This window comes from Streptomyces sp. NPDC001796, assembly GCF_042892355.1.
GTDB lineage: Bacteria > Actinomycetota > Actinomycetes > Streptomycetales > Streptomycetaceae > Streptomyces.
Genome location: NZ_JBIAUC010000008.1, coordinates 281610 through 339280 on the forward strand (window position 1 = coordinate 281610; position 57671 = coordinate 339280).

Below are 57671 nucleotides of genomic sequence, written 5' to 3' on the forward strand. Positions count from 1 at the left end.
TCTGCCGCAGGCATGATCTGGACCTGGACCGTCCAGCTCGGGTACTCGCCGCGCTCGATCGCCTCGCGCAGGTCGCGCTGGTGACTGTCGGGGTCCTTCCCCGCGAGGATCTCGGCCTCGGCGGGGTCGAGGTTCCTGATGCCCTGGTCGGTCTTGAAGTGGTACTTGACCCAGAACGCCCGGCCGGCCCGGTTGTTCCACTGGTAGGTGTGCGAGCTGTAGCCGTTCATGTGGCGGTACGAGGCGGGGATGCCGCGATCACCGAAGAGCCAGGTGACCTGATGGGTCGACTCCGGGCTCAGGCCCCAGAAGTCCCATACGTTGTCCGGCTCTTGTGAGCCGGTGTGGGGGTCGCGCTTCTGGGTGTGGATGAAGTCCGGGAACTTGCTCGGATCCTTGATGAAGAAGATCGGGGTGTTGTTGCCGATGAGGTCGTAATTGCCCTCCTCGGTGTAGAACTTGATCGCGAAGCCGCGCGGGTCCCGGACCGCGTCCGCCGAGCCGAGGCTGCCCGCCACCGTCGAGAAGCGGACGAAAACCTCGGTCTGCTTGCCGATCTCCGAGAGGAACGCGGCCCTGGTGTACGTCGTCACGTCGGCTGTGACGCTGAATGTGCCGTACGCCCCGGCGCCGCGCGCGTGCACGATCCGCTCCGGGATGCGCTCCCGGTTGAAGCGGGCCAGCTTCTCGAACAGTTGCTGATCCTGGACGAGCAGCGGCCCGCCGCGGCCGGCCGCCTCGGAGTTCTGATTGTCCGCGACGGGCGCACCGGTCTCGGTGGTGAGAGGGGGACGCCCTCCGTCTTGTGTGGTCACCTTGTGCCTCCGCTGGCATGGATCGTTGAGGAAACCGGCATCGGACATGACTGCCCTCTACCTTCCGCTTCGTTTGCGTTGTCGGTGTGTCTGCCTGGTTTCGCGGCCACCGGGCCCGTGCCAACGTGTCAGACGTGGCGAAGATGTCGCCGTTCGCCCGGTGTGACGCGGTGAGCGACGAGCGCGGCGACGTCGTCGTCGCGGGTGCCGGGAACGTAGGCGTTGATGTCGTGGTGGAGGTGGTGGAGGAGTTGGCGGGGTGGGGCCGAGGCCCATCGGCGGATGCGTTGGGCGAGGGGGTAGAAGGTGCCCATCAGGTCGCGGCTTTCGCTGATGCCGTCGGTGTAGAGCAGCAGGCGGTCGCCCGGGCCGAAGGGGATGGTGTCGAGCTGGTAGTGGTCGCCCAGAAGGGCAGCCATGTTGATGGGCGGCGAGGGTGCGCTGGGCTCCACCTCGCGCGCCTCGCCGTTGTGGAGCAGCAGCGGCGGAGGATGTCCGCAGTTGACGAGGCGGGCGATGGGCTCGTCTGCGGGGATCTCGACGAGCACGATGGTGACGAAGCGCTCGAGCGCGTCCTCGGACAGGACTTCTTCGACGTGTTCGTGCATGCTTGTTTCCAACCTGTGTGCCAGAAAGGGCAGATCGGGCGCATCCCGCACGTGAGCCCGGAAGGAGTTGAGCATCGTTGACGCGGCTTCGACGGCGGGAAGTCCCTTGCCGCGTACATCGCCGATGATCAGCCGTACGCCGTGCGGGGTCCGGCGCGCCTCGTAGAAGTCGCCGCCGATGCGGGCATGCGCGGCAGCGGCCTGGTAGACCGTCTCGATGTCGACGTGCCCGAGGTGGCGTGGGATCGGGGGCCGCAGCGCGTGCTGTGCGGTTTCCGCCACGCTGCGGACCGCAGCGAGGGTGCGCTCCCGGTGCTGCCGTACCCGACTGGCGTATGCAGCGGCCAGCGTGATGGCCGTGATCGCCACGACAGTGAACACACTGGGTGTCTGACCGAGATCGTGGTGGCCGGCGGCGAGGGCGATGCCGGCTATCAGGGCCAGCAGTCCGATGACCAGCGTGCCGGCCACGGGCCACATGGCGGCGGCCAGCGCCGGCGCCACGCCGAGCAACCGGTTGAACTGCAGGCTGGGTGTGAGCAGATCCGCGGTCGTGTCCAGCGCGATCACCAGCAGAGGGGCGGCGAGCATGGACCAGGCGCCGCTCCTCTCCCGCATTCGCTCAGGAAGTCGTTTCGGGATGATCACCCGTGCGAGTGATGGGAGTTTGCTCCAGCGGGACGGGATGGGCCTTTCTGCCTGTACAGCCATGTCTTCAGCTCCTCACGTCGAGTGGGACTGTTGGGTCCACACGGTCTTGCCGCGAGCGGTGAGGCGCGTCCCTTGGTGCTGTGTGAGCTCGGAGACGATGGACAGCCCGCGGCCGCCCTCGTCGCTCGGGCGGGCCTTGTGCAGACGGGGAACGGCACCGTTGGTGTCGGAGACTTCGCAGATGAGTGTGTGACCGTCGTTGATCAGGCGCAGTTCTGTCGGCCCGGTCGCGTAGCGGAGGGCATTGGTCACGAGTTCACTGACGATCAAGGCGGTGGTGGAAGCGAGTTCGTCGAGCATCCATGTCGCCAACTGCCGGCGGGTCCAGGCACGGGCAGCGGCGACGGCCGCGGGGTCGGACGGTACGGCCAGACTTGCCACGTTCCTCGCGTCCATGGCCTGTGCACGGGCCACGAGCAGGGCCGGTTCATGGCCCGGGTCCACATCGCGACGGGCGCTCTCGATGATCTTCCGCACGTCGAGGCCGGACCGGTTCACCACCTCATGGAGGTGTTCCGTGGCCGCGTCGCCGTCGGGGTGGGCATCGTCGATGCCACCGCTCTTGAGGAGCAGGACGGTACCTGGGGGTACGTCGACCTCGGCACTCTCGTAAGGATGCCCATCGGTACCCAGAGCCGGGTGGGAGGGCAAGCCCGGCGCGCCGACAACACCGTCGGGGTGGATGATCACCAGCTGCGAACCGCCGGCCCGGGACGAGGTGCAGCGCCCGGTGACGGGGTCGTACACCACCAAGAGGCAACTGGCGCCCGCATATTTCACATCGGACGGGAGCCGGCCCGAGATCAGGTGTTCCCCCAGGCGGATCGCCATGTCGTCGAGGCGCGCGAGTATCTCGTCCGGCGCCAGGTCCTCCATGGCCAGCGTGATGATCATCGCTCTCAACTGGCTCATGCCGACCGCGGCATCGACGCCCCACCCTCGTGCGGCTCCCACCACCAGGGCCGCGCGTGCACCGGACAGTGGGATGATGTCGAACCACTCGCCGCCCGAGCCCTCCTCCGGAAGCTCCCCTTCGGCAGCCTCGATCGCTCCGAAGGACGGAAGCGTCTCAGGAAGCAGCTTTCGCTGCAGGAACCGGGCGTGGACACGTCCTTGGATCCGGTCACGGACCGCGTCCAGACACAGCGCGGCCCGGTCCGCGAACCTGACGGCCGCCTGGAGGTCGTCCACGTCGAAGGGAGCGGACTCCGCCCGCCGATACAGGCCCACCAGGCCGAGAACGGCGTCCCCGACGATCAGGGGGATCACCATGGCGGAGTGGGCCCGTGCCTCCCGGATGCGGTGTGCGCGTGCAGGATCATGCACCAGCCACCGCCCGTCGCGGACCAGGTGGGCGATGAGGCGAGGGCGCAGATCGACGAGGGCCTGCCGGTAGGGGGTCGCACGCGGGATCCGGGACACGTCACCCACGGCGTACGCGGGCCTGACGTCGGTTCCCGGCTTGGACTGGAAGGCGGCACGTCGAAACGGTGTGCCGCTGCGCAGAGGGCGGGGTATGGACACGTCGCCGTGCAGTATCGGCTCCGACACCTCGATGGCGACGAAGTCGGCCAGTTCGGCCACTGCGGCCCGAGCGAGCTTGTCTGCGGTCTGGAAGACGTCTGTGCTGGTGCCGAGGGCGGGACTCTTTGACCTTGGGCGGATGCAGGTAACCACGATGATCGTCCTGTGTTGACTGGACACCGGTTCGCGAGGCGCCGAGCGCGACCCACCTCATGGACGCCGTCGATGCGCCGCTGGTGACATGTGACCGCGCAGTGGTGCTGCTGGGGTCCGTTACTCCTCTACCGCTGAACTCTGCGGTGCTGGGATTCCGGATCTTCTTGAACTCCACTCTAGTTTATGGAATGACTCCAGACAATGGAGACAGTCAAAAATTTTGCCAAGGCGCTGTGATTACCCTCAGGGCGCCCCATGAAGACGACGTGCCGCCATGCAAGGCCGCGCACGAAACCAGCACTGACCGGTGCCGAGAGCGCGCAGTTCCAGACGTACGCCTGTGGCGGAGCGACGTTTGGACGTCGCTCCGCCACAGGGAGTCCGGCATGGGGCGTATGTGTCGCTGCGAGTCCGCGCCAGAAAGCGACGAGGTCCGGCAGTCGTGGGAGCCAGCGAGGGACAGCGGGAACCGCAGCCGGCGCGGCGGGATCCGGTCGACCGTCGACGTTCATGGATTTGCCGCCCGCAAGCGCGGCTTGCAGAGGAGGCCCAGGTGTCGCCGCATCTCGTGGCATGGGACGCCCGGGCCATGTGTCGGCGAGGCGATCAGCGCCGCTGGGCGGCGCAGCGCTCGCAGGTACCCCAGAAGGTGACTGCAGCTTCGTCGACCCGATAGGAAGCGGGCAGACTGACCTCAAGGCAGGGTGCCGCACCGACCACGCATTCCACATCGATGATGTCACCGCAGAGGCGGCACACGAAGTGGTGGTGATTGTCGTTGCGTTCGCGTTCGTACCGTGCCGGAAGGCCTGCGATCTGGGTGCAGCGGATCATGCCCGCTTCCGTCAGCACACGAAGGACGTTGTACGTGGCTTGCAGCGACAGTTGACCCGTCACCTGCTGCGCCCGCGCCCGAATGGCTTCGACCTCGGGATGCCCGGGCAACTCCTCGACAGCGGCGAGTACAGCCATGCGCTGCGCCGTCACCCGAAGCTGCGCGTCGCGCAGACGTGTGGCAGCTCGGGCCATCGGCTCCCGTTCTGCTCGATCCCCGTCCGCTGCCGGGGCATGACGGGCGTCCGGGTGCCCGGCGCCGGTCGGCATCGATCGATTCCTGGTCATCACTGCCTCCAGAGTGCGCAGGCTCGCCGTCGGAGTCGTTTGCACGCTTCATCGCAGAATCTTTTATTTATCCAATCTTAGTTCTGGAGCCACTCAAGTCAATAGAGTCATGCCCAATGCCTGGACGCGGCAGACGGCGGTTGCCGGCGACTGGCACCGGTGACCGGTCGTGCCGACAGGCCGACTGCATCCCCGCGGTGTGACAGCGGCGGGGTGACAGCGGCCGTTTCGGCTCGTTCGGGCCAGTCGCAGTTCTTGGCAACCGCGACGAAATCGGTGTGGCCGGAAGCCGTGAACGTCGTGAGCCAGAACGTCCGCCTTGATGTTCCCAAGGTGGCCTCCGGACGGTCCTCGATGCCCTCGGTGAACGCGGCAAGGATCCGAGCCCCCGGCGATCAGGGCCGGTGGGACCGTCGTCGAGCCTGTCGCGCCGGCGATGTGGACCGCCGCAGGGCTGGCCCAGAACAACATCCAGGGGTCGCCCCTGTTCCATCGCCTCGCTTCCGAAGGGGTGTCGTCGGACGTCGAACGCAGACACCCGCTGTCCGGGCTCACGGGGCTCACGGTTGGTGGCGCGTGGTGTCCGAACCACCCTGGGCGGCCCGGTGCTGAATGCAGCCTCAAGGCGTCACATGAATCTTGCAGGCAACGTTTTTGGTTCTACAAAGTTCTGTCTAGTTATTGCGCATGTATACCAAGGATATTACGGTTCCCCGTGCGTCGTTACCATCTCCCTGCCTCCCCCCGCCCCCTTTCGAGCCGCTTCGTCGACCACAGCCCATGAGGTCCTCGAGGTGTCTTGCTGTGCGCTGGACTGCGTCGATCGCTCGCGTTCTCGCTTGCTCCCCGTCCCTCCCTCTCTGGTGGCGGCAGCGGCAAGGTCCGGCATTTCGTGATGAAAGGAGTGATAAGTGTTCCATTCCATCCGAGATCTGAGGCGAGCCCTCGTCTTAGTGGTCAGCAGCGCGTTGCTGGCCGCCGGCAGCGTCTTCGCTGTGGCCGTCCCATCGGCGTGGGCCGCGACCGCCACTGGTGGCAGCGGCGCGAGCCTGCCGTACGTCGAGGTGCAAGCGGAGAACTCCCCCACCAACGGCACGGTGAACGGCCCGAGCTTCACCCGCGGCGAGTTGGCCTACGAGGCGTCGTACCGCAAGGCCACGACGCTGCAGGGCACCGGCAAGTACGTCACCTTCACCACGCCGGTGGCGACCAACTCGATCAACTTCCGGTACAGCATTCCCGACACCTCGAACGGCTCGGTCTACACCGCTCCGCTGTCGCTGTACATCGACGGCGTCAAGCAGCCCAACTTCACCCTGACCAACGCGTACAGCTGGTACTACGGCAGCTACCCGTTCACCAACACGCCGGGCAGCAACCCGCACCACTACTTCGACGAGGCCCACCGCCTGTTCTCCACCACCTATCCGGCCGGTACGACCTTCAAGCTGCAGGTGGACGCGGAGGACACCGCATCCTCGTACACCATCGACTTCGCCGACTTCGAGCAGGTGGGCGCGGCGCTGACCGCGCCCTCGGGGTCGGTGTCGGTGACATCCAAGGGCGCCGACGCGAGCGGCGTGAACGACTCCACCAGCGCGTTCAACGCTGCCATCAGTGCGGCAGGCGCCGGCGGCACGGTGTGGATACCGCCGGGCACGTACAACATCCCCGGCCACATCAGCGTCAACAACGTGACGATCGCAGGTGCCGGGATGTGGTATTCGACCGTCACCGGTACCGCGCCCGGCTTCTACGGCAACTCCGCGCCCTCGCCGAGCACCAACGTGCATCTGCAGAACTTCGCGATCTTCGGCAACGTCCAGGAACGCAATGACAGCGCCCAGGTCAACGGCATCGGCGGCGCGATGAGCAACTCGACCGTCTCCAGCCTGTGGATCGACCACATGAAGGTCGGTGCCTGGATGGACGGGCCGATGGACGGCCTGACCTTCAGCGGCATGCGCATCCGTGACACCACCGCGGACGGCATCAACTTCCACGGCGGCGTCACCAACTCCAAGGTGACGAACAGCGAGATCCGCAACACCGGTGACGACGGCATCGCCACATGGGCGGACTCCGGCATCGGAGCCGACGCCTTCGACACGATCTCCAACAACACCGTGTCGCTCCAGATCCTCGCCAACGGCATCGCGATCTACGGCGGCCACGACAACACCGTCAGCGGCAACCGTGTCGTGGACAGCGGTCTCACCCAGGGTGGCGGTATCCACGTGGGGCAGCGCTTCTCCTCGACGCCGGTCGGCACCACCACGATCTCCGGCAACACCCTGGTCCGGGACGGCAGCCTCGACCCGAACTGGCAGTTCGGGGTGGGCGCACTGTGGTTCGACGGCAGCCAGGGTGCGATCACCGGCCCGATCAACGTGACCGACGCGCTGATCCAGCAGAGTCCGTACGAGGCTGTGCAGTGGGTCGAGGGCACCATCAGCGGAGTCGACCTCAACAACGTGACCATCGCCGGCACCGGAACCTTCGCCCTGCAGGAGCAGACCGGCGGAGCGGCGAAGTTCACCAATGTCACGGCGACCGGCGTCGGCTTCTCGTCCCCGGTGTACAGCTGCTCGGTCGGCAGCTTCGCGGTGACCGACGGCGGCGGCAACTCAGGCATCAGCGGTACGCCGTACTGCGGCGCATGGCCGACTCCGGTCTTCCCGCCCTACCCGTCCGAAGGCGTGACGGCCACCCCGAGCGCGCTGAACTTCGGTTCGGTCCCCACCGGTTCGACGAGTGCGGCGCAGACCGTGACGATCTCCAACCCGACCGGCTCTGCCGCGTCCGTCTCGTCGATCTCCGTCAGCGGCGACTACACCCAGACCAACACATGCGGCTCGTCGATCGCGGCGAACGGCTCGTGCACCGTCAGTGTGAAGTTCGCCCCGACGGCGACCGGTAGCCGTAGCGGGGCCCTGACCGTCGACGCGGGCGGGATCACCAACACGGTCAGCCTCGCCGGTACGGGCACCGCGCCGGGCCCGGTGCTGAACACCGACCCGGCGAGCCTGTCCTTCGCCAGTACGGTGGTCGGCTCATCGGCCGCCGCGCAGACGGTGACGGTGACGAACTCGGGCACCTCATCGGCGACCGTCTCCGGCGTCGCGGTGACCGGTGACTTCAGCCAGACCAACAACTGCTCCACCCTCGCGGTAGGTGCGTCCTGCACGGTGAGCGTCGGGTTCAAGCCCACAGCGGGCGGAGCGCGCACCGGCAACCTGACCGTGACCAGCAACGCCAACAACAGCCCGACCACCGTCTCGCTGGCCGGCAGCGGCATCGACAGCACCACCAACGTCGCCGCCGGGCGACCCGCGTCGGCGAGTTCGAGCAACGCTCCGTACGTCGCCTCGAACCTCACCGACCCGGACGCCTCGACGTACTGGGAGAGCGCGAACGGTTCGTTCCCGCAATGGGCCCAGGTCGATCTCGGCCAGAACTACAGCGTCGGCAAGATCGTGCTCAAGCTCCCGCCGGCGACGGCGTGGGGGGCTCGCACGCAGACCCTGTCGGTGCAGGGGTCCACGGACGGCTCGAACTTCTCGACGCTCAAGGCCTCGGCCGGATACACCTTCGACCCGAACTCCAACAACAACACGGCGACCATCACGTTCAACGCCGCCACGGCGAGGTACGTGCGGGTGAACATCACCGCCAACACGGGGTGGAACGCCGGTCAGTTGTCGGACTTCGAGGTGTTCCCCAGCGGCGGCGGCTCCTCGTCGGCGACCCTGTCGGCCAACCCGACGTCGCTGACGTATCCCAGCCAGGCGCTCAACACCGCCAGCAGTGCGCAGACGGTCACGGTGACCAACACCGGCAACGCGGCCGCGACCGTCTCCGGCATCACCACCACGGGCGACTTCTCGCAGACCAACAACTGCGGGACGTCGATCGCGGTGAACGCGTCCTGCACTGTGAACGTCACGTTCATGCCCACCGCGTCCGGCACTCGCACCGGCGACCTCAGCATCGCCAGCAACGCGTCGAACGGTACGACCACGGTCGCGCTGACCGGCACCGGTGCCGGCACGGTGAGTAAGAACCTGGCAGCCGGCAAGGCCACCACCGAGTCCAGCCACACCGACGTGTACGCGTCGTCGAACGTTACGGACGGCAACCAGGGCACCTACTGGGAGAGTGCCAACAACGCCTTTCCCCAGTGGGTACAGGTGGACCTCGGTTCCGCGCAAAGTGCCAGCCGTGTCGTCCTCCAACTCCCCGCAGCCTGGGGTGCCCGTAACCAGACGCTGTCCCTGTCGGGCAGCACCGACGGCTCCGCCTTCACCACCATAAAGTCGTCGGCCACGTACACCTTCGACCCCACCACCAACAACACGGTCACCATCACGTTCGCCGCGACCACCCAGCGATACGTCCGGGTGAACATCACGGGGAACACCGGCTGGCCGGCCGGTCAGATCTCGGAGTTCCAGGTCTGGAACACCTGAGCCGACCCGATGGTGCCGCCGGGCGCGAGCGCGCCCGGCGGCACCGACCACCGAAGAGGAGTCCAGATGGGTGTCACACGCAGAGTCTTCTTAAGGGCCGCGATCGCGGCCACCGCGATGGGAACCGTGGGAGCCACCGAGACCGTACTCGCCGAGACCGCGTCGGCGGCCAGCCCGGCGGGCGACGTGGTCGGCAAGATCAGTGTCGGCTACCAGGGCTGGTTCGCCTGCACCGGTGACGGCGCGCCCATCAACGGCTGGTGGCACTGGAGCCAGAACTGGGGCCAGCCGCCCTCCCCGTCCAACACCGGCATCAAGTGCTGGCCGGACATGCGCGAGTACGCCCACGGCTACCAGACGGCGTACGCGAATCTCGGCAACGGCCAGCCGGCCACGCTGTTCTCCTCGTACGACCAGCAGACCGTGAACACCCACTTCCTGTGGATGCAGCAGAACAGCATCGACACCGCGGCACTGCAACGCTTCAACCCCACCGGCGGCGAGGGCCCCACCCGCGACGCCATGGCGACCAAGGTGCGCAGCGCCGCCGAGTCGTACGGGCGGAAGTTCTACATCATGTACGACGTGACCGGATGGACGAACATGCAGTCCGAGATCAAGACGGACTGGACGAACAAGATGTCCGCGCACACCGCGTCCTCGGCGTACGCGAAGCAGAACGGCAAGCCGGTCGTCTGCATCTGGGGCTTCGGCTTCAACGACAGCAACCATCCCTTCACCACCGACGCCTGCCTTGACGTCATCAACTGGTTCAAGAGCCAGGGTTGTTACGTCATCGGCGGCGTCCCGCGCGAATGGCGGACGGGCACCGGGGGCTCACGGGCCGGCTATCTCGGCGTCTACCACGCCTTCAACATGATCTCGCCGTGGATGGTCGGCGCCATCGGCAATGTGACAGACGCCGACAATGCCTACAACACCTACACTGTCGGCGACCAGGCCGACTGCAACGCCAACGGCATCGACTACCAGCCCTGCGTCCTGCCTGGCGACGTTTCCGCCCGGCAGCGAGCGCACGGCGACTTCATGTGGCGGCAGTTCTACAACATGGTCCGGGCCGGGGTGCAGGGCATCTACATCTCGATGTTCGACGAGTACAACGAGGGCAACCAGATCGCCAAGACCGCCGAGACACAGGCATGGGTGCCCACCAACTCCGGCTTCCTCGCCCTCGACGAAGACGGCACCGCCTGCTCCTCCGACTACTACCTCCGCCTGACCGGCGACGGCGGCCGCATGCTCAAGGGCCAGATAGCGCTGACCGCCACTCGCCCCACCCAGCCGATCGTCCCCACAGGCGGCGACACCACACCGCCCGCCGCGCCGGGTGCCCTGACCATCACCGGGCACACCAGCAACTCCGTCTCGCTGGCCTGGAGCGCCTCGACCGACAACGTCGGCGTAACCGGCTACCGCGTCCTGCAGGTGTCCGGCTCGACCAGCGCACAGATGGGCACCACCAGCGCCACGTCGTTCACTGTGACCGGACTCGGCGCGTCCACGGCGTACACCTTCGACGTCGTCGCCTACGACGCGGCGGGAAACGTGTCGCAGCCCTCCAACCAGGTCACCGTCACCACCGACCCCCCTTCCAGCACCACCAACCTCGCCCTTCACCGCCCCACCTCGGAGAGCAGCCACACCCAGACATACGCCTCGGGCAACACGACCGACGGCGACACCAACACCTACTGGGAGTCCGCCAACTACGCCTTCCCGCAGTGGGTCCAGGTCGATCTGGGCGCCACCACCGGCGTCAAACGGATCGTCCTCCGCCTCCCCCCGGCGACCGCCTGGGCCACCCGTACACAGACCATCTCCGTCCAGGGCAGCACAGACGGCGGCACCTTCGCCCAGCTTCTCGCCTCGGCGGGCTACACCTTCGACCCGGCGACCGGCAACACCGCGACCCTCACGCTCCCCTCCACCGCCACCACCCGCTACGTACGACTCACCTTCACCGCCAACACCGGCTGGCCGGCCGGGCAGGTCTCGGAGTTCCAGGTCTTCGGCGCCTGACGCCTGGCCGTCCCCGCCATCCTGGCCGCTGCCGCCGCGACCTCACCTTCGCGTAGTTGTCCGCCCTCGCCGCATCGAGCAGTACGGGCCCCTGCGCCTGGGCGAGCTTCTTGTTGGCCTGGGTCTGCCGCTCCTCTCTGCTGACGACGGGCTGGGTCGCCCCATGTGCCGCGGACGCCCCGGCCGTCGGCTTCGACGCCGACGCGCCGGTCGCGGACACGAGTGCGAGGCCGGCGATCGCCACGATTGCCAGGGGCAGACGGACCGTGCGGACATGCTGAAGCCGTATTGCCATGAAAGACGTCCCTGAATTGCCCGGACGCTCCCTGCGCCCTGGCCGGTGACCGGGCGGCCGACCGATTTCGCAGGCCGGCCTCCCTTGAGCTGACCCCGGATTCGTGGAGTCCCTGTAAATACCCGGACGAGGGGAAACGCCACAGCGGAGACCGTCGAGTACCACAAGCCGGCGCCGGCGATCGTCACGTTCTTCACCGCGATGTGGCCCGGGATCTTGTACGTGCCCGGCGGGATCCACACGGTGCCACCGGTGCCTGCGGCTCGGGGTGGAGCCTTCTTGCCGCGGCTGTCCCGACGCACTTGCTGCAAAGAATGACGAGTTTTTACGTCATCCCGTAAATGGATTGCAGATCATGCCCTAGGCTTGAGCCATGACACGACGACTTGCCGAGGTGGCCAGGAAGGTCGGGGTCAGTGAGGCGACGGTCAGCCGGGTGCTCAACGGCAAGCCCGGTGTCTCCGAGCAGACCCGCGAGGCCGTGCTGACCGCCCTGGACGTGCTCGGCTACGAGCGTCCGACCCAACTGCGGGGCGAGCGCTCGAGGCTGGTCGGGCTGGTCCTGCCGGAGCTGCAGAACCCCATCTTCCCCGCCTTCGCCGAGGTGGTCAGCAGTGCACTGGCGCAGCAGGGCTTCACGCCGGTGCTGTGCACGCAGACGGCGGGCGGTGTCTCCGAAGCCGAGTATGTGGAACTGCTGCTCCAGCAGCAGGTCTCGGGCGTGATCTTCTTCGGTGGCCTGTACGCCCAGGCCGAGTCCCCGCACGAGCACTACGAGCGGCTGTCCCGCCGCGGCCTGCCGACGGTGCTGATGAACGCCGCCATACCCGACCTGGACTTCCCGCAGGTCAGTTGCGACGACGCGGTCGCGGTGGAGCAGGGCGCCGGGCACTTGCTGTCGCTGGGCCACCGGCGGATCGGCCTGGTGCTCGGACCGCCCGATCACATGCCGTCGCGGCGCAAGCTGGCGGCGGCTCGCACGGTACTGGAGGGAGCCGGACTGGAGCTCGAGGAGGCGGACGTGGCACACGCGCTGTTCTCCCTGGAGGGTGGGCAGGCCGCGGCTGCGCGCCTGCTGCAGCGCGGTGTCACCGGCATCATCTGCGCCTCGGACCCGCTGGCCCTGGGTGCGGTGCGCGCTGCCCGCAGACGCCGGCTCGATGTGCCCGGGGACGTGTCGATCATCGGCTATGACGATTCCTCCTTCATGACCTGCACCGATCCGCCGCTGACCACCATCCGCCAGCCCATCGAGGCGATGGGCCGCGCCGCCGTGGAGCTGCTCGTGGGAGAGCTGGCCGGCGCCAAGGTCACCCACGACGAGCTGCTCTTCGAGCCGGAGCTCGTCGTGCGCGGATCCACCGGTCTGGCACGGAGAGAGCCCAGCATCTGACGGAGCGCCAACTCGCAGCGGCGACAAGGGCCGTGCCCCCACAGGGTGCGGCCCTTGCGTCGTTTGTGGCTCGTCGCATCACGGTTTCACGTTGACTTCTTGCAAAGTACCGTCGAGATATTGCGTCTTCGGCGGGGCCGGTGCTTAAGTGAGGCACGCCACATCCCCACGCACTCCGCCCATGAAGGGGTCTTCTACCCATGCGCAGATCCGCAGCGCTGCTGATCACCGGCGCTCTCACCCTGACGGCTGCCGCCTGTTCCAGCTCCTCCGACGGCGGTGCCAAGCCGTCCAACGGCAAGGTCACCATCTCCATCGACTGCGCCCCGCCGAAGAGCCGCCCGACGCAGCGCAAGCAGTGGGCCGACGACATCGCGGCCTTCGAGAAGCTGCACCCGAACATCACGGTGAAGAGCATCGACACGTTCCCGTGCGAGACCCCTGAACTGTTCACTGCCGCACTCAAGGGCGGCACCGAGCCCAACGTCTTCTACACCTACTTCACGGACAAGCAGCAGGTCCTGGACGCCGGCCAGGCGGCCGACATCACGAAGTACGTCACCTCCGAGAACCTGCCGGTCAAGGACGACATCATGTCCTCGGTGTGGGACACCCAGAAGGCCGACGGGAAGATCTACGGCATTCCGCGCACCAACTACACCATGGGTGTGATCATCAACCGGAACCTCTTCCAGAAGGCCGGGCTGAACCCTGACCAGCCCCCGCAGACCTGGGCCGAGGTCGCGGCCGACGCCAAGAAGATCGCCGCCCTGGGTAAGGGCATCGCGGGCTACGGCGACTACAGCGCGGGAAACAACGGCGGCTGGCACTTCACCGCCGAGATCTACGCCCAGGGCGGCCGGATGGTGAGCGACGACGGCACCAAGGCGGCCTTCAACAACCCCCAGGGCCTGGCCGTGCTACAGAACCTGCACAAGCTGCGCTTCGACGACAACGTCATGGGCAGCACCCAGCTCTACAAGTGGGGCGACCTCCAGAAGCAGATGGCCGCGGGCAAGCTGGGGATGTACATCGCGGCGCCTGACGACATCACCTACATGGTGCAGAGCCTCGGCGCCCACTACGAGGACTTCGGCATGGGCCCGGTCCCCGGCCAGAGCGGACCCGGCTCCGGCACCCTCACCGGCGGCGACGACTACATGTTCAACGTCAAGGACACCCCCGAGCAGATCAAGGCCGGGATCCAGCTGCTCAGCTACCTCTGGCTGACGGAGGGGCAGGGCCAGCAGTACAACTACGCCCGCGCCAAGTCCTCGGGCCAGGCGGTCGGACTGCCCCAGCCGCAGCTGTTCCAGGGTGCCACCGCCGCCAAGGACGCCCAGCTCAAGGCCGCCAACGCCACCATGTCGGTGAAGGCCTTCGAGCCCTTCGTGAAGGCCAACGTCCCAGGCGTCACCGAGCCCGGCAACGCCCAGGCCATCTACAAGATCCTCGACACCACGATGGCGTCCACGCTGACGAACCCCAACGCCGACCTGCAGAAGCTGCTGGACACCGCCGAGCAGCAGGTCAACCAGGTCCTCGCCAACGCCCAGTAATCGCAAGGGCCGCCAGGCCCCGGGACAAGCAGCCTCCCAAGGAGATCGACGATGGCGGTCGCGACCGCATCCTCCGGAACCGACGCGCCGCCCACCAGGGCGGCCGGCCGGGCCGGGGCACTGCGCAGGTCCGTACAGCGCAACCTCACCGCACACGGCTTCCTGATCGGCGCGGTGCTCTGCTTCGCCTGCTTCCAGTGGTATCCCATGGTCCGCGAAGTGATCATGAGCTTCCAGAAGGCGAAGGCGGGCAGGACCACCTGGGTCGGCCTGCACAACCTCGACCAGATCGTGCACGATCCCAGCTTCTGGCCGGCCTGGCGGAACACAGCCCAGTTCACCGGCCTGGCCATGCTGCTCGGCTTCGCGCTGCCGTTCGTCGTGGCCGTGGTGATGAACGAACTGCGCCACGCGCGCGGCTACCTGAGGATCCTGGTGTACCTGCCGGTGATGCTCCCGCCGGTGTCCTCACTGCTGCTGTTCAAGTACCTGTACAACCCTGAGTACGGGCTGTTCAACCGGTCATTGCAGCTGCTGCACCTGCCCACCTCCGGCTGGCTGCAGTCCCCGGACACGGCGATGCTCGCCGTCGTCATCGCCTCCACCTGGATGAACATGGGCAGCGCCACGCTGATCTACCTGGCGGCGCTGCAGAACATACCCGGTGAGCTCTACGAGGCCGCCGAACTGGACGGGGCCGGGCTGCTGCGGCGCGTCTGGCACGTGACGATCCCGCAGACCCGGCTCGTCCTGTCACTGATGCTGATGCTTCAGATCGTCGCCACCATGCAGGTCTTCGTCGAGCCCTTCATCCTCACCAACGGCGGCCAAGGGGTGGAGGGTTCGACCACCACCGTCGTCTACCTGATCTACCAGTACGCCTTCAACTTCTCCAACTACGGCGCAGCCTGCGCCCTCGGGCTGCTCCTGCTGCTGGTGCTCGCCGGGTTCTCGGTGATCTACGTGCGACTCAACCGGAGGCTGGAGTCATGAGCGACACCCGCACCCTGGTCAATCCGGCCCAGCTCAACCGCACGCTCTACCGCGCGACGCTGATCCTGATCGTCGCCGCCTTCACGCTGGCCTTCCTCGGCCCCCTCTATCTGCTGGTGACGGGCGGACTCAAGGGCACCGCCGAGTCCATCCAGACCCCGCCCACCTTCTACCCGCACCACATCGAGGCCTCCAACTACAGCGACGCGTGGACTCGCCTCAGCATCGCCCACCTGCTGCTCAACACGCTCTGGTACGCCTTCGGGGCACTCGCCTTCCAGCTCGTCCTGGACGTCGCCGCGGCCTACTCGCTGTCCAAACTACGGCCCGCCCTGGGCAACGCGATCCTCGGCCTGATGCTGGCCACCCTCATGATCCCGGCCATGGTGCTGGTCGTCCCGCAGTACCTGACCGTGCTGGACCTGCCGCTGATCCACCAGAACCTGCTCAACTCCCCCTGGGCGATCTGGCTCCCGTCGGTGGCCAACGCCTTCAACATCTACCTGCTGAAGCGCTTCTTCGACTCGGTGCCCCAGGAACTGCTCGATTCCGCCGCCATCGACGGCGCCGGACCGCTGCGCACCCTGCTCTCCATCGTGCTGCCCATGTCCCGGCCGATCATCGGCGTGGTGTCCATCTTCGCCCTGGTCAACGTGTGGAAGGACTTCCTCTGGCCGCTGCTGGCCGAGCCCGACCCGACCAGGCAGACGCTCAACGCCGGCATCTACTCGCTCTCCCTGGGCGTGCCGGAGAACGTGCTGATCGCCGCCTCGGCCATCTCCGCCGTGCCGACGGTGATCTTCTTCCTGATTTTCCAACGCAACATCATGTCCGGGCTCACCGCCGGCAGCCTCAAGGGCTGACACCATCTCCCGAGGAGACTTCTACCGTGCACCAACCCCACGAGTGGTGGCGTGGCGCCGCGATCTACCAGATCTACGTGCGCAGCTTCGCCGACACGGACGGCGACGGGGTGGGCGACCTGGCGGGCGTCCGGTCCCGGCTGCCGTATCTCGCCGAACTCGGTGTCGACGCACTCTGGTTCACCCCCTGGTACGCCTCACCGATGGCCGACGGCGGCTACGACGTGGCCGACTACCGGGCCATCCATCCGGCCTTCGGCAGCCTGGGTGAGGCCGAGAAGCTGATCTCCGAGGCACTGGCGTCGGGTATCCGCACCATCGTCGACATCGTCCCCAACCACGTCTCCGACCGGCACCGCTGGTTCCAGGACGCGCTCGCCGCAGGCCCCGGCTCCCCGGAGCGCGATCGGTTCTGGTTCCGCGAGGGCCGGGGCGAGGGGGGCGAACTTCCCCCCAACAACTGGATGTCGCAGTTCGGCGGCAGTGCCTGGACCCGCGTCCCGGACGGCCAGTGGTACCTGCACCGCTTCGCCTCCGCACAGCCCGACCTGAACTGGCAGCACCCCGAGGTGCGCCGGGAGCACGAGGAGGTGCTGCGCTTCTGGTTCGACCGGGGCGCGGCCGGGGTCCGCATCGACTCCGCCGCCGAGGTCATCAAGGACCCCGCGCTTCCCGACCTGGTGGACGGCGCGGACCCGCATCCCTACCTGGACCGCGACGAGATCCACGACGTGTACAGGGACTGGCGCAAGGTCGCCGAGTCCTACACCCCGCCGCGCGCCCTGATCGGCGAGGTCTGGCTGCCCGACCCCGAGCGCTTCGCCCGCTACCTGCGCCCCGACGAACTCCACACAGCCTTCAACTTCGGCTTTCTCACCTGCCCTTGGGACGCCGCGCGGCTGCGCGAGGCGATCACGACCACGCTGGCCGTGCACACGCCCGTCGGAGCGCCCGCCACCTGGGTGCTGGCCAACCACGACGTGACCCGGACCGTCACCCGCTACGGCCGTGCCGACACAGGCTTCGACTTCGCGGCCAAGGCGCACGGCACCCCCACCGACCTCGCACTGGGCACCCGGCGCGCCCGGGCGGCAGCGCTGCTCAGCCTGGCCCTGCCCGGCTCCGTCTACCTCTACCAGGGCGAGGAGCTCGGCCTGCCCGAGGTCGAGGACCTGCCGCACTCGGTCATCGAGGACCCGATGTTCCACCGCACCCAAGGAGCCGACCCCGGCCGGGACGGCTGCCGCGTGCCGCTGCCGTGGAGCGGCGACGCCCCGCCGTTCGGCTTCGGCCCCGAGGGCACTCGGCCCTGGCTGCCCCAGCCTCGGCACTGGTCGGCGATGACGGCGGAGCAGCAGGAGGCGGACCGGAACAGCATGCTGAGCCTGTACCGGACAGCGCTGCGCCTGCGCCGGAGCGAGACCGCCCTCGGCGACGGGCAGATGACCTGGCTTCCCAGCGGCCCCCAGGTCCTCTCCTTCACCCGCGACCCCGGCTTCGGCTGCGTCGTCAACCTGGGCTCGGAGCCGGCACCACTGCCACCGCACCGGCAGGTCCTGCTGAGCAGCGCACCGCTGACGGACGGGCAGCTGCCCACCGATACCGCGGTCTGGCTGCGCCTGCCCTGACCCGGACGCGGCACCGACCGCACCCGGGCCGCGCCGTTCATGAAGGTGAGCGGCGCGGCCCACTCCCACAGCTCCCGCGAGGATCCATCGCCTTCCACCACAGAATCGAGGCGCAGTGAACCGCACCAGCAGACGTGCCGGCGCGCGGCGAAGAGCCGCCGCAGCCCTATCGGCCGTGACAGCGACGGTCGGCCTCATCGTCGTGCCGGCCGGCGAGGCCGCGGCGACCGGTGCCGCCCAGGAGACCCAGGCCGCGGCGGTGACCCGTGCCGGGCTCGACCCTGCCCTGGTCGCCGGTCGCGGAGCCGACCTCGGCTTCCTGGAGCAGGAGGCGGAGCACGCCCCGACCGACGGCACCGTCATCGGGCCGGGCCGCACCGCGTACACGCTCGCCGCCGAGGCTTCAGGCCGCAGTGCGGTCACTCTCGCGCCTGGCCAGTACGTCGAGTTCACGCTGCCGCGTGCCGCCAACGCCATCACTGTGCGCTACAGCGTCCCGGACGCCCCGACCGGCGGCGGGATCACCGCCCCGCTCGACGTCAGCGTGAACGGACGCCACCGCAGCACCATGACGCTGACCTCGCAGTACGCCTGGCTGTACAACCAGTATCCGTTCACCAACGACCCCACCGCCGACCTGCTGCACCCCGACTGGTGGATCACCGAGTGCGGCTGCGTCCCAGGCGCCACCACCCCGGCCCCGGTGATTGCCAAGCCGTTCCGGCCGAACCACTTCTACGACGAGCAGCGGCTGCTGCTCGGCCGTACCTATCCGGCCGGTGCACACATCCGGCTGCGCGTGCCGCAGCGCAGCGAGGCCGCGACCACCGTGATCGACCTGATGGACTCCCAACTCGTCGCTCCGACGAAGGTGGACCCGTCAGCGGTCAACGTGCTGGCCTTCGGAGCGGACCCCAGCGGACGGCGCGACTCCGCCGACGCTGTCGACAAGGCCATCGCCTTCGCCAGGCGAGCACACCTGAAGGTGTACATCCCTCCGGGGACGTACCAGGTCAGCCGCCACATCATCGTCGACGACGTCACGATCGAGGGCGCCGGCAGCTGGTACACGATCATCAAGGGCCACCAGGTCACCCTCGCGGCACCGGCCCCGGACGGCTCGGTCCACACCGGCGTCGGCTTCTACGGCAAGGACGCTTCGGCGGGCGGCAGCCACCATGTGCACCTGTCGGGCTTCGCCATCGAGGGCGACGTGCGCGAGCGGATCGACACCGATCAGGTGAACGGCATCGGCGGGGCCCTGAGCGACTCGACCATCGAGGGGCTCTACATCCACCACACCAAGGTGGGCATGTGGTTCGACGGGCCCATGAGCAACCTGCGGATCACCGGCAACCAGATCGCGGACCAGATCGCCGACGGCATCAACTTCCACACCGGGGTGACCGACTCCCTCGTCTCCAACAACTTCATCCGGAACACCGGCGACGACGGGCTGGCCATGTGGTCGGAGAAGACGCAGGACGCGGGCGACGTCTTCGACCACAACACCGTACAGACCCCGGTGCTGGCCAACGGGATAGCGCTGTACGGCGGAACGGACAACACCGTCTCCGGCAACCTCGTCGCGGACCCCGTCCGGGAGGGCAGCGGGATCCAGGTCGGCTCCCGTTTCGGCGCCGAAGCCTTCACCGGCCACCTGTGGATCACCGACAACACCACGGTGCGTGCCGGTACCTACGAGCTGAACTGGAACATCGGGCTCGGGGCGATCTGGTTCTACGCCCTGGAGAAGGACATCGGCGCGGACGTCGAGGTGGCGGGCGACTCCTTCCTCGACAACACCTACAACGCGGTGATGTTCATCGCCGACTGGCCGGTCAAGGACAAGTATTCGATCACCAACGTGCACTTCAAGCACATCAGAGTCGACGGTACGGGCACGTCCGTGGTCAGCGCCCGCGCCGCGGGGTCGGCGAGTTTCGAGGACGTGCAGGCCCGCAACGTCGGAGCGGTGAGCGTCAACAACTGCGGGTCCTTCCACTTCACCCCTGCCGGTTCGGAGTTCTCCGTCTCAGACCGCGGCGGCAACGGGTCCTGGCTCGCGCCGTGGGAACTGCCCAACACCATCACCTGCGACGACCGGCCCGCGGTGGTGCCCCCACCCGCACCCAGCCCCTGGCCGTAGGAGCCCAGAGGATCCCATGTGGCGAGTCACCTCCCCGGGCCTCCAGGCTCCGGGGGGCGGAGGCGGCCGGCTGGGAGGTACTGGACCGCCCGGTCGGCCTAGAGGAACTCGGCCAGCGGGAAGGACCGATGGCGACGTGGTGGAACCAGATAGTTCTGCCGGTGGGTCGTGTGCAGGACCGAGTTGATGCCGGCGTGGGGGCTGCGCGGTGGGACAGGGAGTGTCATATCGGGATAGTGGCCATCCATCGCGAGTCGAACCCGATTGAAGATTCCAATCGTCGGCTGGAACGAAATGAAGTGCAACCCGGCGGCTTTCTTCTCGCTGTAGTGGTCTGCCACCGGATCGGATGTGTAGTGGAATGGATTGTCCAGTGTGTCGAAATCGCCGCGCACGGGGATGGTTGTCCCGGTGGGATAGGCCTTCCCGTAGTTGCTGGTCGTCGGTGATGTGGTGCTGTCCACCTGCGACATGCTCCCACTGTGGCCGTAGGCGTGGTACCGCTGGACCCCTTGCGCTACTTGGGCCTCACTTTGACCTGGCGGTTGGAGGGCAAGCGTGCCCGGTGCGGGCGCGGGCGAGAGGCCCGGCTGGAGCATGGCCTGGACGCGATCCGCGTACTGAGGGAACTTCCGTTCGTACCAGGTCACCAGATCTTGAAACAGGTGCGAGAGATGCATGGTGGTCCCCTGTTTGAAGTAGCCGTTGGGCCACTGATCGGTGAGGCCGGGCAGGGTCTCGAGATTGGCGATGTTGCCGGGTCCCATATTCGAGTCCAGGGTGGTGGCGAAGCCGAGGAAACCCTGCGCCTGTCGAGGGATCGACTGCGCACCAGGGATACCGGCTGCCAGTGCCAGCTTGCTCGGCAGGCCCTGCTGCCCGTAGAAACCGCCCCCGGAGAAGCCGTAGCGGATACTCGTCACCTTGAACAGGCTGCCCGCCTGGGTGCTTCCAGACCCGAAGAGGACGTTTTGGGCTGCCTTGACATTGGCGAGCGAGTCACCGCGGAGTAGCACGGCTACGTCATTCTGTTCCAAGCGGACCGGCCCGAAGCCAGGCGGCGGCTGGTCGCTGGGGAAGGTCCTGGCCTTCTGCAGCGCATATACGGTGTGGCCCTCTGTCTTGGAAGTCATCAGATCGACCGGCAGATACTCTGGGTAACGCGTTCCCGCCTTGAAGAAGCCCGACGTCTTGCCCAGGGCTGGGATGTAGTGGTGGAAATAGGGAAGTCCCCAGGCTACCGTGATTGCCACTCCTTTGGGGGTGGGCGGAAATTGGCGTTCCACATCCAGGAGGGCGGACTCGAAGTGGTGCTGCGCCTCCTGCAACGCCTTAGCGTTCGCCGGCACATTCAGCCTTGCGGTAATGACATGATCGTGCAGGGCCGGCACCCGGACCGCAATCGTGCCATTGCTGCTCTTCACGCCCGAGCCATCGACCATGACCACTGGCTCGTTCTGCAGGATGTATTGTTCCTGGATGGTCGGGCTGTCGGCGCCGGCAGCGGGCCGGTCCGGTGGTTTTGCAATGCCGTCGATCAGCTCATAGATGCCGGCGGATGCTAGAGCGGCACCGACGCCTCCCGCTGTCCCTTGAAGAAGGCGTCGCCTGCTCAAGTTCCCATGCGATCGTCCCGCACGGGTATTTTCGTTGCTATCTGACATGAAACGTATTCCCCACTATGGAGTAGATGTCCGCCATCACCCGGCATCGAGGTCTCACCTGCTCGAATGACCGGGGCTGACCTCCTGCCACTCATGCGCATCGGAGGGGTCAGAGTTGAAATAGAGGGTGAGAGCTGGGGTGAGTGCGCCGTCGCTGAGGACCTCCCTCGATCAGCCTGCTACCACGTCTCCGCCATAAGCGTCTGCCCGCAATGCGGAGTTCGCAGCGCCGATACGGCCTGCGCACGTGCCGCCATATAGCCGATGACGGTGGGCGTGCTGGCCAGTTGCCATCGTCATCACCTTCACTGTCGCGATATAACCACACGCAGTCTGGGTCATTGAAGCCAACACGCGGCGTCCTGGGTCATTGAAGCCAACACCAATCTGGTGCAACTCATGAACCTATCCGCTCACCCAAGACTCACTGACTGATCAAGACCGAGTGCGTCCATGGCCTCGTCTTCGCCGTCCGGGCCCAGACGAACCTCGCGCTCTTTGAACACATCGACGGCTCCTATGATCCCCGCCGCATCCAGAAACGGATCGGCTACCTCAGTCCCATCGAATTCGAGGAAAAACACTACGCCGACCAGGCAACGACCGAACCAGTGAACCTGAAACCACGTCAGCCGGTCAGGAGCACTGTCCGCTTATTTGGTCAAGCCTCGGACACCCCACTTGGCGAAGGACACCGGCCTCGGATTCGTCAGAGTCCGCCTCAGCACCCGGCCGCCTCAAAGACCGACCCCCACAACCACACCGCGCATCACGAGCACACAGTCCACAGAGGAGCACCACGTGACCGCGGCGATGCAGCCCGAGGTTCCTGAAGGGCGCGACGCCGACCCGGCGCAGTCGGCATACCCGGCCGGTGCCAGGCCGATTTTCGCTCCTGGCGCCCAGGTGCGCATCCGCCACGAGCAGTGGCTTGTGAAGTAATCTCGGAGTCCCGTGACGGACTCATGGTCGAGGTCAGCGGCGTTTCCCCGTTCGTCCGTGGCACGGATGCGATCTTCTACTCCGGGCTTGACGTGATCGAGGTGCTCGATCCGCGTAACACCCGGCTCGTGCCCGACGACACCTCCGCCAAGGCCCGCCTCCACCTGGAGGCGGTCATCCGCAAGACCGCGCTGCCGCAGACCGAGCACGGCATCGCCCTCGCCGGCTCGTTCCTCATGGACCGGCCGCAGCATCAGCTGCGTCCCGCCGAGCTGGCGCTGTCCATGCGCAATCCGCAGCCCGGCTGCTGATCGCCGACGTGGTCGGTCTGGGTAAGACGCTGGAGATCGGCATCACGCTCTCGGAGCTGATCCGGCGGGGACGCGGCGAGCGCATCCTCGTGGTCACGCCCGTCCATGTGCTGGAGCAGTTCCAGCGCGAGCTGTGGACCCGCTTCTCCCCGCCGCTGGTGCGCCTGGACTCCACCGGCATCCAGCGCATCCAGCAGGAGATCCCGGCAGGCCGTAACCCGTTCGCCCACTTCAAGCGCGTCATCGTCTCCGTCGACACCCTCAAGTCGGCGACGTACGCCCACCACCTGGAGAACATCACCTGGGACGCGGTCGTTGTCGACGAGTCGCACAACCTCGTGAACAAGGGCACCCGCAGCAACCGTCTCGCTCGCGCCTCGCCGAGCAGACCGATGCGCTGATCCTCGCCTCCGCCACTCCGCACAACGGCGGCGCCGAATCCTTCGCCGAGCTGATCCGAATGCTCGATCCGGCGGCCATCGGGGCCGCCGCGCAGAGGTGGTCGGGCGACCGGACGGGAACGCCGGCCGGCTGAAGGTGGTGCCGGAGACCTCCACCTTCGCGCCGGACGTCAGACCGGCCGCGGCCGGTGCCGGGAGTGGCTGCCGTCCGCGCGATCCGAGCCTCGGGCGTGTCGGTGTCGCTGGAGGTGCCCGTGGCGTTCAGTTTCGGCCCGTTACCGAAGCTGCAGCCGACGGAGGCGGGGTCGAGGCCGAAGCCGCGCGGGACGGGCTTCGCGGGGTCGGCGACACCTTCCGGTGTGGTGGCCCCGCGCGCTCAACCCCTGCATGCGTTGGTCGTTACCAGCCGACGGCGACCAGCAGCCACTGCGGGTTGCTGTGGGAGATGAAGGAGGACTGCCCCGCCACGTCGTCGTAGGGGAAGCCGTAGGCGAGGTTGTTGATGGCGTTGTCGTGCCAGAACTTGGCGTAGTAGTTCGCCGGGGCGGCTTTGTAGTACTGGCTCGGGTCGGCCTGCTGGGAGGCCGGCAGCGTGGCCACGTGACGGTTGAGGGCCGCGCACATGTCGGGGTTGCTCGCCAGGGAGGCGGCGCAGCCGAAGATGTCGGAGGTGGCCGCGTTCACGCCGACGGACTGGGCGTAGGAGGTGAAGTAGTTGGCGTTGGCCCCGCCCGCGCGGAAGCTCGGGTCGCTGCCGGGGGAGATGATGCGGTACGGGGCCTGGGTCTGGGCCAGTACCTTGAACTGGGACGGGACCGCGTCGGTGAAGCGCTGGAAGGTGGTGGCGCGGTCCTCGGCGAAGGTCTGCCGGTTCTCGCCGACCTCGACGTCGTAGCCGTCCTTGGTGTGCAGCCGCATGGCGAGTTTGAGGCCGAAGGCGTCGACGCGTGTGGTGTTGCCGTTGAAGACGTTGTTGCCGACCGTGAACTCGATGAAGTCGTAGTAGGGGCTGTTGGGCGAGCCGAGGTAGAAGTACATGCGGCCCGCGGAGTTGGCCGGCATGTCGAGGTAGGGCTGTTCAGCGATGGAGTGCGTCTGGCCGTTGAAGCTCCAGTAGACCTGGCTGTCGGGGTACTTGCCGTTGGTGCGGTTGAGTATCTTCACCTCTACGGCGTTCTGCGCGGGCGGGATGTCGTTGGTGCTGCCCCAGAAGCCGTCCGGCGAAGGGGTGCCGCCGCCGGGGCCGTAGACCTGGAACTCCCAGAGGGAGTAGCCGTACTGGGTCGCCCTTGCCGTTCCGTAGACGCGTACGTAGCGACCGCTGCCGGGGACGGTCAGGTTCTGGGTGCCGCCGGTGGCGGAGGTGGTGGAGTAGACCGTCGTCCAGTTGGCAGCGTCGGTGGAGGTCTGTATCTGGTAGGCCTTGGCGTAGGCGGCCTCCCAGGTGAGGGTGACGCGGCTGATCTGCTGGACGGAGCCGAGGTCCACCTGCAGCCATTGGGGGTCGGTGAAGGCCGAGGACCAGCGGGTGCCGGGATTGCCGTCGACGGCTGCGGTTGCGGGGAAGGAAGCGTTCTCGGTGGAGGACGCGGTGGCGGGGCGCCCTTGGGAGAGCAGCTGGTCGTCGGCCCGTGCGAGCGAGGGTGTCAGGGCGAGGACGCAGGCTGCGAGCAGGGCGATCACCAGGCCGACCGCCGTGCGGGAGCGCGCGGTAGCGGTCGCTGGTCTGCACGTGAGCGCACTTGACGAAGTCTGCACGGGGGTCTCCGGATGCCGAGTGGGCGGGTGTGGGGGGCTGGAGGAACAGGAGGTGGAGAGCGCTCTCGGGGTTTGTACTCCCGCCTCTCCATGGCGTCAACAACTGAAGGCGAAACGAGTGGAGTTCACAGGATCGGGCACGGCATACCTGCGTCTGTCAGACGGGGCCACGTACAGAACCGCCCGGTCTCTTCGGGACCCGTTCAATTGGCCGATCCCAAGCCCTATTCGCCGTTCACCACTTGACGTGTCTGGTACAGACCTTCTAGGTTCCGGCCGACGGGCTTCATGTACGCACCCACGCCCCACGTCAGTTGAGCTGGTGTGTCGTCCCCGTGCCCCCTTGTTCCGAAAGGCTGTGATGGTCCTCCATGGCCGGCACTCCCCCCACGTTTCACCGCGTTACGGTGCAGCCTCGTCGTGGCCGCACTCGCACTCTCGGCCTGTCTTCAGACTGCCTCCGCCGAGGCATCCCCCCAGAAGGCAGACGACCAGCGTTGGTCGACGCACTACGGACCCCAGCCACCGGGCCCACTCACCGCCGACGGAGAACTCTTCGACAACAACGCCGACACCGCCGCGACTTCTCCCAGCCGCCGGCCTCAGCTGCCGTTCGGCACCCGTGTCCAGGTCACCAATGTCGCCAACGGCAGGTCGCTGGTTGTACGCATCAACGACCGGGGCACCTTCGTTCAGACGCCCCAGGAACACAAGTGCCTCGACCTGACCGACGGAGCCTTCGCCCGGCTCGGCGGAAGCCTTGATCCCGACGTCGGCCACATCGTAGTCATCGAGCGAGTCCTGACCTGAGAGCGCTGTTCACCGCGCCTCGCCAAGGCAGCCGCGCTCGACCCCGGCGCGTCCCGCGCCGTACCCCGTCAGCCCGTCACCGTCACCGTCACCCGTACGACACGGCTCAGGAGCGATCTTCCTATGTCCACCCCCCACTTCATACGGCTCTTCCCCAGACGCATGGCCTTCGGCCGACTTACGGCCGGAGCCGTCGTCGCCGTGCTCGCCGCACTCTTCACCACCGCGCCCGCCCACGCCGCCGACGGCCAGATCACCGGACTCGCCGGGAAGTGCGTCGATGTGGCCGGCGCCAGCAGCGCGAACGGCACCGCCGTCCAGCTCTACGACTGCAACGGCACCGGTGCCCAGCAGTGGTCCAACCCCGGTGACGGAACTCTTCGGGCACTGGGCAAGTGCCTGGACGTCGTCGACCGCGGCACGGCCGACGGCGCAGCCGTCCAGCTGTGGGACTGTTCGGGAGGGGCCAACCAGCAGTGGGTGGTCACATCGGCCCATGACATCGTCAACCCGGCGGCGAACAAGTGCCTCGACGTGCGGGACAACAGCAGCGCCAACGGCACCCGTCTGCAGATCTGGAGCTGCACGGGCGCAGCGAACCAGAAGTGGAACGCCCCGGCGAGCGGCGGCAGCAGCAACTCGTCCGGATTCGTCGTCTCCGAGGCCCAGTTCAACCAGATGTTCCCGAACCGGAACAGCTTCTACACCTACAGCGGTCTCGTCCAGGCCCTCGGCGCCTACCCGGCCTTCGCCAACACCGGAAGCGACACCGTGAAGAAGCAGGAGGCCGCTGCCTTCCTCGCCAATGTCAGCCATGAGACCGGGGGGTTGGTGTACGTGGTCGAGCAGAACACCGCCAACTACCCCACCTACTGCGACTGGAGCCAGTCGTACGGCTGCCCCGCCGGTCAGGCCGCCTACTACGGCCGCGGCCCCCTCCAGCTCAGCTGGAACTTCAACTACAAGGCCGCCGGCGACGCCCTGGGAATCGACCTCCTCGACAACCCCTGGCTGGTGCAGAACGACGCCTCCGTCGCGTGGAAGACCGGCCTGTGGTACTGGAACACCCAGTCCGGCCCCGGCACCATGACCCCGCACAACGCGATGGTGAACCAGGCCGGCTTCGGGCAGACAATCCGCTCCATCAACGGTTCCCTGGAGTGCGACGGCAAGAACCCCGCCCAGGTGCAGAGCCGCGTCGACGCCTACCAGCGGTTCTCGTCGATCCTGGGCGTCAGCCCTGGCAGCAACCTGTACTGCTGATCGAACCCCGTCACGGCGTGTTCTGCAGGGAAGCGGTGCCTTTGACGTCTTCCGGCGCGGTCTCCATGAACGACATCTCCGGCGGCGGGACGCGGAACATCCGGGTCAGGTAGGCCAGGTACACCACGCCGAGGCCCAACCAGATCAGGCTCAGGGTGAGCGCCCCGCCGTCGAGGTGGCAGAACGATCGCGGGGGCGACCACGTACGACAGCGGGTTCACGACATCACCGGCACCGCGGCGCCGCACATACGTGGCCAGTAGCGAGACGCTGACGAAGGTGAAGGTGGTGAACGCGCCGAAGTTGATGAAGGACGTCGAGGTGGCCACGCCCATGCGCAGGGCGATCAGGCCGACCGCGCCGGTCAGGAGGATGTTGAGCGCGGGGGTGCGGTAGCGCTCGTGGAGGTAGGCGACCATGCCGATGGTGCCGCCGCCGATCAGCGCGGTGAGCAGGAGCGCGCGCGGCATTGTGCACTTCGGGGCGACCGTCTCCTCCGTGAGCGTGGTGACCGCGTCGAGACCGAGGAAGGAATACGCGGCGATGGCGGCGCCCGCCGAGATCCCACGGTCGTCGCGGCGTTGGCGAAGGGTGCGGTGCTCACCAGTGCACCGGCGCCGCCCTTGTGGAAGACGTGGCGCACCGAAGGGCCACGAAGATGCCGGTGACCAGCATCTGGAAGACCATCAGAGGGTCGTTGACGCGCTCGGCGGTCCTGATGCCCCGGACGTTCAGCGCGGTGGTGACGGCGACGGGGTGACGATGACCTCGGCGCCCTGCCACGCCAGGTGGCGGGGCGACCTCCGGGAACCCGGCGTCGTAGCAGATGGACCAGGGCCGGCAGAACCTGCCGGACGCAGCCCGGGTCGCGCCGGCGAGAGTTGCTCAGGCGTAACAGGACGTGCCGGGGCAGTCAGAGCGGCCCCGATGACGGAGAAGCCCATCTCGCGTGCGCCGCACTGAGTAGACCAACACCGCCAACTCCCTTACTGAGTATGTTACTTCACGCCTTGACGAAACTGGTCCGTACCTTTAGTTTCTCCGGGCGACCACACACCGTGCGTCGACCCGTTCGCAAGGCGAACGCGGCCCGAGCACCCATCCCCCACGAAAGGGTCGCCCCGTCATGGCCAGAGCCAGGTACTTCCCCGCATCCGCCGCCCTGTCGGTCTCCGCGCTCACCCTGTCCTCCGCCCTGCTCACCGCTTCCCCCGCCCAGGCCGCCACCGGCGCCATCACCGGGCTCGCCGGCAAGTGCCTCGACGTCGCCGGGGCCAACTCCGCCGACGGCACGCCCGTCCAGCTCTACGACTGCAACGGCACCATCGCCCAGCAGTGGACCGTCGGCAGCGACGGCACCATCCGGGCGCTGGGCAAGTGCCTCGACGTGACCGGCAATTCGACGGCCGACGGCGCCAAGGTGCAGCTGTGGAGCTGCACCGGCGGCGCGAACCAGAAGTGGACCGTCACCGCCGCCCACGACATCGTCAACCCGCAGGCCGACAAGTGCCTGGACGTCAGCGACAACAACTCCGCCAACGGCACCCGGATACAGATCTGGACCTGTACCGGCGGCGCCAACCAGAAGTGGACCGCGCCCGCGGCCGGCGGCAGCACCCCGGCCGCGCCGATGGCCGTCGCGCCGTACCTCTACAACGGCTGGGGCAGCCCGCCCGACCCCACCACCATCACGCGGGCCACCGGCGTGAAGTGGTTCACACTCGCCTTCGTGCTCAGCAACGGCTACTGCAACCCCCAGTGGGACGGCAGTCGCCCGCTGACCGGCGGCGTCGACCAGCAGACCGTCAACACCGTGCGGGCGAACGGCGGTGACGTCATCCCGTCCTTCGGCGGCTACAGCGGCAACAAGCTGGAGAGCTCCTGCTCCAGCGCCGGGGAACTGGCCGGCGCGTACCAGAAGGTGATCAACGCCTACGGCCTGAAGGCGATCGACATCGACATCGAGGCCGACGCCTACAGCAGCGCGACCGTGCAGCAGCGGACCGTGGACGCGCTGAAGACCGTGAAGGCGAACAACCCCGGTCTGAAGGTGTACATCACGATGGGCACCGGGCAGAGCGGCCCCGACACCAGCCTCATCAACCGCGCCGCCGCCTCGGGGCTGAGCGTGGACGCCTGGGCCATCATGCCGTTCGACTTCGGCGGCGCCGGCCAGAACATGGGCAACCTCACCACTCAGGCCGCCGAGGGCCTGAAGAACGCGCTGAAGAACGCCTACGGCTACAGCGACGACCAGGCCTACCGGGACATGGGCATCTCGTCCATGAACGGCATCACCGACAACAACGAGACCGTCACGGTGAACGACTTCAGGACCATCCTCGCCTACGCCCAGGCCCACCACCTCGCCCGGCTCACCTTCTGGTCCGCCAACCGCGACCGGCCCTGCACCGGCGGCCCCGCCGACAGCTGCTCCGGCGTCAACCAGTCCGACTGGGACTACACCCGCGTCTTCGCCGCCTACACCGGCTGAACCCCCAGGCCGTCCTGACCTCGGCCGATCCCCCGTTTCCGGCTAGGAGAATGCATGCTCCCCATACCACGCCGCGGCAGATCCACAGCGGCCGCACTGGTCGCCGTCGCGGCCGCGTCACTGCTCACCGGCGCCCCCGCACGGGCCGCGACCACCGTGCTGCCCACTGGCTTCGCCACCGTCATGAACGCCGCGAGCGGCAGGTGCCTCGATGCCAAGGCGGCCGCCACCGCCAACGGCACCGTCGTGCAGCAGTACACGTGCAACGGCACCACGGCGCAGCAGTGGAGCTTCACCGCCACCAGCGACGGATATGTGCGCATCAACAACGGCAACGACACCAATCAGGTCGTGGACGTCGCCGACCTCTCCACCGCCGACAACGCGCAGGTCCATCTCTGGAGTTACGGCGGCGGCAGCAATCAGCAGTGGCTGCCGGTGGACGAGGGCGGAGGCGCCTACCACTTCGTCAACCGCAACAGCGGCAAGTGCCTGGACGACCCCGGGGCGCAGACCGCGGACAGCGTGCAGTTCGTGCAGTACACCTGCAACGGCACCGCCGCCCAGCGCTTCCAGGTCGTCCCGGTGACCCAGTCGGCCGCCAACCCCGACCTGGGCCCGAACGTCGCCGTCTTCGACCCGTCGATGTCCTCCTCGACGATCCAGAGCAAGCTCGACTCGATCTTCCAGCAGCAGCAGACCAACCAGTTCGGCTCCCAGCGCTACGCCGTGCTGTTCAAGCCGGGCGCCTACAACGCCGACGTCAACGTCGGCTTCTACACCCAGGCGCTGGGGCTCGGCCTGTCGCCCGACGCGGTGACGATCAACGGTGCGGTGCACGCCGAGGCCGACTGGTTCCAGGGCAACGCCACCCAGAACTTCTGGCGCGGCGCGGAGAACCTGTCCGTCAACCCGACCAGTGGCAGCGACCGTTGGGCCGTGTCGCAGGCCGCGCCGTACCGGCGGATGCATCTGCGCGGCAACCTCGCCCTGGACGACGGCGGCTGGTCCTCCGGCGGCTACCTCGCGGACAGCAAGGTCGACGGGCAGGTCAACTCCGGCTCCCAGCAGCAGTGGCTGACCCGCAACTCCCAGCTCGGCAGCTGGACCGGGTCCAACTGGAACATGGTCTTCGTCGGCAGCACAGGAGTCCCCGCCACCAGCTTCCCCAGCCCTCCGTACACCACGGTCGCGCAGACCCCGACCAGCCGGGAGAAGCCGTTCCTCTACGTTGACAGCGACGGCACGTACAAGGTGTTCGTGCCGTCCCCGCGAGCCAACTCGGCGGGGATCAGCTGGGCGAACGGGGCCTCCGGTACTTCCATGTCGCTGGACACCTTCTACGTGGTGAAGCCGGGTGCCACCGCCGCGCAGATCAACGCCGCCCTGGCCGCCGGCAAGAACCTGCTGGTCACTCCCGGCGTCTACCACCTCGACCAGACTCTCCAGGTCAACCGCGCCGACACCGTCGTCCTGGGCCTGGGTCTGGCCACCTTCGTCCCCGACAACGGCATCACCGCGATGAAGGTCGCCGACGTCGACGGCGTGAAGATCGCCGGCCTGCTCTTCGACGCCGGCACCACCAACTCGCCCTCCCTGCTGGAGGTCGGGCCGGCCGGCTCCGCCGCCTCCCACGCGGCCGACCCGACGTCCCTGCACGACGTCTACTTCCGCATCGGCGGCGCCGGCGTCGGCAAGGCGACCACGAGCCTGATCGTCAACAGCGACAACGTCATCGGCGATCACACTTGGATCTGGCGCGCCGACCACGGCAGCGGCGTCGGCTGGACCAGCAACACCGCCGACACCGGACTGATCGTCAACGGCGACAACGTCACCATGTACGGCCTGTTCGTGGAGCACTTCCAGAAGTACCAGGTGATCTGGAACGGCAACGGCGGCCGCACCTACTTCTTCCAGAACGAGATGCCGTACGACCCCCCGAACCAGTCCGCCTGGATGAACGGCTCCACCCAGGGCTACGCCGCCTACAAGGTCGCCGACTCCGTCACCAGCCACCAGGCATACGGCCTCGGCAGCTACTGCTACTTCAACGTCAACCCCAGCGTCGTCGCCGCGCACGCCATCGAGGCGCCCAACAACTCCAATGTCCGCTTCACCAGCATGGTGACCGTATCGCTCGGCGGCACCGGCACCATCAGCCATGTCGTCAACAACACCGGTGGCCCGTCCAACTCGAGCACCAACGTGGCCGACCTGACCAGCTATCCGTAACCCGTCCGGGCATCGGGAGCGGTCAACGCCCCGGTCCCGTCCGGCGTCGCCGGACGGGACCGGGATTCTTCACATTGCCAGCGGGATCATCTCTGCGGCGTCTTGCTGAGCGCGGGCGAGCACGGCGATGGTGCGGGCGAGTTCGCTGTCGGCGGGCAGACGGCGGTGCATGTGCATGCCGGTGCGCAGGATGTTCGCCAAAACCAGGGCGTCGCCGGGATCGGACTGCGGCCTTGAAGGTGCTGTTCAGGGCCTCGGCCATCGCGTTGTCATACGAGTCGGTGACCGAGCCGACGGAGGCCGGGACGCCCTCACCGCTGCTCTGGCCGCGGTGCTCGGTCCTGGCACCCCACAAGTCGTCCCGGCGCTGGCGCTGCCCACCACGACGGCGGTGCGCGCGGCCGCACTGGCCGGCACCGCACCAGCCGTCCTCAGCGAACCGGCCGTCGAGGACGATCTGGCCACCGGCCGGCTCGTAACGGTGCAGAGCCCGGAACTCGACCTGCGCAGGACTCTGCGCGTCATCTAGGACGGCGCCTCCACCCCGGGGTCGCTGACTGGTGTCGACCTCAGCCCTGCGGAGCCAGCTCCGCACCGTCTCCGCCGTGCCGATGCCCAGCTTCGCGGCGACCGCCTCCATCGCGGGCCCACTCGGTTGGGTACTTCGGACGGATCTCCGCGACCATGCGCACCGCACGCTCACGAAGCTCAGGAGGGTAGGGGGACGGACGTGCCATTGCTCGATACGCTCAGGGCGCGGTCTCAGACCCGGAGCGGTTCATTGTTCTGGCTCCGGCTACATATGCGCATGAGTCGGCCCGGCTGGTTCACCATAGCTGGGTGGACCAGTACCGCGAGGGACTAAGCCATCTCGGAGGCCTGGGCAAGTTTTTGAGACCAGTGACGCTTAGATGCAGAATTTTGGCACTTCAATAAATTCTGGACAGATTGAGTTTCTTTGAGTTGCTAGTAGTTGTTTGCGGGCGCAGACTGATATCTGGGCCGGAGGCGGGCTCGCCGCGCACCTTCGCATCGAGGTCGCCGCTGTGTACGGCGGACAGCTTCGATGGTCCATCGCAGTCACCCCGCACAGACTGAGCTGTTGCTCCGAGCCGCCGTGCATCGGCCTCTGTGAGTCCTTCGATGACTGTGGGACCAGGAACTTGAAAGGAAACCCTTGACATGGCGAGAGCAGCACTGAAGAAGGTCCTTGTCACAGGAGCCGGCACTGGCTTCGGGTTCGAAGCCGCCATGCGCCTCGCCGAGAAGGGCTTCGACGTGATCGCCGGGGTGGAGATCTACGCCCAGGTGCAGACGCTGAAATGGCAGGCGGCTGAGCGCGGGGTCAGGCTTCGAGTCGAGAAGCTCGACGTGACCAACGACGGAGACCGTCGTAAGGCCCTCGACTGGGGTGTGGAGATTCTGGTGAACAATGCCGGTGTCGGTGAGGGGGGCTCCACGGTCGACATTCCCGAGTCGAACATTCGGCACCAATTCGAGGTCAACGTCACGGGGCCGCTCCTCCTCACTCAGGGAATCGCCAAGCAGATGATCAACCGCGGGGCCGGCCGCATCGTCTGGATGTCCTCGCGGGAAGGCTTGAACGTCAACCCGTTCACCGGCATCTACTCTGCCTCGAAGCACGCGGTTGAGGCGATCGCCGAGACCATGGCCTACGAGCTGCAGGAATACAACATCGAAGTCGCCACAGTCAACCCGGGGCCTTTCCTGACAGGCTTCAACGACCGAATGTTCCAGACCTGGGAAAGCTGGGAGGACGACCCGTCGCAGAGGCTCTTCGACTATTCCAAGCTCGCCTTCCCCCGCCCGCAATTCGACCCTGAAGCGGTCTTCGCCACGCTGACGGCTGTCGCCGCCGGAGAAGTCGACAGCTACCGCAACCTGGAGCCCAAGTCGATGCTTGAGGAGACCAAGCGCCTCCAGGCGGTTCCGTGGGAGCGCAAGGTCACGGACGGCCTCGGGACCCGCCACCCGGCCATCCAGCACTCCTACGAGATGCAGCCCGAGACTCCCGTCGGGTGATCGCCTCCCGGGTAACTGCGAGTGGCAAGGCCGCCCGGGGCGCAACGCGGTCGGGCCGCCCGATTCTGGGCATCGGGGACTGGGGCGTCAACGGGACCGACATCTCCATCGGGAAACTCGCCGTCTACTCTGCCGCCGCCGGCATCTCTCTCTACCTCGCAGCCAAGGTCTCTGAAATCGCCGCTCGACGGCATTTTTCTGACGCCAGTCACTTCATCAGGAACTTCAAATCAACCTATGGAGCCACTCCAGCCGCGTATCTGCGGGCCTACGGGAATCCTGACGGCGCCCCTGTCAGAGTGTGAAATCGGGAACGTTTTCCTGTCGGCCCCGGCACGCGTGGTGGCGGGCAGCCCGGCGTTTGACGGGTCTGACCGCCGAGGTGTCATCCGAAGACGATGACCTGGCGTCCGATGACATCGCCACGACCCAGGGCGTCCAGATTGTCGTTGATGTCCTCCAGCCCGACCTTGGTCACGTTGTGTTTGATGAGGCCGGCCTCGGCCAGCGAGAGCACCTCGACGAGGTCCAGGTGGTTGCCCCAGAAGGAACCGATGTAGGACAACTCGGTGCCCACGAAGGGGAACTGCCGGTGCTCGACGCGCTGACTCATGAGGCCGACGGCCGCCAGCGCACCCTCGGGGCCCAGTAGGTCGAAGCCCATGGAGATGGACGGCGCGCTGCCGACGCAGTCGAGGATGGCGTGGATCGTCCTGCGGCCGGTCAGGCGCTCCAGTTCGTCCTGGATTGCCTCCGTGGACTTGTTCCTGACGTTGATCCCGTGGTCCGCACCGTTCTCCTTCGCCACGTCCAGCTTGCTGTCCGTCCGCGCGAGCGCCACCACGGTCGCGCCGCCGCCGAGCAGTTTCGCGTACTGGACCGCGTAGCTGCCCAGCCCGCCGATGCCCGTGACCGCGACGGTACGGCCGGGACCGAGCTTGCCCGCGTCCCGGAGTTTGCGCATCCCCCGGTACGGGGTCATGCCCGCGTCGGTCATGGGGGCGAGGAGCTCGGGTGCTTTCGCCGCCTCCTCCGAGACCGGGATCGCGTGGCGGCACTCCACAGCCATGTACTCGGCGAAGCCGCCCGGAGGACCGAAGCCCACCCACCGGCCGTTGCCGCTGCACAGCTGTTCGTTGCCTTCGCGGCACTGCCGGCATGTGCCGTCCCCCCAGCTGGGGTTGACCACGACCATGTCGCCCTCCGAGTAGCCCACCGCCGTGGGCACCTCGCTGCCCAGTCCCGCCACCCGGCCCGTGACCTCGTGACCGGGGATGTAGGGCAGATCCACCGGGAACGGACCCTCGAAGTAGCCGGTGAGAAGCTGGTAGTCGCTTCGGCACATGCCGGTCGCGGCGACCTTGAGGAGTATCTCGTCCGGCCCGGGCTCGGGCACCGGGACCTCTTCGATCCGAAGGGGTTCCTTGTATCCGTACATCCGGGCTGCCTGCATGTTCGCCATGAGAACCTCGATTTCGTGGGCAGGCGGAAAGCGGCCCGGGCCGGAGGGCGCGAGCACGCAGTCCCGGTGTCGGTCACCGCGGCCGCCGCTTCGGACCCCACCATGGTCGCGCGCCTGCGCTTGCGGTGCATCCCGTGTTGTGCTGGGTGAGTCGGCGCCGAGGGGGTGGTGTCTGGTTGGACGATGAGCACTGCCTCCGGAGGCAATAAAGGGGCAAATGGGTGAATTGCCGACCCTGTGGGGTGGCCATACCGTGGATCCATGGCTATCGCAACGACGAGTCCTCTGACAGGAGAGGTCCTCAGGAGTTTCGACGAGCTGACCCCCGAGGAACTCGAAGACAAGCTCGCCAGGGCGGCGGCAGCGGCCGCCTCGTACCGGCTGACGGGCGTCGAGCAGCGGGCGGAGTGGCTGCAGCATGCCGCCGACCGTCTGGAGAAGGAGATCGAGAGCGTCAGCGGGATGATCACCACTGAGATGGGCAAGACCTTCCGGGCGGCGGAGCAGGAAGTGGCCAAGTGCATTCACGGGCTGCGTTTCTACGCCACCGAGGGCCCTGCGTTCCTGCGGGACCTGGAGGGTGACAGCGGGCGCGTGGGCGCGAAGCAGACGTTCGTCACGTACCAGCCGATCGGTGTCGTACTCGCGGTGATGCCGTGGAATCTGCCGTTGTGGCAGGCCATGCGGTTCGCCGCGCCTGCGCTGATGGCGGGGAACGTGGGTCTGCTCAAGCACGCCTCGAACGTGCCGCAGTGCGCCCTGTACCTGGAGGAGCTCTTCCGTGACGCGGGCTTCCCGGACGACGTGTTCCAGACCCTGCTGATCTCCGCGAGAAGGGTGGAGCAGGTGCTGCGCGACCCGCGGGTGGCGGCCGCGACGCTCACGGGCAGCGAACCGGCCGGGCGGTCGGTGGCCGCCATCGCCGGCGAGGAGATCAAGAAGGTGGTCCTCGAACTCGGCGGCTCCGACCCGTTCATCGTCATGCCCTCCACGAACCTGGAGCTGGCCACCGATGTCGCGGTCAAGGCACGGACCCTGAACAACGGACAGTCCTGCATCAACGGCAAGCGCTTCTTCGTGCACGAGGACATAGGTGACGCGTTCATCGAGATGTTCGTGGCGAAGATGGGCGCGCTGGTGATGGGCGACCCCATGGACGAGGGCACCGATGTCGGCCCGCTGGCCACCGAGTCCGGTCGGCGGGACGTGGAGTCCTACGTCGACGACGCCGTCGCCAAGGGCGCGACGGTGCTGCTGGGCGGCGAACGCCCGGACGGGCCCGGCTCGTTCTACCCGCCCACCGTACTGACCGGCATCACCCCGGAGATGCGGATGTACCACGAGGAGGTCTTCGGCCCCGTGGCACAGGTGTGGACCGTCTCCTCCCTGGAGGAGGCCCTGCGGGAGGCCAACGGGCACCCCTACGGCCTCGGGTCGAATCTGTGGAGCGAGGACGAGGCCGAACGCGAACTCTTCGTCCGCGACATCCAGTCGGGCATGGCGTTCATCAACGGCAACACGACCAGCTACCCCGAGATCCCCTTCGGCGGCGTCAAACGGAGCGGCTACGGACGTGAGTTGTCCGACCTCGGCATGCGGGAGTTCATGAACGCCAAGACCGTCTGGATCGGCCAGGACGCCTGAACCGGACAGGGATCGGGCGGCCTGTCGAGAACCGGTGGCCTGCACGCCGCCCGCCGTTTGTCGCCGCGCGCTGTCCGCCGAGCGTATGGAGGTCCGCCGATGAGTGGTACGAGCCGGACGGCGTCGTCTGATCAGGAAAGGGATCAGGGAGGGCCCGTGGTCGCGGTGCTCGGCACCGGCACCATGGGGGATGCCATGGCACGCAACATCGCGGCGGCGGGACTGGGCGTGCGCGCGTGGAACCGCAACCGCGCCGCCGCCGAACCACTGGCCGCCGTCGGAGCCGCCGTGTGCGACACGCCGGCCGAGGCTTGCCGCGGCGCCGACGTCGTACTGACCGCGCTCGCGAACGAGATGGTCGTCGCCGACGTGATGGACCAGGCTCGCGAGGGCCTGGGCGGCTACACGGTGTGGGTGCAGACGTGCACGGTGTCCCCGGACGGGTCTCGCCGTCTCGCGGAACAGGCGACCTGGACGGCAGCGGCCTCAACAGCCAGTACGTCCAGAGCAAGGGCCCGAAGATGATCGACGACGACCTCGACACGCCCTCCTTCCCCCTCGAAGCGGCGGCCAAGGACGCCGGCCTGATCACCGACACCGCCCGTGCCGCCGGCCTGCACCTGGGCATCGCGGAAGTCGTACGCGAACGCCTCCGCCTCGCGGCCGACGACGGACTCGGCCGCGCGGACGTCGCCGCGACCTACCGCATGTCCCGCCAGGCGGCATCCTGACCTGGCCGTCGCCTCGAGAGAGGCTGGAGAAACGATGACCCATGCCGGTCTGGCCGCCGCACGTTCGAGCACGGCACAACTCGCCGAAATCATCCCTCAGTTGGACGACGGACAGTGGGAGCTGCCGTCTGCGTGCGCCGGCTGGCGCGTCATCGACGTGGTGGCCCACCTCGCGGCCCTCGCCTCCGAGGCGGTGGACCCTCCACCGCCCGACCCCTCGCTGCCGAAGAACCGCGAGCGCTACCACGACCTGCGCGTGGACGAACGCCGTGGCTGGAGCCATGCCGAAGTCCTCGACGAGTGGCGGCGCAGCACCCCCCGGCAGTTGGACCTGCTGGCAGCGGCCCAGGAACCACCCGGCGCGGACGAGCCCGTCGAGGTGGCCGGACTCGGGACGTATCCGCGCCATCTCCTGGCGAACACCATGGCGTTCAACGTCTTCTGCCACCTGCGCAACGACCTGCTCGCCCCGGACGGCCCGCTCCCGTTCACCCTGCCGGAAGCGACCGACGACCAGGTCGCCCCCGCCATCGAGTTCATGCTCGCCGGCCTCCCCCAGATGCAGGGGCCCGAACTCACCGCCACCGTCACCCGGCCCCTCGTCCTCGACCTCACCGGGCCGGGCGCCACCACCGTCACGATCCTCCCCGCGACCGCACCGGACGGACAGCTGACCGTGACACCCGGCGCGGACGCCGCCGCCCCCCGGATCCACAGCACCGCCCTCGACTTCATCGCCTGGGCCACCACCCGCAAACCCTGGCGCGACCACTGCCGCATCACGGGCGACGCGTCCGCCGCGATCCCGTTCCTCGACCACCTCAACATCGTTTAGCGGATCTCCCGTGATGTCGGTCCCGGCATGTTGGTCTCGGCGCGCCATTCGCAAGGCGCTGGTCCGGGCCCGACCGGGACAGCGGTGACCTCACCGAGGCGTGGTACATGCTGGCGACCTACCTGGGCGTCCGCACCCGCTTCTACGACGAACGCGTTCTCGCCGCCACTGCGGCAGGGATACGCCAAGTGGTCATCGTCGCGGCTGGATTCGACTCGCGAGCCGTCCGCCTGGGCCTGCCGGCCGACACCACGGTCTACGAGGTGGACACCGAACCCGTACTGCAGTTCAAGGAAGCGGTCATGGACGCCGCCCGACTGGCGCCCCGCGGCGGACGGCAGCCGGTCGCCGCCGACCTGCGGGCCCCTGGGTGCAAGTGGCTTCGATCCCCTCCAACCCACCATGTGGCTCATCGAGGGCTCTTCGTGTACCTGTCGCCCGAGGACTCCGACCGTCTGATCGAAACCGTGACGCGCCTGAGTACCCACGGCAGCCGCCTGGCACTCGAATACTTCGACAGCACTCCCCGCCAGGACGATGTGGCTACGGTCGACGAGACGGAGTCCGCGGTCATCGGGCGCATCGTGAACTTCTTCCAGGACGGGCCGGCCCTGCCCCCCGCCCCACGGCTGGAGGCGCCCCCATGGCTGGAGGCGCACGGCTGGGAGCCGGACGTCACAACAGTCGCCGACGAGATGAGGCTTCCTGGCGGCAGATGCACAGCGAGGGTTGATCAAACGGCGCCGAGCGCAAACGGATTGGCACTCTCCGACAATATGTTGCACCTTTCGCTGGCCAATATGTCTCCGTATTCGAAAATGGTCGACGCCTGGCTCCGAAGCGTTCACCGTAAATCAGGTCGCCCACGAAATTGAAACCACCGGGATAAAGCGGCCTCGACGCCGGCGGCATCCCGGAAATTCGGCGAATAATCCTTGTCCGCCGCAGTCCGCGGGAGTGATGCCTCGAGATTCTGAGTTCACTCGAATGGCCCCTGCGCCGGGACAAACCGCCAGGTGCCATCGAATATGGAATCCCGGGCGTCGTCCGACGTCCCCGCACCGAAGGACCGGCATGCGAATATCCCGCGAGTCCCTCCGTACCGTACACATGGCCCAATGGACTGCGGCTCTTCTGGCCGTATCGGGTATCACCTCCGCACTGACAGTCGAAACGGCGCACGCCGGGGCTCCGAGCGGTGATCCCGGCCGGGCGAAGCCCACCATCGTGCTCGTCCACGGCGCCTTCGCCGACGCGTCCAGCTGGAACGGGGTCGTGCAGCGGCTCCAGCAGAACGGCTACACGGTGGACGCGCCGGCCAACCCGCTCCGCGGCATTCCCCAGGACTCGGCCTACCTCGCAAGTTTCCTGAAGTCCGTCAAGGGACCGATCGTCCTGGTCGGCCACTCCTACGGCGGAGAGGTGATTTCCCAGGCCGCCGCCGGAAACGACAACGTCAAGGCGCTCGTCTACATCAACGCGATCATGCCGGACGCGGGAGAGTCTTTCTCCAGCCTGTCCGCGAAGTTCCCGGCCGCCCCGCTCACCAAGGCCCTGAAGCAGGTGCCCTTCAGCAACGGTGACGGCACCACCGGCACGGACGTCTACGTGCAGCCGGACAAACTGCACCAGGTCTTCGCCGCCGACCTGCCCACCAGCCAGAGCAACCTCATGGGAGCCACCCAGCGTCCGATCGCGCTGTCGGCGTTCGCGGACAAGCTCACTGGCGCGGCCTGGCGGAACAAGCCCGTGTACGTCCTCGTCGGCAGGCAGGACCAGGCGATCAACCCGGCCCTGGAGCTGTTCGAGGCGAAGCGCGCGAACGCCCGTAAGACAGTGGAGATCAACTCCTCGCACGTGTCCCTCGTTTCCCACCCGCAGGCGGTCAAGAACCTGATTGTCGACGCCGCCGAGGACTATATGCGGAAGAAGTGAAATGAGGTGGTCGCACGGAGGGTCCGTCGGCTTGCTGACGGACCCTCATGCGCCTTCAAGCTGGGCCCGCTCAAAGGTGCCGTACAACGTCGCTCTCGCAAGTCCGTTATTGGCCACAGCCCAGTGCCAGAAGCCCGAAGCGGTAGGCACATCGGGGTCGAACATCGCCACCGTGAAACTCCGGGTCTCCTCGGGAAAGCCGGACCAGCTCAGCTGCGGTGAGATGTCCGATCCGCCTGCTCCCAGGATGCCGCTCACCTGCTCGCGGGCCAGTTGCTCGTCGTTGGCCACGGAATCGGAGGTCAACGGGAAGGTCCTGATCGGCGGCATGAAATCGTAGGGGCCATAGGGTTTGATCATGGCAATCCTCCGACATATTCTGCTGTCGGGGCCCGCGCACCTCTTATTTTTCGGCGCAATAATTACATTACCGTTTCTTGACGCTCACATACGATACGCGTGCACCGATCAGTCGCAAGTTGCGGATTTCGAGATGTCCGCTCATCCTTGTTATCCAGGTCTCAAACTGCTGCGCCCTCCCCGGGTGAACGTCTTTTAGAGGAGCATCCCATGGCCAAGATCCTGTGCGTGATGACCGGCGCAAGCTATTGGACCTTGAAGGACGGGCATCGGCACCCCACCGGCTACTGGGCCGAGGAGTTCGTGGCGCCTTACACCGTGTTCACCGATGCCGGACACGAGGTCACCGTGGCAACTCCAGGGGGCGTCATTCCCGTTGTGGACACGATGAGCCTGAGGCCCGGTATGGCGGGTGGCGAGGAAAACTCCCTCCGGGAAGAGGCCGTCATCGAGAAGGCCGAGGAGCTGCGGCACCCCATCTCCCTCAAGGACGTGCGTCTCGAGGACTACGACGCGGTCTACTACCCCGGAGGCCACGGCCCGATGGAAGACCTTTCGGTCGACCCGGATTCTGGGGCGCTCCTGCGGGAGGCACTTGCCTCCGGCAAACCCCTCGGCGTCGTGTGTCATGCCCCGGCTGCTTTCCTTGCGACCCGTGACGCGAACGGCGACACGCCCTTCGCGAACTACCGGGTAACGGGTTTCTGCAACGAGGAGGAGGCCGGTGTCGGTTTTGCCGACAAGGCAAAGTGGCTGCTGGAGGACGAGCTGAAAAAGCTGCCCACCGACTATTCGCGGGGGCCTGCCTGGGAGTCCTACACGGTCGCGGACCGCAACCTCATCACGGGCCAGAACCCGGCGTCCTCGGGACCTCTCGCCGAGGAACTCGTCAAGGCTCTGTCCTCCTGAAAGCATCTGCTGACTCTCCGACACAGGAGCCGGTCCCGCCGGGTTGAGGCCCGGCGGGACTGAACACTCGCCGTCGGCGAGGCCGTGGCCCACTTCCTTCTCGCATCCGCCGGCCTGCACGAGAACGACGACGATCTCGGATCAGTCATCCACCGCCCTCGAACTCGCGAACGACATCTCCAAGGTCCCAGCCAGAACGCCCGCTGCCGCTGGTGTACGTCCACGGGGAACCTCGGACGCGGCGCCAAGGGAGAACTCGTGGCCCGGCAGGCGGCAACCACTCGAGCGTGAATTGGGGCCACCCTTGCCGTGCCACCTGCCTGTAACGGTTCCCGCTCATGGTCCGCACACCGCTGCAAATGAAACGCGCAGGCTGACAAGCACGTCAGCGTCTGTGCTCACACGGCGATTTGGTTCCGATGACCGCTGGACCAAGTGGCTGCCCCCCGGGTGCCAACTATCCCTCTTTTGTGCCAACTAATAATCCTCGTCACCGGTCCTCACCTGCGCACGCGGGGCATGCCGAGGCCGATCCAGGAGATGATCTCTCGCTGGATCTCGTTGTTCCCGCCGCCGAAGGTGAAGATCACCGCCGCGCGGTAGCCGCGCTCCAACTCGCCGTGGAGCGCGGCGCCCGCCGAGCCCTCCTTCAGCGGTCCCGCGGCCGCCGCGACCTCCATCAGCCACGCGTAGGCGTCACGGCGGGCCTCGGAGCCGTAGACCTTGACCGCGGAGGCGTCCTGCGGGGTCAGCGTGCCCTCCTCCACGGCGCTCACCATCTGCCAGTTCAGCAGCTTCATCGCGTCCAGCTTCGTGTGCGTCAGGGCCAGGCGGCGGCGCACCCAGGGCAGGTCGATCACCCGGCGGCCGTCGGTGAGCCTGGTCTCCATGGCCCAGCGCTGCACGTCGTGCAGGGCGCGGATGGCCATGGTGCCGTGGGCGGCGAGGGTGACGCGCTCGTGGTTGAGCTGGTTGGTGATCAGCCGCCAGCCGTCGTTCTCCTCGCCCACGCGACGGGAGACGGGGACACGGACGTCCTCGTAGTAGCTGGCGGTGGTGTCGTGACCGGCGAGCGTCCGGATGAGGGTGCAGGAGTAGCCGGGGTCACTGGTCGGCACGAGCAGCATGGTGATGCCCTTGTGGGGCGGGGCCTCGGGGTCGGTGCGTACGGCGAGCCACACCCAGTCGGCGGTGTCGCCGTTGGTGGTCCAGATCTTCTGCCCGTTCACGACGTATGTGTCGCCCGCGCGGACCGCGCGGGTCTTCAGCGAGGCGAGGTCGGTCCCGGCTCCGGGCTCGCTGTAGCCGATCGCGAAGTCGATCTCTCCGGAGAGGATCCTCGGCAGGAAGTAGTCCTTCTGCTCGTCTGTGCCGAACCGCATGAGTGTCGGACCGACCGTGTTGAGCGCCATCAGCGGCAGGGGGACTCCCGCCTGGGCGGCCTCGTCGAAGAAGATGAACTGCTCCATGGCGGTCATCCCGCGCCCGCCGTACTCCTTCGGCCAGCCCACGCCCAGCCAGCCGTCACTGCCGAGACGGCGGATGGTGGCGCGGTAGAACCGCTTCTGCGCCACCGGGTCGCTGTGCCGGGCGTGGGCGCCCTCGGGCACCAGCCGCGCGAAGTACCCGCGGAGCTCGTTGCGCAGTCGCTGCTGCTCGGGTGTGTAGTCGAGTTGCACGGGCCCTCCAGGCTCCCCATGGCCGGTCCTGACGGCGCACACCGTAGAACCTGTTCCAGAAATTGGGAATGCCGAGGGAGGGGGGATGCCCGGCGGGCGGCCGGCCCGTCAAGCCGGTCCCCGGTCCGTCAGCCCAGGGTCTCCAGGAACTCGGAACAGGCCAGGGCAGCCGCGCGACAGGCCCGCGCCGCCTCCTCGCCACCCGGGTCCGCGTCGAAGACGTGCGCGGTGTCCAGGCAGACCGCCCGGCACCAGGTCACCTGGCCGCGGATGTCGTCCTCGTCCTGACTGCCGTGCACGGACAGCACGCGGCAGGTCGCGTCGCAGACCTCCGCGCACATGATGCCCTTGCGCCGCAGACGTTCCTGGTTCTGAGTGCCGCCCGGTTCGGCGAGGCTCGCGCGCAAGGCGCACGCCCGCGCGCACTCCGTGCACGCCTGTGCGCACGCGAAGCGATCCTCCAGAAACCGAATGGGATCCTGCTGCGAAGTCGTGTGCGAAGTCGTGGCTGTCACACCGCGCGGGTAGCCGGTGGCGACCCCGTCAAACCGGCGTTCGCGGCGGTTGCGCCCGTTTTCCCGGCGGGCCCCAGGGCACTCGTGGGGCACAGAGAGCGACAAGACGAGGAGGTGGATCCGTGCCCGGACGACAGGAACTGCCGTCGACGCTGGAGCGCTCCTCCCGGGACGCACAGCGCACCTGGATCAAGGCGCACGACTCGGCGGTCGAGAGTTACGGCGAGGGCGAGCGGGCGCACCGGGTGGCGTACGGCGCGCTCAAGCACACCTTCGAGAAGGTCGGCGACCACTGGGAGCGCAAGGAAGGCGGCCGCAAGGGCCCCTCGGACCCCCGGTCGGCGCGGCCCCGGCAGCAGGGCGGGCGCAGCGGCGAGGGCGTCGACGAGAACGCCTCGAAGGAGCACCTCTACCACGTCGCGCAGCGCCTGGGCATCGACGGGCGGTCCCGGATGTCGAAGGCGGAACTGCTGGGCGCGATACGCAAGGAGAACCGCTCGCGTACCCGGGCCGCACGGTCGCAGTGAGCCGCGTCCCACGTCAGGCCGTCGCACGGAGGGAAGTGAAGATCCATGGCTGAGCCCGGCTGCGGCACCCTGCCGCTGCCCGACTACGACGAGCTGCCGCTCGGCAGCCTGGAGAGCCGTATCCGCGCTCTGAACGCGGACGAGGTGGAGCAGCTGCTCGCGTACGAGCGTGAGCACGCGGGCCGTGTCCCTGTGACCGAGCTGCTCACGGCCCGGCTGGAGCAGTTGCGCGCGGGCGCCGAGCCGACGTCCGGTGACACCGCGGGCCTGCGTCCCGAGGCCGGCCGGAGCAGTGGGGGCTCACCCGTGTCTCCGGCGACCTCGCCGGAGCCCATGAGCCCGCCGCCGCACGGGACACCCGATCAGCGGGGCAAGCCGAAGGGCGACCGCACCTGAGCCATGTCGGTGGGCGGCTGTCCCGCGTCAGTCGACCGCCTTCGGTGCCGTGTGCGAGGCGATCAGGTCGGGCGTGAGATAGGCGTCGGTCCGCTCGAAGTCCTTGAGCGTGGCCGGGCGCCCGGCCTGGAAGCCGGTGCGGACGAAGTCGTAGCCCGCCATCGCGTTCAGCGTCCAGTTCGTCAGCGTGCGCAGGCGGGCCGGAACCGTGCGCAGCGCGCCCAGGTGGTAGCCGCGCGCCACGACCTGCGCGGGCAGACCGGTCAGTTCCACGCCGAGCGGTTTGGACACGGCCTGGACGCCGCCGAGGTCGACTACGAGCCCGAGGTCCCGGTGCCGGTAGGGGGTCGGCGGCGCGCCGCGCAGCGCCGCGGCGACGTTCTTCGCGGCCCTCCAGCCCTGGCGCATGGCGTGCTGGGCGGTCGGCGGGCAGATGGCGTCGGGGCCCTTGGCGAGGTCGGGCACCGCGGCCGCGTCACCGAGGGCGAACACACCGTCCAGGCCCGGCACGGCCAGATCGTCGCGGACGACCAGCCTGCCGCGGTCGGTCTCGGCGTCCAGCGTGGCGATCAGCGGGCTGGGTGCCACCCCGGCGGTCCAGATCAGGGTGTGGCAGCGCAGCTTGCGGCCGTCGGTGAGGGTGACGGTGTCCGCTGTTGCCTCGGCGACCGAGACGCCGAGTGAGACGTGCAGGCCGCGCCGCTCGAGGATGCCGAGCGCCTTCGCGCCGAGCCGGTCGCCGAGTTCCGGCATGAGCCTGGGCGCGATGTCGACGAGGTGCCACTTCACCAGGGACGGGTCCAGGCCCGGATAGCGCTTCACGGCGGCGGTGGTGAGGTGGTGCAGGTAGGCGGCGGTCTCGGTGCCGGCGTAGCCGCCGCCGACGACCACGAACTGCAGCCGGGTCTCGCGCTCGACCGGGTCGGAACTGGCCGCGGCGAGGTCGAGCTGGGCGATGACGTGGTCGCGTACCCAGGCCGCCTCCGCCAGCGTCTTCATGCCCACCGCGTGCCGGTCCACCCCGGGGATGTTGAACTGCCGGGTCACGCTGCCGGGCGTCAGCACCAGGTAGTCGTAGTGCTCGACGGTCGTCTCACCGTTGATCTTGTGCACGACCACGGCCTTGGCGGAGGGATCGACGCCGACCGCCTGGCCGGGCACGAGCAGCGTACGGTGCAGCAGCCGGCGCAGCGGGACCGCGACCGACTGCGGAGTGAGGATTCCCGAGGCGACGTGCGGCAGCAGGGGCAGATAGAGCTGGTGGCTGTAGGGCGCGACCAGCCTGAGGCTCGCCTCGGCGGGCCCCAGAATCCGCTCGAGTCGCCGCGCGGTCTCCATGCCGGCGAACCCACCGCCGACGATCACGATCCGGGGCACGGCCATGACAGATCCCTCCAGCGGGAGACTTCGACCCCTGCCACGCTAGGGAACAGGGCCCGCATCCGCACCCCCAGCCGCACTGCTTTCGGCTTTCCGCGCGGGCCCGTCGGCCGAGCTGATGCCGGCGGGCCCGCGCGGCCCTGCGGAGTGCTACTTGGCGTACGTCAGCGTGCCGAAGCCGAACTGGTCGTAGCCGCCACTGGTGGAGCCGTAGTCACCGCCGCCGCCCTCGGGGGCGACGAGGTTGTAGTACATCGCCGAGATGTACTTGTCGTCGAGGTACAGGCGCCGGTTGTAGCGGAAGTGGAGCGTCGCCCACACCGGGCGGATCTGGCCGCGGGAGGCGGAGGAGATCACCGTCTGCGAGTTCTGGGCGCAGGTCGTGCCGCTGCCCCAGGTGTAGGTGGTGAACGGCACGTCCTGGCCGATGTTGTACTTGGCGACGTACTGGGCCGCCTTGAAGAACGTCCTGCTGTCGTAGCTGTACAGGTCCGTGCCCTGGTTCCAAGCCATCTCGCAGATGGCGCCCATCCGGCCCATGCCCATCACGGTGTGGCCCTGGTCGCGTCCCGACTCCTGCCACTGGCCGAGGGCGTAGCCGTCGGAGGCGGTGTACAGGTACGGGACTGCGTGCTTGATGGAGCCGTTGCCCGCGCCGTTCATGAAGTAACCGCAGCGGGGCCAGCAGTGGCGGGGCGCCGGCCGTACCGTGCTCAGCCTGGTGGAGCGGGACGAGCAGGACCTCCGGCAGGTCGCCCTGGTCGACGTGGACGTGCGCGACCCGGTCACGCTGGGCGTCACCGTCGACGGCGCCGAGGCCCGGTCCTGGTGTCTGCGGGCGGGCACGCGTATACCGGTCGGGCCGCCGCTCGACTTCGGCCGGCTGTCCGACGACCACGGCTCCCGGCTGCGGTTCACGGGCGCCTTCGCGGGCATCCACGCCCGCGACCTGGTCGACGCCGCGTTCACGGCCGACTTCACCGGCTTCCGTCTCACCTGCACGCCCCGGGTGACGGTGCTGGGGGGAGCGGAGCTGACGCGTCATCACGGGTGAGGTCGCCGCCTCGCGCACGGCGGCTCGGCGCCCCGGGGAACAAGAAGAGGCGGGTGCCGTACTGGAAAGACGATCCAGTACGGCACCCGCCTCGCTGCACGGAGATCCGAGGGGTCAGTGCGTGGGCACGTCCACGACCACGACCTCGTCGATGCTGCGCTGGATCTCCTCCGGGCGCGGGGCGACGGCGCGGGCCCAGAAGTAGATGACCAGGGAGAAGACGGCGATGACCAGGATGTCCCACCACAGCGGGAGGTTGCCCTGGCCGCCGAAGGTGCCCTGCCAGGAGATCAGGCCGATGCCCAGCAGGTAGACCGGCAGCCACTGGGCGGCCTTGAAGTCCATCCGGGGCGCGTCGGGCAGATCCTTGCTGTTGGCGTAGAGGGCGTAGCCGCCGAGCAGCACGTAGCCGAGGACGATCGCCACGCCGAGCCGCCAGAGGATGTCCCAGCCGGACCAGAAGATGATCAGGTTGGCCACCACGAAGGACAGCGGAGCGATCACCTTGCCGCCGGGAAGGCGGTAGGGGCGCTCGCGGTCCGGCAGCTTGTCGGTGAAGACGCCGTAGGCGAGCGGGGCGCCCGCGTACATCAGGACACTCGCCGAGGTGATGAAACCGACCAGCTTCTGCCAGCTCGGGAAGGGCAGGAAGCAGATGACGCCGGTGACGAAGGAGAGGATCAGGCCGAACCACGGCACGCCGCGGGCGTCGACCTTCTCGAACAGCTTCGGCGCGTAGCCGTTCTTGGACAGACCGAAGGAGACGCGGGAGGTGGCGGTGGTGTAGATGAGGCCGGTGCCGCCGGGTGAGATCACTGCGTCGATGTACAGCACGACGGCCAGCCAGCCGAGGCCGACCAGCGTGGCAAGGCCGGCCCACGGGCCCTCGATGCCCTTGAAGGCGAGCTTGGCCCAGCCGTGAGCGAAGCTGCTGTGCGGCAGCGCGGCGATGAACACGACCTGGAGCAGGACGTAGATGATCGCGCCGATCGCGACGGAGCCGAGGGTCGCGCGGGGCAGGTCCTTCTTGGGGTCGCGGCTCTCACCGGCGAGCTGGATCGCCTGCTCGAAGCCCAGCAGGGCGAAGATGATGCCGCTGGTGCTGATGGCGCCCAGCACACCCTTGGCGCCCATGGGGGCGAAGCCCTCCGAGGTGAAGTTGCCCGGGTGGAAGTTGCCCACCGCGACGATGAAGATGGCGGCCAGCGGCACGGCGATCTTCCACCAGGTGGCGGCGCTGTTGGTGTGCGCGAGGACCTTGACGCCGAGGAAGTTGACGGCGACGAAGACGGCCATCAGGAAGATGGCGACGACGAGACCGCTGGCCGTCAGAGTGCCGTCGGAGGAGTGCTGGAAGCTCTGCGCGAAGTGCCAGTGCCCGAGGTAGCCGATCATGGCCTCGACCTCGATGGGGGCCACGGTCGCCGCCTGCAGCCAGGAGAACCAGCCGAAGGACATGCCGGCCAGGCCACCGAAGGCGTAGTGCGGATAGCGTGCCGTGCCGCCCGCCACCGGGAACATGCCGCCGAGCTCGGCGTGCACGAGGGCGAGGAGGACGATGGCGACTGCGCCGATCACCCACGAGATGGTCGCCGCAGGGCCGGCTGTCATGACGGCGTTCTTGGCGCCGTAGAGCCAGCCGGAGCCGATGATGGACCCCACCGAGGCCCACATCAGTCCGATCAGACCGACGTCACGCCGCAGACCGGTCCGGTCGCGGGTGGCGTCGGGGGCTGCATGGTCAAGGTTCACCATGTCAAGGGGCCTCTCACTATCTGAGCAGGGAATTAACGCGCAATTGGCGGCTCAGGGTAGGAACGGAGACCCGTTCGACAGAAGGTCGTCACCTGAAATTTGACTCTTCTAGGGGGATTTCTTTTACTCGCACTTTGCGCAGGTCAGCCAAGGTTCCGGAATGTCCGTATTCAGTCCGGGAATGCGAGAAGAAGGTAAGACAGATCACACTTCTCGAGGTATTCGACCTGCGGAAGTGGTCATGTCCATGCCGAGCGGCCCGCACAGGCCGGACGCGCTGAAGAACGTCCGCACACGTGACCGCCGCCTCCCGAACATCGATACTGCCGACAGCGAGTGGACGCAGGAGGCTCCCATGAAGATGTTGATCAATGTCCCGGAGACGGTGGTCACCGACGCGCTGCGGGGCATGGCGGCCGCGCACCCCGAGCTGACCGTCGATGTGGAGAACCGGGTGATCGTACGACGCGACGCCCCGGTCGCCGGAAAGGTCGCGCTCGTCTCCGGCGGCGGTTCGGGCCACGAACCGCTGCACGGCGGCTTCGTGGGCCCCGGCATGCTGTCGGCGGCCTGCCCCGGCGAGGTGTTCACCTCTCCGGTGCCCGACCAGATGCTGCGTGCGGCGGCCGCCGTGGACAGCGGCGCCGGGGTCCTGTTCATCGTGAAGAACTACACCGGCGACGTGCTGAACTTCGACATGGCGGCCGAACTCGCCGAGGACGAGGGCATCCAGGTCGCGAAGGTCCTGGTGAACGATGACGTCGCCGTCACCGACAGCCTCTATACGGCGGGCCGGCGCGGCACTGGTGCCACCTTGTTCGTGGAGAAGATCGCGGGGGCGGCGGCCGACGAGGGGCAGCCTCTGGAGCGGGTGCAGTCCATCGCACGGCAGGTCAACGAGAACTCCCGCAGCTTCGGTGTCGCCCTCAGCGCCTGCACCACACCGGCCAAGGGCACCCCCACCTTCGACCTGCCGCCCGGCGAGCTGGAGCTGGGCATCGGCATCCACGGCGAGCCCGGCCGTGAGCGGCGCCCGATGATGACCGCACGGGAGATCGCCGAGTTCTCGGTGAACGCCGTCCTGGACGACCTTCGGCCGCGCAACCCGGTGCTGGTCCTGGTCAACGGCATGGGCGCCACCCCGCTGCTGGAGCTGTACGGCTACAACGCGGAGGTGCAGCGGGTGCTGTCCGAGCGTGGCGTCGCGGTGGCACGCACGCTGGTCGGCAACTATGTCACCTCCCTCGACATGGCCGGCGCCTCGGTCACCTTGTGCCAGATCGACGAGGAACTGCTGCGACTGTGGGACGCGCCGGTGAGCACGCCGGCGTTGCGCTGGGCCTGTGAGCGACCTGTCCGCCGGGCCGCTCGCGGGGCAGACGAGTGAGGTCAACGTTCGTATCAGGCAAGGAGATGCAGTGCTCGACGCCGACTTCTTCCGCCGTTGGATGACGGCGGCCGCCGCGTCCGTCGACCGCGAGGCCGAGCGGCTGACCGCGCTCGACTCGCCGATCGGCGACGCCGACCACGGCAGCAACCTGCAGCGCGGCTTCCGCGCGGTCACGGCCACGCTGGAGAAGGAGGCGCCGGACACGCCCGGTGCGGTTCTCCAGCTCGCGGGCCGTCAGCTGATCTCGACGGTCGGCGGTGCCTCCGGCCCGCTGTACGGGACGCTGCTGCGCCGAACCGGCAAGGCCCTCGGGGACGCCACCGAGGTGTCCGAGCAACAGCTGACGGACGCCGTGCGGGCGGGCGTGGACGCGGTGATGACGCTCGGCGGGGCCGCGCCCGGCGACAAGACCATGGTCGACGCCCTGGTGCCCGCGGTGGACGCGCTCGCCACCTCCTTCCGGGCGGCGGCGGCCGCCGCCGAGGAGGGCGCCGTGGCGACGACCCCCTTGCTGGCCCGCAAGGGCCGGGCGAGCTATCTGGGTGAACGCAGCATCGGGCATCAGGATCCCGGCGCCACCTCCTCCGCCCTGCTGATCGCCGCGCTCGTGGAGGCCTCAGGTGAGTGAGAGCACGGAGAAACTGGTCGGGATCGTCCTCGTCTCGCACAGCCCGGCGGTCGCCGAGTCGGTGGCGGCGCTGGCGAAGGCGCTGTCAGGCGGCGGGGCCACCGCGCCCATCGCCGCTGCGGGCGGCACGGCGGACGGCGGGTTCGGAACGAGCTCCGAGCTGGTGTCCGCCGCGGCGGCCTCCGTCGACCGGGGTGCGGGGGTCGCCGTGCTCATGGACCTGGGCAGCGCGGTCCTCACCGTGAAGGCGCTGCTCGCGGAGGGCGACGAGCTGCCGCCGAACACCCGGGCCGTCGACGCCCCCTTCGTCGAGGGTGCGGTCGCCGCGATGGTCACGGCGTCGACGGGCGCGGACCTGGCGGCGGTGGAGGCGGCGGCCAGGGAGGCGTATTCCTACCGGAAGGAGTGACGGGGCACCCGAAACGTCGGGATGGTGCGGCCGAGGGCCGGGGTGGAACGGGGCCCCGGCCCTCGGCCGCGTTCGCCGGCGCGGGACAGCGACGACAGCGGACCGCGCCGTCGGCACGAACTGCCCTCGAAGGCAAGCGAGTTCACGCCGCGTAGGGCACCAGCATACGTAGCCCGGGCGCGCCCCTGCCAACGCCGCCCCGCCCGCGGGACCCGGTTGGGCTGTCCGGGTGCGGGCGGATCCGCTATTCGGGTGCGGGCAGCTCCTTGAACTCCTCCAGCGCATGGGTGAGCCACTGGATCCAGAAGGTCTCCAGGTCGATGCCCGCCCGCAGCACGAGGTGCTGGAGGCGGTCCCGCACCGAGTCACGGCCGGGCCCGAAGTCACGCTCCTCGATCTTCCGGTACTCGGCCAACTGGCGCCGGTGCAGGTCGAGATGGCGGCGCAGGTCCGCCTCCATCCCCTCGGTGCCGACGACGGCGGCGGCGCGCAGCCGCAGCAGCAGCACGTCCCGGTGGGGCTTGGGGTCCTGAGAGGCGGCCGTCCAGCGGGCGAGCTCGGCGCGGCCGGCCGGCAGGACCTCGTACGACTTCTTCTGCCCGCGGGCCGGCTGTTCGGCGGGCAGGGCGCGGATCAGGCCGTCGCTCTCGAGGCGTCCCAGCTCCCGGTAGATCTGCTGGTGGGTGGCCGACCAGAAGTAGCCGATCGACCGGTCGAACCGACGGGTCAGCTCGAGCCCCGACGACGGCTTCTCCAGCAGGGCGGTCAGGATCGCGTGCGGGAGGGACATGGCCTCATCCTAGGGACGGCTCCGGCTCCTACAGCGCCGCGGCCAGCTCCGTGCCCTGCTTGATCGCGCGCTTGGCATCCAGCTCGGCCGCCACGTCGGCACCGCCGATGAGGTGCGGGGTGCGACCCGCGGCGAGAAGCTCCTCGTACAGGTCCCGGCGCGGCTCCTGCCCGGTGCACAGGACGATCGTGTCGACCTCCAGGACGCGGCTCTCCCCGTCCACGGTGATGTGCAGCCCGGCGTCGTCGATCCGGTCGTAGCCGACGCCCGGCACCATGGTCACGCCCCGGTGCTTCAGCTCGGTGCGGTGGATCCAGCCGGTGGTCTTTCCGAGCCCGGCGCCGACCTTGGAGGTCTTGCGCTGGAGGAGGTGGACGGTGCGCGGCGGGGCGGGCCGCTCGGGGACGGCGAGGCCACCGGGGGCACGGTAGTCCATGTCGACGCCCCAGTGGCGGAAGTACGTCGCCGGGTCCTCGCTCGCCTTGTCGCCGCCGTCGGTGAGGTACTCGGCGACGTCGAACCCGATGCCGCCCGCGCCGAGGATCGCCACGCGGTCACCGACGGGCGCGCCGTCCCGCAGCACGTCGAGGTAGCCGAGGACGCGGGGGTGATCGACGCCGGGGATGTCGGGGGTACGGGGGGTGACACCGGTCGCCACGACGATCTCGTCGTATCCGGACAGGTCACCGGCGGCGACAGGGGTGTTCAGCCGGACGTCCACGCCGCGCAGGTCGAGCTGGGTGCGGAAGTAGCGCAGGGTCTCGTCGAACTCCTGCTTGCCCGGCACCTTGCGGGCCACGTTGAGCTGGCCGCCGATCTCACCCGCCGCCTCGTACAGCGTGACGTCGTGACCGCGTTCGGCGGCGGAGACGGCACAGGCGAGTCCGGCGGGACCGGCGCCGACGACGGCGACGCGCTTGCGCAGCCGGGTCGGGGAGAGGACGAGTTCGGTCTCGTGGCAGGCGCGCGGGTTGACCAGGCAGGAGGTGATCTGCCCGCTGAAGGTGTGGTCGAGACAGGCCTGGTTGCAGCCGATGCAGGTGTTGATGGTCTCGGGCCGCCCGGCCACCGCCTTGGCGACGAAGTCGGGGTCGGCGAGCATCGGACGGGCCAGGGACACCATGTCGGCGTACCCCTCGGCGATCAACTGCTCGGCGAGTTCGGGGGTGTTGATGCGGTTGGTCGTCACCAGCGGCACCGAGACGGCGCCCATGACCTTCTTGGTCACCCAGGCGTACGCGCCGCGCGGCACGGAGGTGGCGATGGTGGGGATACGGGCCTCGTGCCAGCCGATGCCGGTGTTGATGATCGTGGCTCCGGCGGTCTCCACCGCCTTGGCGAGGGTGACGACCTCCTCCAGGGACGAGCCGCCGGGGACGAGGTCCAGCATGGAGAGCCGGTAGACGACGATGAAGTCCTCACCGACCGCCTCTCGCACGCGGCGCACGATCTCGACCGGGAAGCGCATCCGGTTCTCGTAGGAGCCGCCCCAGCGGTCGGTGCGCCGGTTGGTGCCCGCGGCGATGAACTCGTTGATGAGGTAGCCCTCGGAGCCCATGATCTCGACGCCGTCGTACCCGGCCTGCCGGGCCAGGCGGGCGGCGCGCGCGTAGTCGTCGATGGTCTGCTCGACCTCGGTGTCGGTGAGCGCGTGCGGGACGAACGGGCTGATCGGCGCCTGGAGGGCACTGGGCGCGACGAGGTCCTGGTGGTAGGCGTAGCGGCCGAAGTGGAGGATCTGCATGGCGATCCGCCCGCCCTCGCGGTGCACGGCGTCGGTGATGACGCGGTGCTGATCGGCCTCCGCCTCGGTGGTGAGCTTGGCGCCGCTCTCGTACGGGCGTCCGGCCTCGTTGGGGGCGATACCGCCGGTGACGATGAGCCCCACTCCCCCGCGCGCCCGCTCCGCGTAGAACGCGCCCATGCGCTCGAAGCCGTGCTCGGCCTCCTCCAGGCCCACGTGCATCGAGCCCATGAGCACGCGGTTGGGCAGCGTGGTGAAGCCCAGGTCGAGCGGGGTCAGCAAGTGCGGGTAGCGGCTCATGGCGGCCCTCCGTGCGGCGTGTCGTGCGTCTGTTGTAGACGACGGCGACAGGTTTGTGCAACTAGTTGCACAAACCCGCGAGGGCAGTTCGGGCGGCAGCCCTAGGCAGTCCTCAGTCAGCCGTCAGTCCACGTCGACGTCGTCGAAGAGGTCGAGCATCCGGGTCAGCACGCGCAGACACGCCCGCAGATCCGCCTCGGTCAGGTCGCCGCGCACCTGCCGCAGCAGGGTGTACTCGCGGGCGGTGACGGCGTCGATCAGCGCCTGCCCCTCGTCGGTGAGCCGGAACAGCGAGGAGCGCTTGTGGGCAGGGTTCGGGATGCTCTCGACCAGCCCACGCGCCGCCGCCTCGTTGACCATCCGCTGCACGAACTGCCTGCTGAGCGCCTGCGCGCGCCCCATCTGCGGGACGGTCATGGGCCCGTGGCCGCAGAGCAGGGAGAGCACAGCGCGTACGCCGACGGAGACGCCCTCGATCGCTTCCGCCTGTTCGACCTTGCGCTGCACCCGCCGGTACAGCGGGCCCACCAGGGAGAAGACCTCCATGAGACGGGGGGCGAGGGCATCCGGGGCCAGTGGAGCGTTCTGATCGGTCACACCGGGAATTATGACACCTGGGTTGTCAACCTCTCGGAAAATTGACACCTTGGTTGTCATGACGGAGACGATGGAGACGCTGAGGACGTTCGAGACCGGTGACGGCCGGCTGGCGTACCGCGACGTGGGGGCGGGGGCACCACTGGTGCTGCTGCACGGCGGCTTCCTCGACCACCGGATGTGGGACGACCAGATCCCGGTGTTCGCTCAGACCCACCGGGTGATCGCCCCGGACGCGCGCGGCCACGGGGCGTCCTCGAACGCGACCCGGCCGTTCCGCCACACCGACGACCTCGCCGCGCTGCTGCGCCACCTCGGCACCGGTCCCGCGACCCTGGTCGGGCTGTCGATGGGCGGAGCGATCGCCGTGGACACCGCTCTGGAGCACCCGGACCTCGTCCGCGCCCTCGTCGTCAGCGGCGTCGGCACGAGTGAGCCCGATTTCCAGGACCCGTGGACGCAGGCCGCCATCTCCACGTACTGGCATGCGCTCGGCGCCGGTGACATCGACGCCTTCGTGGACGCGCTCGCACGGTTCACCTACGGCCCGCAGCGCACGGCCGAGGACGTCGACCCCGAAGTCGACCGGCGGGTGCGGGAGATGGCCCGGGCGACGATCACCAAGCACACCGGCGACGAGCCGGACCACTCGGTGCGCGTCACCGACACCTGGGCCCGCGCCGCGAAGATCGAGGTACCCGTGCTGGCCGTCAACGGCGGCGTCGACTCGCCCGATCACATCGGCATGGCCGAGCGTCTGGTCCGCACCGTCGCGCACGGCCGGGCCACGGTCGTGGAGGGCACCGGGCACTACCCCAACATGGAGCGGCCCGATGCCTTCAACGCGATCGTCGGGGACTTCCTGCGCTCACCCGAGGTGAGTCGTTAGCGCCTGGTGCCGATCAGCACGTTGGCGTACAGCTCCTCCGAGACGGCGAGCCGGACGTCGAGGCCGCCGTGGGTGAACGCCTCGATCGCGGAGGGGACTTGGCGTTCGCTCGTCTCGACGAGCAGACTGCCGCCGGGTGCCAGCCACACGGACGCCTGCGCAGTGACCCGGCGCAGCACCTCCAGGCCGTCAAAGCCGCCGTCCAGAGCGGTCAGCGGCTCGTGGTCGCGGGCCTCCGACGGCAGCAGTGCGACCTCGCCCGTGGGGACGTAGGGGACGTTGGCGGTCAGGACGTCGACACGGCCGCGCAGTTCGTCGGGGAGGGCGGCGAACAGGTCGCCCTCGTGGACCCGGCCGCCGTACGCGGCGACGTTGCGGCGGGCGCAGCGCACTGCGGCCGGGTCGATGTCGGCGGCGTGGAGTTCGGGCCCGTCCAGCCCGGCCGCCAGCGCCGCGCCGACCGCGCCCGAGCCACAGCACAGGTCGACGACGAGACGGGCGCCGCGAGAGACGGCGAGGGCCTGTTCGACGAGGAACTCGGTGCGGCGGCGGGGCACGAAGACGCCCGGCTCCATCGCGATGCGCAGGCCGTGGAACTCGGCCCAGCCCAGGACGTGTTCCAGGGGAAGCCCGGCGACGCGCCGGTCGACCATACGGGCGGCCTCGTCGCGAGTGCGGGCGGTGGACAGGATCAACTCCGCCTCGTCCTCGGCGAAGACACAGCCGGCGGAACGCAGCGCGGAGACGACGTGGGAACGTGACAGTGATGGCATGGAGCCGGGAAAGCCTTCCGGTGGACCGAAGGGCGCACTCGCGGTCAGCCGGCGGCGGTGGTCCGCGCCGTCCTGAGGTGGGAGAGCACCCGAGCCGACACAGCGGTGATGGGACTCACCTCCTCGGCCACACCGGCCGGGACGGTCCGCGGCCAGGACGGACACCCTAGCAGGAGGGGCGTTCGCAAAAAGCCCCCTTCGACCTCGGAGACGTCCTCGCGGAGACGTCCGCGCCGACCCGAGTTGTACTCTACAACTGAGCGACGAGGGAGGTCCCGTGCACACAGAGCGCGTCACCGCCGCGTCCGCGGCGGAAGCCGCCGTCGAGACCATTCAGCGCGAGATGACGGTGTTCGCCCGGCGCGCCCGGGCCTCGGCCGGCCGTATGCACCCGGAGCTGTCCCTGGTCTCGTACACGCTGCTCGGGCACCTGGAGGAGAGCGGCGGCTGCCGGGCGACCGACCTGGCCGCGCACTACGCCCTGGACAAGTCCACGGTGAGCCGGCAGGTGGCCGCGCTGGAGCGGGCCGGGCTGATCGAGCGGCGGCAGGATCCGGACGACCACCGGGTCCAGGTGCTGCAGCTGACCCAGGCGGGCACGCGGATCCTCGCCCAGGTCACGGAGAGCCGCCGGGAGGCGTTCCGGGAGCGGCTCGCGGGCTGGCCGGAGCGGGACCTGGAACGCTTCGCGGCCTACCTGCTGCGCTACAACGCGGCGGCCGC

At 68.2% G+C, this 57671-nt stretch carries 50 protein-coding genes and 4 pseudogenes (2 of these 54 cut by a window edge); 33 read left to right on the forward strand and 21 right to left on the reverse strand.

Features of this window, described 5'->3' with window-relative positions; translation table 11 throughout:
* The 4 genes from ACFYZE_RS19275 to ACFYZE_RS19290 form a co-directional block, all read right to left on the reverse strand.
* Positions 1-815, reverse strand: the 5' portion of a protein-coding gene (locus tag ACFYZE_RS19275) for a catalase (protein WP_388995088.1). 658 nt of this gene lie to the left of the window's left edge; the window shows 815 of its 1473 coding nt (coding positions 1-815); its start codon is at positions 813-815; its stop codon lies off the left edge, out of view.
* Between the two features lie 128 nt (positions 816-943).
* A complete protein-coding gene (locus ACFYZE_RS19280) occupies positions 944-2014 on the reverse strand; it encodes a PP2C family protein-serine/threonine phosphatase (RefSeq protein WP_388995090.1) in 1071 nt (356 codons plus the stop codon).
* 132 nt (positions 2015-2146) lie between these two features.
* Positions 2147-3718, reverse strand: a complete 1572-nt coding sequence (locus tag ACFYZE_RS19285) for a SpoIIE family protein phosphatase (RefSeq protein WP_388995093.1) — start codon at positions 3716-3718, stop codon at positions 2147-2149.
* A 702-nt stretch (positions 3719-4420) separates the two neighbouring features.
* Complete coding sequence (locus ACFYZE_RS19290; RefSeq protein ID WP_388995096.1) at positions 4421-4918, reverse strand: Fur family transcriptional regulator; 498 nt, start codon at positions 4916-4918, stop codon at positions 4421-4423.
* Positions 4919-5931: 1013 nt separating this feature from the next.
* Here ACFYZE_RS19290 and ACFYZE_RS19295 point away from each other — a divergent pair.
* The 8 genes from ACFYZE_RS19295 to ACFYZE_RS19330 all read left to right on the forward strand — a co-directional run bounded on the left by ACFYZE_RS19295 (position 5932) and on the right by ACFYZE_RS19330 (position 20325).
* Entirely contained in the window at positions 5932-9405 is a 3474-nt protein-coding gene (locus ACFYZE_RS19295; RefSeq protein ID WP_388995099.1) for a choice-of-anchor D domain-containing protein, read from the forward strand.
* Positions 9406-9471: 66 nt separating this feature from the next.
* Positions 9472-11445: a discoidin domain-containing protein gene (locus tag ACFYZE_RS19300; protein ID WP_388995102.1), complete on the forward strand. Its 1974-nt coding sequence runs from the start codon at positions 9472-9474 to the stop codon at positions 11443-11445.
* A 668-nt stretch (positions 11446-12113) separates the two neighbouring features.
* Positions 12114-13133: a LacI family DNA-binding transcriptional regulator gene (locus ACFYZE_RS19305; protein WP_388995105.1), complete on the forward strand. Its 1020-nt coding sequence runs from the start codon at positions 12114-12116 to the stop codon at positions 13131-13133.
* Positions 13134-13333: 200 nt separating this feature from the next.
* Positions 13334-14692 carry an ABC transporter substrate-binding protein gene (locus ACFYZE_RS19310; RefSeq protein ID WP_388995107.1) on the forward strand — a complete coding sequence of 453 codons (1359 nt, stop codon included), beginning with the start codon at positions 13334-13336 and terminating at the stop codon, positions 14690-14692.
* A 51-nt stretch (positions 14693-14743) separates the two neighbouring features.
* The gene (locus tag ACFYZE_RS19315) at positions 14744-15685 is read left to right on the forward strand and encodes a carbohydrate ABC transporter permease (protein WP_388995109.1); all 942 of its coding nucleotides are present in this window, start codon (positions 14744-14746) and stop codon (positions 15683-15685) included.
* Positions 15682-16548 (forward strand): carbohydrate ABC transporter permease, encoded by an 867-nt coding sequence (locus ACFYZE_RS19320; protein ID WP_388995111.1) that lies wholly within the window; start codon positions 15682-15684, stop codon positions 16546-16548. The genes ACFYZE_RS19315 and ACFYZE_RS19320 overlap by 4 nt, the downstream gene beginning before the upstream one ends.
* 26 nt (positions 16549-16574) lie before the next feature.
* Entirely contained in the window at positions 16575-18176 is a 1602-nt protein-coding gene (locus ACFYZE_RS19325) for a glycoside hydrolase family 13 protein (RefSeq protein WP_388995114.1), read from the forward strand.
* 175 nt (positions 18177-18351) lie between these two features.
* Complete coding sequence (locus tag ACFYZE_RS19330; RefSeq protein ID WP_388995117.1) at positions 18352-20325, forward strand: glycosyl hydrolase family 28-related protein; 1974 nt, start codon at positions 18352-18354, stop codon at positions 20323-20325.
* Positions 20326-20423: 98 nt separating this feature from the next.
* On the opposite strand, the gene ACFYZE_RS19335 is transcribed toward ACFYZE_RS19330, so the two are convergent.
* The gene (locus tag ACFYZE_RS19335) at positions 20424-21941 is read right to left on the reverse strand and encodes a hypothetical protein (RefSeq protein WP_388995120.1); all 1518 of its coding nucleotides are present in this window, start codon (positions 21939-21941) and stop codon (positions 20424-20426) included.
* A gap of 482 nt (positions 21942-22423) precedes the next feature.
* On the opposite strand from ACFYZE_RS19335, the gene ACFYZE_RS19340 reads away from it, so the two are divergent.
* The 3 genes from ACFYZE_RS19340 (at position 22424) to ACFYZE_RS19350 (ending at position 23643) form a co-directional block, all read left to right on the forward strand.
* Positions 22424-22822 carry an IS3 family transposase gene (locus tag ACFYZE_RS19340; RefSeq protein WP_388995299.1) on the forward strand — a complete coding sequence of 133 codons (399 nt, stop codon included), beginning with the start codon at positions 22424-22426 and terminating at the stop codon, positions 22820-22822.
* Between the two features lie 132 nt (positions 22823-22954).
* Positions 22955-23242, forward strand: coding sequence for a hypothetical protein (locus tag ACFYZE_RS19345; protein ID WP_388995123.1), 288 nt, complete (start codon positions 22955-22957; stop codon positions 23240-23242).
* An 8-nt stretch (positions 23243-23250) separates the two neighbouring features.
* Positions 23251-23643, forward strand: a complete 393-nt coding sequence (locus ACFYZE_RS19350) for an SNF2-related protein (RefSeq protein WP_388995126.1) — start codon at positions 23251-23253, stop codon at positions 23641-23643.
* 399 nt (positions 23644-24042) lie between these two features.
* Here ACFYZE_RS19350 and ACFYZE_RS19355 read toward each other — a convergent pair whose 3' ends face one another.
* Positions 24043-25401, reverse strand: a complete 1359-nt coding sequence (locus tag ACFYZE_RS19355) for a beta-1,3-glucanase family protein (protein ID WP_388995130.1) — start codon at positions 25399-25401, stop codon at positions 24043-24045.
* A gap of 420 nt (positions 25402-25821) precedes the next feature.
* On the opposite strand from ACFYZE_RS19355, the gene ACFYZE_RS19360 reads away from it, so the two are divergent.
* On the forward strand, positions 25822-26211 hold the full coding sequence (locus tag ACFYZE_RS19360; RefSeq protein WP_388995133.1) for a septal ring lytic transglycosylase RlpA family protein: 390 nt from the start codon (positions 25822-25824) through the stop codon (positions 26209-26211).
* Positions 26212-26334: 123 nt separating this feature from the next.
* Positions 26335-27474 carry a glycoside hydrolase family 19 protein gene (locus ACFYZE_RS19365; RefSeq protein WP_388995136.1) on the forward strand — a complete coding sequence of 380 codons (1140 nt, stop codon included), beginning with the start codon at positions 26335-26337 and terminating at the stop codon, positions 27472-27474.
* Here the strand turns inward: ACFYZE_RS19365 and ACFYZE_RS19370 are convergent.
* Entirely contained in the window at positions 27417-27944 is a 528-nt protein-coding gene (locus tag ACFYZE_RS19370) for a hypothetical protein (RefSeq protein ID WP_388995139.1), read from the reverse strand. The genes ACFYZE_RS19365 and ACFYZE_RS19370 overlap by 58 nt on opposite strands.
* A 130-nt stretch (positions 27945-28074) precedes the next feature.
* Entirely contained in the window at positions 28075-28257 is a 183-nt protein-coding gene (locus ACFYZE_RS19375; RefSeq protein WP_388995142.1) for a hypothetical protein, read from the reverse strand.
* Between the two features lie 343 nt (positions 28258-28600).
* On the opposite strand from ACFYZE_RS19375, the gene ACFYZE_RS19380 reads away from it, so the two are divergent.
* Both ACFYZE_RS19380 and ACFYZE_RS19385 read left to right on the forward strand, forming a co-directional pair.
* Positions 28601-29968, forward strand: a complete 1368-nt coding sequence (locus ACFYZE_RS19380; RefSeq protein ID WP_388995145.1) for a lectin — start codon at positions 28601-28603, stop codon at positions 29966-29968.
* Between the two features lie 54 nt (positions 29969-30022).
* A complete protein-coding gene (locus ACFYZE_RS19385; protein ID WP_388995149.1) occupies positions 30023-32203 on the forward strand; it encodes an RICIN domain-containing protein in 2181 nt (726 codons plus the stop codon).
* A 96-nt stretch (positions 32204-32299) separates the two neighbouring features.
* On the opposite strand, the pseudogene ACFYZE_RS19390 reads toward ACFYZE_RS19385, so the two are convergent.
* A pseudogene (locus ACFYZE_RS19390) lies at positions 32300-32440 on the reverse strand (IS110 family transposase); the annotation flags it as partial.
* A gap of 94 nt (positions 32441-32534) precedes the next feature.
* On the opposite strand from ACFYZE_RS19390, the gene ACFYZE_RS19395 reads away from it, so the two are divergent.
* On the forward strand, positions 32535-32732 hold the full coding sequence (locus ACFYZE_RS19395; protein ID WP_388995317.1) for a LysR substrate-binding domain-containing protein: 198 nt from the start codon (positions 32535-32537) through the stop codon (positions 32730-32732).
* 18 nt (positions 32733-32750) lie between these two features.
* Here the strand turns inward: ACFYZE_RS19395 and ACFYZE_RS19400 are convergent.
* Positions 32751-32940, reverse strand: a pseudogene (locus ACFYZE_RS19400) (IS3 family transposase); the annotation flags it as partial.
* A gap of 445 nt (positions 32941-33385) precedes the next feature.
* On the opposite strand from ACFYZE_RS19400, the gene ACFYZE_RS19405 reads away from it, so the two are divergent.
* Positions 33386-34246: an SDR family oxidoreductase gene (locus ACFYZE_RS19405; RefSeq protein WP_388995152.1), complete on the forward strand. Its 861-nt coding sequence runs from the start codon at positions 33386-33388 to the stop codon at positions 34244-34246.
* Entirely contained in the window at positions 34243-34551 is a 309-nt protein-coding gene (locus tag ACFYZE_RS19410; protein ID WP_388995155.1) for a hypothetical protein, read from the forward strand. Before ACFYZE_RS19405 ends, ACFYZE_RS19410 begins: the two co-directional genes overlap by 4 nt.
* Before the next feature lie 80 nt (positions 34552-34631).
* On the opposite strand, the gene ACFYZE_RS19415 is transcribed toward ACFYZE_RS19410, so the two are convergent.
* Positions 34632-35708: an NAD(P)-dependent alcohol dehydrogenase gene (locus ACFYZE_RS19415; RefSeq protein ID WP_388995157.1), complete on the reverse strand. Its 1077-nt coding sequence runs from the start codon at positions 35706-35708 to the stop codon at positions 34632-34634.
* Positions 35709-35969: 261 nt separating this feature from the next.
* Here ACFYZE_RS19415 and ACFYZE_RS19420 point away from each other — a divergent pair, with 261 nt between their 5' ends.
* The 6 genes and pseudogenes from ACFYZE_RS19420 to ACFYZE_RS19445 all read left to right on the forward strand — a co-directional run bounded on the left by ACFYZE_RS19420 (position 35970) and on the right by ACFYZE_RS19445 (position 40853).
* Positions 35970-37352, forward strand: coding sequence for an NADP-dependent succinic semialdehyde dehydrogenase (locus tag ACFYZE_RS19420; RefSeq protein ID WP_388995160.1), 1383 nt, complete (start codon positions 35970-35972; stop codon positions 37350-37352).
* A 156-nt stretch (positions 37353-37508) separates the two neighbouring features.
* Positions 37509-37877: an NAD(P)-binding domain-containing protein gene (locus tag ACFYZE_RS19425; protein WP_388995163.1), complete on the forward strand. Its 369-nt coding sequence runs from the start codon at positions 37509-37511 to the stop codon at positions 37875-37877.
* Positions 37874-38083, forward strand: coding sequence for a hypothetical protein (locus ACFYZE_RS19430; RefSeq protein ID WP_388995166.1), 210 nt, complete (start codon positions 37874-37876; stop codon positions 38081-38083). Before ACFYZE_RS19425 ends, ACFYZE_RS19430 begins: the two co-directional genes overlap by 4 nt.
* 34 nt (positions 38084-38117) lie before the next feature.
* Complete coding sequence (locus ACFYZE_RS19435) at positions 38118-38918, forward strand: maleylpyruvate isomerase family mycothiol-dependent enzyme (protein WP_388995169.1); 801 nt, start codon at positions 38118-38120, stop codon at positions 38916-38918.
* Between the two features lie 89 nt (positions 38919-39007).
* A pseudogene (locus tag ACFYZE_RS19440) lies at positions 39008-39793 on the forward strand (SAM-dependent methyltransferase); the annotation flags it as partial.
* 235 nt (positions 39794-40028) lie between these two features.
* Positions 40029-40853: an alpha/beta fold hydrolase gene (locus ACFYZE_RS19445; RefSeq protein ID WP_388995173.1), complete on the forward strand. Its 825-nt coding sequence runs from the start codon at positions 40029-40031 to the stop codon at positions 40851-40853.
* Positions 40854-40898: 45 nt separating this feature from the next.
* Here the strand turns inward: ACFYZE_RS19445 and ACFYZE_RS19450 are convergent, their stop codons facing one another.
* The gene (locus ACFYZE_RS19450) at positions 40899-41213 is read right to left on the reverse strand and encodes a YbhB/YbcL family Raf kinase inhibitor-like protein (RefSeq protein ID WP_388995176.1); all 315 of its coding nucleotides are present in this window, start codon (positions 41211-41213) and stop codon (positions 40899-40901) included.
* 210 nt (positions 41214-41423) lie between these two features.
* On the opposite strand from ACFYZE_RS19450, the gene ACFYZE_RS19455 reads away from it, so the two are divergent.
* On the forward strand, positions 41424-42122 hold the full coding sequence (locus ACFYZE_RS19455; RefSeq protein WP_388995179.1) for a type 1 glutamine amidotransferase domain-containing protein: 699 nt from the start codon (positions 41424-41426) through the stop codon (positions 42120-42122).
* Between the two features lie 500 nt (positions 42123-42622).
* On the opposite strand, the gene ACFYZE_RS19460 is transcribed toward ACFYZE_RS19455, so the two are convergent.
* The gene (locus tag ACFYZE_RS19460) at positions 42623-43801 is read right to left on the reverse strand and encodes an acyl-CoA dehydrogenase family protein (protein WP_388995182.1); all 1179 of its coding nucleotides are present in this window, start codon (positions 43799-43801) and stop codon (positions 42623-42625) included.
* A 128-nt stretch (positions 43802-43929) separates the two neighbouring features.
* The gene (locus tag ACFYZE_RS19465) at positions 43930-44316 is read right to left on the reverse strand and encodes a ferredoxin (protein WP_388995185.1); all 387 of its coding nucleotides are present in this window, start codon (positions 44314-44316) and stop codon (positions 43930-43932) included.
* 122 nt (positions 44317-44438) lie between these two features.
* On the opposite strand from ACFYZE_RS19465, the gene ACFYZE_RS19470 reads away from it, so the two are divergent.
* Complete coding sequence (locus tag ACFYZE_RS19470; RefSeq protein WP_388995188.1) at positions 44439-44843, forward strand: ChaB family protein; 405 nt, start codon at positions 44439-44441, stop codon at positions 44841-44843.
* Positions 44844-44888: 45 nt separating this feature from the next.
* Positions 44889-45239, forward strand: coding sequence for a hypothetical protein (locus ACFYZE_RS19475; RefSeq protein WP_388995191.1), 351 nt, complete (start codon positions 44889-44891; stop codon positions 45237-45239).
* A gap of 27 nt (positions 45240-45266) precedes the next feature.
* On the opposite strand, the gene ACFYZE_RS19480 is transcribed toward ACFYZE_RS19475, so the two are convergent.
* Both ACFYZE_RS19480 and ACFYZE_RS19485 read right to left on the reverse strand, forming a co-directional pair.
* Complete coding sequence (locus ACFYZE_RS19480) at positions 45267-46622, reverse strand: NAD(P)/FAD-dependent oxidoreductase (RefSeq protein WP_388995194.1); 1356 nt, start codon at positions 46620-46622, stop codon at positions 45267-45269.
* A 147-nt stretch (positions 46623-46769) separates the two neighbouring features.
* Positions 46770-47288 (reverse strand): annotated as a pseudogene (locus ACFYZE_RS19485) (alginate lyase family protein); the annotation flags it as partial.
* A gap of 40 nt (positions 47289-47328) precedes the next feature.
* Between ACFYZE_RS19485 and ACFYZE_RS19490 the strand changes: the two are divergent.
* Complete coding sequence (locus tag ACFYZE_RS19490) at positions 47329-47673, forward strand: hypothetical protein (RefSeq protein ID WP_388995197.1); 345 nt, start codon at positions 47329-47331, stop codon at positions 47671-47673.
* 114 nt (positions 47674-47787) lie between these two features.
* Here the strand turns inward: ACFYZE_RS19490 and ACFYZE_RS19495 are convergent, their stop codons facing one another.
* Positions 47788-49428 (reverse strand): APC family permease, encoded by a 1641-nt coding sequence (locus ACFYZE_RS19495; protein ID WP_388995200.1) that lies wholly within the window; start codon positions 49426-49428, stop codon positions 47788-47790.
* Between the two features lie 355 nt (positions 49429-49783).
* Here ACFYZE_RS19495 and dhaK point away from each other — a divergent pair, with 355 nt between their 5' ends.
* From dhaK to ACFYZE_RS19510, 3 genes are read left to right on the forward strand one after another with little or no spacing between them, the layout of a single operon-like run.
* Positions 49784-50815 carry a dihydroxyacetone kinase subunit DhaK gene (dhaK, locus tag ACFYZE_RS19500; RefSeq protein WP_388995203.1) on the forward strand — a complete coding sequence of 344 codons (1032 nt, stop codon included), beginning with the start codon at positions 49784-49786 and terminating at the stop codon, positions 50813-50815.
* 31 nt (positions 50816-50846) lie between these two features.
* Positions 50847-51446, forward strand: a complete 600-nt coding sequence (gene dhaL, locus ACFYZE_RS19505) for a dihydroxyacetone kinase subunit DhaL (RefSeq protein ID WP_388995206.1) — start codon at positions 50847-50849, stop codon at positions 51444-51446.
* Positions 51439-51855 carry a PTS-dependent dihydroxyacetone kinase phosphotransferase subunit DhaM gene (locus tag ACFYZE_RS19510; protein ID WP_388995209.1) on the forward strand — a complete coding sequence of 139 codons (417 nt, stop codon included), beginning with the start codon at positions 51439-51441 and terminating at the stop codon, positions 51853-51855. The genes dhaL and ACFYZE_RS19510 overlap by 8 nt, the downstream gene beginning before the upstream one ends.
* 244 nt (positions 51856-52099) lie before the next feature.
* Here ACFYZE_RS19510 and ACFYZE_RS19515 read toward each other — a convergent pair whose 3' ends face one another.
* The 3 genes from ACFYZE_RS19515 to ACFYZE_RS19525 form a co-directional block, all read right to left on the reverse strand.
* Positions 52100-52645 (reverse strand): PadR family transcriptional regulator, encoded by a 546-nt coding sequence (locus tag ACFYZE_RS19515; protein WP_388995212.1) that lies wholly within the window; start codon positions 52643-52645, stop codon positions 52100-52102.
* Positions 52646-52673: 28 nt separating this feature from the next.
* Positions 52674-54689 (reverse strand): FAD-dependent oxidoreductase, encoded by a 2016-nt coding sequence (locus tag ACFYZE_RS19520; protein WP_388995215.1) that lies wholly within the window; start codon positions 54687-54689, stop codon positions 52674-52676.
* 123 nt (positions 54690-54812) lie between these two features.
* On the reverse strand, positions 54813-55235 hold the full coding sequence (locus tag ACFYZE_RS19525) for a MarR family winged helix-turn-helix transcriptional regulator (protein WP_388995302.1): 423 nt from the start codon (positions 55233-55235) through the stop codon (positions 54813-54815).
* 109 nt (positions 55236-55344) lie between these two features.
* Here ACFYZE_RS19525 and ACFYZE_RS19530 point away from each other — a divergent pair, with 109 nt between their 5' ends.
* Positions 55345-56175, forward strand: coding sequence for an alpha/beta fold hydrolase (locus tag ACFYZE_RS19530; RefSeq protein WP_388995218.1), 831 nt, complete (start codon positions 55345-55347; stop codon positions 56173-56175).
* Here ACFYZE_RS19530 and ACFYZE_RS19535 read toward each other — a convergent pair.
* Positions 56172-56948, reverse strand: a complete 777-nt coding sequence (locus tag ACFYZE_RS19535; RefSeq protein WP_388995221.1) for a putative protein N(5)-glutamine methyltransferase — start codon at positions 56946-56948, stop codon at positions 56172-56174. The genes ACFYZE_RS19530 and ACFYZE_RS19535 overlap by 4 nt on opposite strands.
* A gap of 343 nt (positions 56949-57291) precedes the next feature.
* Here ACFYZE_RS19535 and ACFYZE_RS19540 point away from each other — a divergent pair, with 343 nt between their 5' ends.
* Positions 57292-57671, forward strand: the 5' portion of a protein-coding gene (locus tag ACFYZE_RS19540; RefSeq protein ID WP_388995305.1) for a MarR family winged helix-turn-helix transcriptional regulator. Its footprint extends 40 nt past the window's final position; only the first 380 of its 420 coding nucleotides appear in the window; the start codon lies at positions 57292-57294; its stop codon lies beyond the right edge, outside the window.

Coding starts and splice junctions, on each gene's coding strand:
- ACFYZE_RS19280 (WP_388995090.1), bottom strand. CDS start 2,014: ATGCTCGCCGCCCCTCTGCTGGTGATCGCGCTGGACACGACCGCGGAT.
- ACFYZE_RS19385 (WP_388995149.1), top strand. CDS start 30,023: ATGCTCCCCATACCACGCCGCGGCAGATCCACAGCGGCCGCACTGGTC.
- ACFYZE_RS19480 (WP_388995194.1), bottom strand. CDS start 46,622: ATGGCCGTGCCCCGGATCGTGATCGTCGGCGGTGGGTTCGCCGGCATG.
- dhaK (WP_388995203.1), top strand. CDS start 49,784: ATGAAGATGTTGATCAATGTCCCGGAGACGGTGGTCACCGACGCGCTG.
- ACFYZE_RS19430 (WP_388995166.1), top strand. CDS start 37,874: ATGATCGACGACGACCTCGACACGCCCTCCTTCCCCCTCGAAGCGGCG.
- ACFYZE_RS19420 (WP_388995160.1), top strand. CDS start 35,970: ATGGCTATCGCAACGACGAGTCCTCTGACAGGAGAGGTCCTCAGGAGT.
- ACFYZE_RS19345 (WP_388995123.1), top strand. CDS start 22,955: ATGGTCGAGGTCAGCGGCGTTTCCCCGTTCGTCCGTGGCACGGATGCG.
- ACFYZE_RS19290 (WP_388995096.1), bottom strand. CDS start 4,918: ATGCCGACCGGCGCCGGGCACCCGGACGCCCGTCATGCCCCGGCAGCG.
- ACFYZE_RS19300 (WP_388995102.1), top strand. CDS start 9,472: ATGGGTGTCACACGCAGAGTCTTCTTAAGGGCCGCGATCGCGGCCACC.
- ACFYZE_RS19365 (WP_388995136.1), top strand. CDS start 26,335: ATGTCCACCCCCCACTTCATACGGCTCTTCCCCAGACGCATGGCCTTC.
- ACFYZE_RS19415 (WP_388995157.1), bottom strand. CDS start 35,708: ATGGCGAACATGCAGGCAGCCCGGATGTACGGATACAAGGAACCCCTT.
- ACFYZE_RS19455 (WP_388995179.1), top strand. CDS start 41,424: ATGGCCAAGATCCTGTGCGTGATGACCGGCGCAAGCTATTGGACCTTG.
- ACFYZE_RS19310 (WP_388995107.1), top strand. CDS start 13,334: ATGCGCAGATCCGCAGCGCTGCTGATCACCGGCGCTCTCACCCTGACG.
- ACFYZE_RS19305 (WP_388995105.1), top strand. CDS start 12,114: ATGACACGACGACTTGCCGAGGTGGCCAGGAAGGTCGGGGTCAGTGAG.
- ACFYZE_RS19445 (WP_388995173.1), top strand. CDS start 40,029: ATGGCCCAATGGACTGCGGCTCTTCTGGCCGTATCGGGTATCACCTCC.
- ACFYZE_RS19475 (WP_388995191.1), top strand. CDS start 44,889: ATGGCTGAGCCCGGCTGCGGCACCCTGCCGCTGCCCGACTACGACGAG.
- ACFYZE_RS19515 (WP_388995212.1), bottom strand. CDS start 52,645: ATGTCCCTCCCGCACGCGATCCTGACCGCCCTGCTGGAGAAGCCGTCG.
- ACFYZE_RS19525 (WP_388995302.1), bottom strand. CDS start 55,235: ATGGAGGTCTTCTCCCTGGTGGGCCCGCTGTACCGGCGGGTGCAGCGC.
- ACFYZE_RS19495 (WP_388995200.1), bottom strand. CDS start 49,428: ATGGTGAACCTTGACCATGCAGCCCCCGACGCCACCCGCGACCGGACC.
- ACFYZE_RS19530 (WP_388995218.1), top strand. CDS start 55,345: ATGACGGAGACGATGGAGACGCTGAGGACGTTCGAGACCGGTGACGGC.
- ACFYZE_RS19370 (WP_388995139.1), bottom strand. CDS start 27,944: ATGCCGCGCGCGCTCCTGCTCACCGCGCTGATCGGCGGCGGCACCATC.
- ACFYZE_RS19535 (WP_388995221.1), bottom strand. CDS start 56,948: ATGCCATCACTGTCACGTTCCCACGTCGTCTCCGCGCTGCGTTCCGCC.
- ACFYZE_RS19450 (WP_388995176.1), bottom strand. CDS start 41,213: ATGATCAAACCCTATGGCCCCTACGATTTCATGCCGCCGATCAGGACC.
- ACFYZE_RS19380 (WP_388995145.1), top strand. CDS start 28,601: ATGGCCAGAGCCAGGTACTTCCCCGCATCCGCCGCCCTGTCGGTCTCC.
- ACFYZE_RS19520 (WP_388995215.1), bottom strand. CDS start 54,689: ATGAGCCGCTACCCGCACTTGCTGACCCCGCTCGACCTGGGCTTCACC.
- ACFYZE_RS19320 (WP_388995111.1), top strand. CDS start 15,682: ATGAGCGACACCCGCACCCTGGTCAATCCGGCCCAGCTCAACCGCACG.
- ACFYZE_RS19435 (WP_388995169.1), top strand. CDS start 38,118: ATGACCCATGCCGGTCTGGCCGCCGCACGTTCGAGCACGGCACAACTC.
- ACFYZE_RS19315 (WP_388995109.1), top strand. CDS start 14,744: ATGGCGGTCGCGACCGCATCCTCCGGAACCGACGCGCCGCCCACCAGG.
- ACFYZE_RS19405 (WP_388995152.1), top strand. CDS start 33,386: ATGGCGAGAGCAGCACTGAAGAAGGTCCTTGTCACAGGAGCCGGCACT.